Genomic DNA, 57,671 nt, shown 5'->3' with positions numbered 1-57,671 from the left:
TCCTTGCGATTGCGCAGCACCTGCGGCGCCAGCGAGCCCGCGACCATGCCCACCAGGGCCGCGAGCAGTCCGGCCAGCTGGCCGGGGAAGGCCTTGCTGAGGCCTTCGTTGACCTGCGGGAAGAAGATCACCCAGGTGGCGATGCCGGCGGCGATCGAGGCGATCGCGCCCTGGGTGGTGGCACGCTTCCAGTACAGGCCCATGACCAGCGGGATGAACGCGGCCACCAGGGTCACCTGGTAGGCGGTGGAGACCAGGTCGTAGATCGGCGTGCCCTTCATCGCCACGGCGTAGGCCAGCACGATGGCGGTGAACACGACGATGGTCGTGCGCATGGCCAGCAGCTGCTGGCGGTCGCTCATGTGCGGACGCAGGTTCTTCAGGATGTTCTCGACGAAGCTGGTGCACGGCGCCAGCAGCGTGGCCGACGACGTGCTCTTGATGGCCGACAGCAGCGCGCCGAAGAACAGGATCTGCATCAGCAGCGGCATCTTCGTGAGCACGAAGGTGGGCAGCAGCCGCTGGTAGTCGTTGCGGGCCAGCTCCATCGCGTTGTCGCCCATCACGACCACCGCGCTGGCGACGATGAACATCGGGACGAAGGCGAACAGGATGTAGCTGGCCCCGCCGACGATGGCGCCGCGCCGGGCGGTGTCGGCATCCTTGGCCGACATGACGCGCTGGAACACGTCCTGCTGCGGAATGCTGCCCAGCATCATGGTCATGGCCGCGCCGATGAAGAACGCGATGTCGGTGAAGGTCGGTGCAGGCAGGAAGTTCGCCAGGTCGCGGGACGACGCCATCGCCATCACCTGCCCGGGCCCGCCAGCCAGGTCGCTGGCGAACACGGCGATCACCGACAGGCCCACCACCAGCACGATCATCTGGATGAAATCGGTCCAGGCGATGGCCAGGAAGCCGCCGATCACGACGTAGACCAGCACCGCCAGGGTGCCCACGATCATCCCGGTGGTCTCGCTCATGGCGCCATTGGTGAGGACCGAGAACACCAGGCCCAGCGCGGTGATCTGCGCGGCCACCCAGCCGAGGTAGCTGAGGATGATGGCCACCGAGCAGAACACCTCGACCCCCCGGCCGTAGCGGTTGCGGTAGAAGTCGCCGATGGTCAGCAGGTTCAGGCGGTACAGCTTGGCCGCGAAGAACGCCCCCACCAGGATCAGGCAGGTGCCGGCGCCGAACGGATCCTCGACGATGGCGTTGAGGCCGCCCTGCACGAACTTGGCCGGGATGCCCATCACCGTCTCGGCGCCGAACCAGGTGGCGAAGGTGGTGGTGATCACCATGGCCAGCGGCAGGCTGCGGCCGGCCACGGCGAAGTCGGTCGTGTTCTTGATGCGCGTGCCGGCCCAGGCCCCGATGGCCAGCGTGCCCACGAGATACAGGACGACGAACGAGATCAGCGTGTAGTTCACAGGTGCCCCCAGCCCCGTCGGGCGGCGGGATTATGCCCGAGCGCTCTTCAGTGGAAGAACCGCACCCAGCTGGCGAACTGGGTGGCGGCCAGACCCAGAGCAAAACCCAGGCCCACCGCCAGGATCGTCTGCAGCAGGCGGTTGGTGCGCCGCTGCTCCAGCAGCAGCAGCTCGAGGTCCTGCCTGTCGGTGTCGGGGCGCCGGCGCAGGTACTCGTGCAGCAGCCGCGGCAGGTCGGGCAGCAGCTTGGCGTAGCGCGGTGCCTGGTCGCGAAGTTCGTCCAGCAGGCGCTGCGGCCCGACCTGCTCCAGCATCCAGCGCTCCAGGAAGGGCTTGGCGGTCGCCCAGAGATCGAGCTCGGGATCGAGCTCGCGGCCCAGGCCTTCGATGTTCAGCAGTGTCTTCTGCAGCAGCACCAGCTGCGGCTGGATCTCGACGTGGAAACGGCGGGACGTCTGGAACAGGCGCATCAGCACCATGCCCAGCGAGATCTCCCGCAGCGGCCGGTCGAAGTACGGCTCGCAGACGGCGCGGATCGCCGACTCGAGCTCGTCGACGCGGGTGCCGGGCGGCACCCAGCCGGACTCCAGGTGCAGCTCCGCCACCCGCTTGTAGTCGCGCCGGAAGAAGGCGGTGAAGTTCTGCGCCAGGTAGTCCTTGTCGAACTCGGTGAGCGTGCCGATGATCCCGAAATCGAGCGAGATGTAGCGCCCGAACGTCGCCGGCTCGAGGCTGACCTGGATGTTGCCGGGGTGCATGTCGGCATGGAAGAAGCCGTCCCGGAACACCTGCGTGAAGAAGATCGTCACGCCATCGCGGGCGAGTTGCCGCAGGTCGACGCCCGCCTGCCGCAGCCGCTCGATCTGGCTGATGGGGACGCCGTGCATGCGCTCCATCACGATCACCTCGGAATGGCACCAGTCCCAGTACATCTCCGGGATCAGCACCAGGTCCAGGCCGCCCATGTTGCGGCGCAGCTGCGCGGCGTTGGCGGCCTCGCGCAGCAGGTCCAGCTCGTCGTGCAGGTACTTGTCGAACTCGGCCACCACTTCGCGGGGCTTCAGCCGCTTGGCATCGGCCGACAGCCGCTCGACCCAGCCGGCCATGGTGCGCATGAGCCCCAGGTCGTTGTCGATCACCGGCAGCATGCCCGGGCGCAGCACCTTCACGGCCACCTCGCGCGTGCGCCCCTGGCGGTCGAGCAGGGTTGCGAAGTGCACCTGCGCGATCGAGGCGCTCGCCACCGGTTCTCGCTCGAAGCTGGCGAAGATGCTGCCGACCGGGCGGCGGAACGCGCGTTCGATCGTCGCGATGGCGATCGCCGGGTCGAATGGCGGCACGCGGTCCTGCAGGCGCGCCAGCTCGTCGGCGATGTCGGCCGGCAACAGGTCGCGGCGGGTGGACAGCACCTGGCCGAATTTCACGAAGATCGGACCCAGGCGCTCCAGCGCCTCGCGCAGCCGCTGGCCGCGTGGGGCGTCCAGGCGGCGACCGAAGGCGATGACGCTGGCGATCCGGGTCAGCCAGGGCTGGCGGAAGCTGTTCAGCACGAGCTCGTCGAGCCCGTACCGCAGGATCACCCAGATGATGAACGCGCCGCGGAAGGACCGCCTCATGCCGGCTTCGATCCCGCAGCGGTCGGTGCGCCGGGCGCTGCGGTGAAGCCCGGCCGGTTGCCGGCCGCCGGCCGCGGCACGAAGCGCCGCAATGCCTCGACGGCACCGCGCGCGGCCTGCGCCGCCGCATGCGCCGGGGCGTCGCCGACCAGCCGCGCCAGGTCCTCCTCGAGGTCCCAGCGCACGTGGTCGACCAGCCAGTTCACCTCCGCCGCGAACTGCACGTCGCCGGCGATGCGCACGGCCGGCTTTTCACCGCGCAGCGCGGCCTGGGCCAGCGACCAGGGCGATTCGTCGACCACGGAGAGGGTCAGGTCCGGCGCGGCCGCGGGGGCGGCCAGGTCGAGCAGGCCTGCCGGCGTGGCGACCAGGCGGATCTGGAAGGCGCGCCAGCGCGCCTCGACGATCCGGCCGGACTGGCGCCGCAGCCGCTCCATCGCCTGCGGCTCCTGCATCAGCACGTGGTTCAGCAGCAGCACCAGGCGGTGCTGGGCTTCGTGCACCGCCCACGGCGGCGGCGCGAGCCGCTGGCCGATGGCGTCCAGCAGGCCGCCGATGACGGGAAAGGGGGACCGTGTTGCCATAGCCCCCGATTATGGGGTTTGGTGTCGGGCCTCAGGCGGCGCCGGCCGGCCGCCGGCCGCGCTTCACTGCAGCGCCTGGACACCCCCGACCAGCCAGCCGCTGGCACCGCTCTTGGGCTTGGTCATGTTCCAGACTTCGCGGAACGGGCTGGGCCCGGCCGAGGGCTGCTCACGGATCAACCCGGAGAACTCGACGCTGGCCATGTAGTCGTTGCCGAGGTCCTCGATGCCGAGCAGCTGCGCCTCGAGCAGGACCACTTCCGTCTTGTTCGGCTGGCCGCCCAGCTCCTTCTCGCGCTCGGCCAGCTGGTGGCGGATCTCGGCCAGCATCTCGTCGGTCATCATCGAGCGCAAGGTCGCGATGTCGGAGCGGTCCCAGGCGTCCTGCAGCGTCATGAAGTTGCGCTTGGCCGCGCCGACGAAGCCGCTGACGTCGAATCCTGCGGGCACGGCCCAGTTCTGCGCGCCGGCCAGGCCCGACCCGATCTGGATGCCGCCACCGCCCGCGCGTGCACTCTCGAACGCCATGGCGCCACGCTCCCAGGGGCGTGCGGAGGCGTCGTTGCCGACCTTGTCCGGGCTGTACTGCCGCGGGGCCGTGGCCAGTTCGGCGGCCGTGGGCTGGAACCCTCCCGCCATCGCCGGACGCCGCCGGTTGCGCATCAGGAACCCGATGACCGCCATGATGACCAGGGCCAGCAGGGCGAACAGCATGAACTGCGCGAGAGCCGGCCCGAATCCCAGGGAATGGGCCAGCCAGGCCAGGCCGAGGCCGGCAGCCAGGCCGCCGAGCATGGCGCCCCAGGGCCGGCGCGGCGCCGGCTGGGCCGCGGGTGCGGCGGGCGTGGCCGGGCGGGCCGCCTGCCCTGGCTGCTGTGCGGCCGACTGCTGGGCCGGGGCGGCAGCAGGCGCCGCGGGCGCGGGCGGCGCGGCCTCGCGCTGGGTCACGTTGCCCGACTGCCGGCCGATCGATCGACCGCCGCCAAGCCGCCGGGCGGCGTCGGCATCGAGCGTGGCCAGGGCCAGGGTGGTCGCCAGAACCGCTGTCCAGAACTTCATGGTGCTTGTCCTTCCTGCGTCAGCACTTGATTCCAACATGCAGGGCCACCACGCCTCCCGTGAGGTTGTGATAGTCCACGTGTCCAAAACCCGCTTTGTGCATCAGGGTCTTGAGCTCCTCCTGGCCCGGGTGCATCCGGATCGATTCGGCCAGGTAGCGGTAGCTTCCCGGATCGCCGGCGACCACGTCGCCCAGGCGCGGGAGCACCTGGAACGAATACCAGTCGTAAGCCTTCTGCAGGGGCCGGGCCACCTTGGAGAACTCCAGCACCAGCAGCTTGCCGCCCGGCCGCAGCACGCGGCGCATCTCGGCCAGCGCGGCGTCCTTGTGGGTCATGTTGCGCAGCCCGAACGCCACGCTCACCAGGTCGAAGTGGCCCTCGGGGAACGGCAGCTTCTCGGCGTCGCACACCAGCGTGGGCAGCGCCACGCCGCTGTCCAGCAGGCGATCGCGGCCGGTGCGCAGCATGGCTTCGTTGATGTCGGTGTGCACCACGCGGCCGCGCGGACCGGCCTTGCGCGCGAAGGCGAGCGCCAGGTCGCCGGTGCCGCCGGCGATGTCGAGCACCTGCTGGCCCGGCTGCACGTTCGCGACCATCACCGTGTAGGCCTTCCACGCCCGGTGCAGACCGAGCGACATGAGGTCGTTCATCAGGTCGTAGCGCGACGCGACCGAGTCGAACACGCCGCGCACGCGGCGTGCCTTGTCGCGCTCGTCGACCGTCTCGAAACCGAAGTGGGTGCTGCTCATGCAGGAATGGTAGGGCAATCGGCCCGCGGGAGCGGGTTCACCCGGCGCGGCGGGAGGGACTTCGCCGCAGCACCGACCAGGCCCGCGTGCGGCCGCCTCGGCGTGCGGCGCTCAGTGCGAGCAGCCGTGCTGGGGCTTGCCGGCCATCGGGGCGTCGCGCGCGACGCCGGCTTCGCGCAGACGCCGCTCGTAGTCGGTCCACAGCTGCTCCTGCTGCGACCCCAGGAAGTAGAGGTAGTCCCAGGAGAAGATGCCGCTGTCGTGACCGTCGGAGAAACGCGGCTGGACGGCATAGTTGCCGACCGGATCGAGGCCGACCAGCTCGACCTCCCGCTTGCCGGTCTGCAGCACTTCCTGCCCGGGGCCGTGGCCCTGGACTTCGGCCGACGGCGAGTAGACGCGCATCAACTCGAACGGGATGCGGAACGCCGCGCCGTCGGAGAACTCCACCTCGAGCACACGCGAAACCGCGTGCACGGTGATCGATTGCGGTGTCGCGCCGCCCTGCTGCAAGCCTGCCATGCACGGAGTGTAGACGCCGGGCCGCCGCGTGCCGCCGCCCGTCGGAGGCATTGCGCACACGGCGCGGCTGCTCAGGTGCCGGCGTGGCCGGATGCCAGCCGGCGCAACGTCTCCGCCAGCTCCTGCTCCATCGCAGGGAGGGCCGCCTCGACGGCTGCCAGCCGGTCAGCCGGCGCCGGCCGCTGCGCGGCGGCCCACACCGGCGCCGGGAAATGGCTGTCCCAGCGGTAGCGGGCGATCACGTGCCAGTGCAGATGCGGCACCTGGTTGCCCAGCGCGGCGAGGTTGACCTTGTCGGGCGACAGATGCCGGCGCATGGCCACCTCGACCTGCGCCACGGCTTCCATGCACAAGGCGCGCTGCGGCGCCGCCAGGTCGGTGAACTCGGCCACGTGCCCGTGCCAGACGACGCGGTAGAAGCCCGGGAACCCGGCCTCCTGCGCGCGGATCAGGCGCAACGGCGGCGTGCGGACCACCAGCACGCCGCCGTCGGCGTCGCACAGCGGACAGTCCGCCACCGCGGCCATCAGACCAGCACCCGCTCGATGCCGCCGGCGTTGGCGGCTCGCACGTACTCGGGCATCCAGTCCTCGCCCAGGATCTTGCGCGCCATCTCGACCACGATGTAGTCGGCTTCCAGCAGGCCGTTCTGGAGGTCGTGGCCGTAGCGCGACAGGCCCTGCAGGCAGCTTGGACAGCTGGTGAGGATCCTGACGTCCTCGCCCGCAGCCACCGCGCCGGTCGAACGCAGCGCCGCTTCGTCCTTGCGCAACTGCTCCTCCTTGCGGAAGCGCACCTGGGTGGCGATGTCCGGCCGGGTCACGCCGAAGGTGCCGGATTCGCCGCAGCAGCGCTCGGACTTGCGCACGTTGTCGCCCACCAGCGCCTTGACCGTCTTCATCGGCTCCTGCAGCTTCATCGGCGTGTGGCAGGGGTCGTGGTACAGGTACGCGCCGCCACCGGGCAGGGTGACGCCCTTCTCCAGCAGGTACTCGTGGATGTCCACGATGCGGCAGCCGGGGAAGATCTTGTCGAACTCGTAGCCCTGCAGCTGGTCGTAGCAGGTCCCGCAGCTGACCACCACCGTCTTGATGTCCAGGTAGTTCAGCGTGTTGGCGACGCGGTGGAACAGCACCCGGTTGTCGGTGATGATCTTCTCGGCCTTGTCGAACTGCCCGGCGCCCCGCTGCGGATAGCCGCAGCACAGGTAGCCCGGCGGCAGCACGGTCTGCACGCCGGCGTGCCACAGCATCGCCTGGGTCGCCAGCCCCACCTGCGAGAACAGGCGCTCCGAGCCGCAGCCGGGAAAGTAGAACACCGCCTCCGTCTCCGACGTGGTGGCCCGGGGGTTGCGGATGATCGGGACGTAGTCCTTGTCCTCGATGTCCAGCAGCGCCCGCGCCGTCTTCTTCGGCAGCCCGCCCGGCAGCTTCTTGTTGATGAAGTGGATCACCTGCTCCTTGACCGGCGCACGCTCATGCGTCGAGGGCGGCAGGGTGACCTGCTTGCGGGCGAAGCCGCGCAGGACGTCGTTGGCCAGGCGCTGGGCCTTGAAGCCGACGCCCACCATCGCCCCGCGCACCAGCTTGATGGTCTCGGGATTGGTGGCGTTCAGCATGAACATCGCCGCGGCATTGCCCGGCCGGAAGCTCTTCTGGCCCATCTTGCGCAGCAGGTTGCGCATGTTCATCGACACGTCGCCGAAGTCGATGTTCACCGGGCACGGATTGGCGCACTTGTGGCAGACCGTGCAGTGGTCCGACACGTCCTCGAACTCCTGCCAGTGCTTGATCGAGACCCCGCGGCGGGTCTGCTCCTCGTACAGGAACGCCTCCACCAGCAGAGAGGTGGCCAGGATCTTGTTGCGGGGGCTGTACAGCAGGTTGGCGCGCGGCACGTGGGTGGCACACACCGGCTTGCACTTGCCGCAGCGCAGGCAGTCCTTGATGCTCTCGGAGATCGCGCCGATGTCCGACTGCTGCATGATCAGCGACTCGTGCCCCATCAGCCCGAAGCTGGGCGTGTAGGCGTTGGTCAGGTCGGCATACACGGACATCGGTGCGTCGGCCATCTGCGACGGACGCAGCAGCTTGCCCTTGTTGAACCGACCCTCCGGATCGACCTGGGCCTTGTAGCGGGCGAACGGGGCGATCTCCTCGTCCGTCAGGAACTCAAGCTTGGTGATGCCGATGCCGTGCTCGCCCGAGATCACGCCGTCCAGCGAGCGCGCAAGGGCCATGATCCGCTTGACCGCCTCGTGCGCGGCCTGGAGCATCTCGTAGTCGTCGCTGTTGACCGGGATGTTGGTGTGCACGTTGCCGTCGCCGGCGTGCATGTGCAGCGCGACCCAGACGCGTCCCTTGAGCACGCGCTTGTGGATGGCCGTGACCTCCTCCAGGATCGGGCGGAACTCCTGGCCCGAGAAGATCTGCTGCAGCGGCGCACGGATCTGGGTCTTCCAGCTGGCGCGCAGGCTGTGGTCCTGCAGCTGCGGGAACAGCTCCTCCACGTCGTCCAGCCACTGGCGCCACTGGCCGCGCACGCCGTCCACCAGCGCCAGGGCCTGGGCCACGCGGTCCTCGAGCAGCTCGGCCGAGGGGATCTCGTTGGCGTCGTCCAGCTTGCCCAGCGGCAGGTTGCCACGGCGGAAGAACGCCTCCAGTTCGTCGGCCAGGCGCAGCTTGTTGCGCAGCGACAGCTCGATGTTGATCCGTTCGATGCCGTCGGTGTACTCGGCCATCCGCGGCAGCGGGATGACGACGTCCTCGTTGATCTTGAAGGCGTTGGTGTGCTTGCTGATCGCGGCCGTGCGCTTGCGGTCGAGCCAGAACTTCTTGCGCGCCTCGGCGCTGATCGCGATGAAGCCCTCGCCGCTGCGCGAGTTGGCGATGCGCACGACCTCGGAGGTGGCGCGCGCCACCGCATCGGGGTCGTCGCCGGCGATGTCGCCCACCAGCACCATCTTGGGCAGGCCGCCGCGCTTGGACTTGGTCGAATAGCCCACCGCCTTCAGGTAGCGGTCGTCCAGGTGCTCCAGCCCGGCCAGCAGCACGCCCGAGCGGTGCTTCTCGGCGAACATGAAGTCCTTGATCTCGACGATGCTGGGCACCGCGTCCTTCGCGTTGCCGAAGAACTCCAGGCACACCGTGCGGGTGTGGGCCGGCATGCGGTGCACCACCCAGCGGGCGCTGGTGATCAGGCCGTCCGTGCCTTCCTTCTGGATGCCGGGCAGGCCCGAGAGGAACTTGTCGGTGACGTCCTTGCCGAGCCCCTCCTTGCGGAAGGTCGCGCCGGGAATGGCCAGCTGCTCCCGCCGCAGCTCGGTCCTGCCGTCGGCCGCGAAGTAGCGCAACTCGAACGTGGCCACGGCGGCGTCGTGGATCTTGCCCAGGTTGTGGTCGAGCCGGGTGACCTCGAGCCACTCGGCCTGGGGCGTGACCATGCGCCAGGACACCAGGTTGTCCAGGGCCGTGCCCCAGAGCACCGCCTTCTTGCCACCCGCGTTCATGGCGACGTTGCCGCCGATGCACGAAGCCTCGGCGGAGGTCGGGTCGACCGCGAACACGAAGCCGGCGCGCTCGGCGGCATCGGCCACCCGCTGGGTGACCACGCCGGCCTCGGTCCAGACGGTGGGCACGGGCTGCGCATGGCCCGGGATGCTCACCAGCTCGACCTCGGTCATCGCCTCGAGCTTCTCGGTGTTGATGACCACGCTCTTCCACGTGAGCGGGATGGCGCCGCCGGTGTAGCCGGTGCCGCCCCCGCGCGGGATGATGGTCAGGCCCAGCTCGATGCAGGCCTTGACCAGGCCGGCCATCTCGGCCTCGGTGTCGGGCGTGAGCACCACGAACGGGTACTCGACGCGCCAGTCGGTGGCATCGGTCACATGGGAGACACGCGACAGGCCGTCGAACTTGATGTTGTCGCGGGCGGTGTGGCGCCGCAGCACCCGCGTGGCCTGCCGGCGCAGGTCGGCGGCTTCGCGGAAGCTGGCATCGAACGTCTGCACCGCCGCCCTGGCGGCATCCAGCAGCTCGCCCACCAGGGCGTCGCGCTCGCGGTCGGCCGGCGTGCGGCGCTTCTCGACCTCGGCCAGCCGGTGGTTCAGCGCTTCGACCAGGAGCCGGCGGCGCTTGGGGTTGTCCAGCAGGTCGTCCTGCAGGTAGGGATTGCGCTGCACCACCCAGATGTCGCCCAGCACCTCGTACAGCATGCGGGCGGAGCGGCCCGTGTGGCGCTCGCCGCGCAGGCGCGCCAGCAGCGCCCAGGCGCGCGGGCCGAGCAGGCGGATCACGATCTCGCGGTCGGAGAACGAGGTGTAGTTGTAGGGGATCTCGCGCAGGCGCGGCGCCTCGTCCGAAGCGGCGGCCAGGAGCTGGTCGAGCGTGGTGGGTGCGTTCATCGTTCCGGTGGGGGCTCGCGGAGGCGGCCCGGGCGTTCAGCCGAACGATTGCGACGGATTGCGACGGCGGCTGACCGGGGATGTTACCGCAGCGCAACAACCCTTCGCCCCGCCCGGGACGAAGGCCGCCGTCGCCCGGTGCCGCCTGCCTCATGGAAAGCCCGGTTGGCGGGGCTGCCGGGCTCCCGTCTAATCAGTTGTCACAAATCGAAGGTAGAGTCACGCCCCCGTGACCCGATCTCATCCAGGAGTACTCATGAAATACAAGCTTGGCGCGCTGGCACTGGCCGCCGTGTTCGCCCTTCCCGCGCAGGCCCAGGTCGAGGTGCAATGGTGGCACTCGATGGGCGGCGCCCTCGGGGAATGGGTGAACGACCTGGCCAAGGACTTCAACGCCAGCCAGAAGGACTACCGGATCACGCCCACCTTCAAGGGCAGCTACGACGAGTCCATGACCGCCGCCATCGCCGCCTTCCGCGCCGGCAATGCGCCGCACCTGCTGCAGGTGTTCGAGGTGGGCACCGCCACCATGATGGCCGCCAAGGGCGCCGTCAAGCCGGTCGGCGAGGTGATGACGCAGGCCGGCTACAAGTTCGACCCCAACGTCTACGTGCCCGCGGTGGCCGGCTACTACACGGCCCCCAACGGCCAGATGCTGAGCTTCCCGTTCAACAGCTCGACGCCGGTGTTCCACTACAACAAGGACGCCTTCAAGGCCGCCGGCCTGGACGCCGAGAAACCGCCGACCACCTGGCCGGAGGTCGCCCTGGCCGCCGCCAAGCTCAAGGCCAGCGGCCACAAGTGCCCGTTCACCACCAGCTGGGTCAGCTGGACCCAGCTCGAGAGCTTCTCGGCCTGGCACAACGTGCTGTACGCGACCAAGAACAACGGCTTCGGCGGCCTCGACACGCGCCTGGCGTTCAACACGCCGCTGCACGTGCGCCACATCGAGAACCTGGCCAACATGGCCAAGAGCGGGCTGTTCGTCTACAAGGGCCGCGGCAATGCCGCCGACGCAACTTTCGTGTCCGGCGAGTGCGCCATGATCACCGGCTCGTCGGCCCTGTACGGCAACGTCGTGCGCAACGGCAAGTTCGGCTACGGCATCGGCACCCTGCCCTACTACCCGGACGTGCAGGGCGCGCCGCAGAACACCGTGATCGGCGGCGCCAGCCTGTGGGTCATGTCGGGCAAGAAGCCGGAGGAGTACAAGGCCGTCGCCGCGTTCTTTGACTACCTGTCCAAGCCCGACGTGGCTGCCAAGAGCCACCAGCGCACCGGCTACCTGCCCGTGACCAAGGCCTCGTTCGAGCTGACCGAGAAGGCCGGCTTCTACAAGAAGAACCCCGGGACCGACGTCTCGGTCACCCAGATGATCCGCAAGACCACCGACAAGTCGCGCGGCGTCCGCCTGGGCAACTTCGTGCAGATCCGCACCATCGTCGACGAGGAACTCGAAGGCGTGTGGCGTGGCGCCAAGCAGCCCAAGGAGGCGCTGGACGCCGCCGTCAAGCACGGCAACGAGCAGCTGGAGCGCTTCCAGAAGGCCAACAAGGGCTGATCGCCCGCCTTGCCAGCAGGGTGGCGCCGGCGGCGCCGCCCACCGACCCTCCTTCCGCCCGGCGGGGGAGGGTTTGATTTTTTCCCCACGCAGGCGTGCCGATCCGGGCGCAGTCCTGCGCGCGCACGTGGCGCGGATGACGCGCCGGCGCCGGCCCATGCGGCAGACCGGCTGAGCTGAGAGACAATCGAGGGCTATGGAGAAGAGGGTTCGATTCCAATCGAGCTGGTTGCCGTGGGTGCTGGTCGCCCCGCAGCTGGCCATCGTGCTGGTGTTCTTTTTCTGGCCGGCCGCCCAGGCGCTGTACCAGAGCCTGCTGCAGCAGGACGCCTTCGGCGGCAGCACCGAATTCGTCGGCCTGGAGAATTTCCGGCGCCTGTTCGACGATCCGGGCTACCTGGATTCGTTCAAGACCACCGCCCTGTTCTCCGGGCTGGTGGCCTTCTCGGGCCTGACGATCGCCCTGCTGCTGGCGGTGATGGCCAACCGCGTCGTGCGCGGCGCGACGGTCTACAAGACGCTGCTGATCTGGCCGTACGCGGTCGCGCCGGTCATCGCCGGCGTGCTCTGGCTGATGATGTTCGCCGCGCCCTACGGCGTGGTCAGCTACGCCCTGCAGGCGCTGGGCATCCCCTGGGACCACCTGCTCAACGCCAACCACGCCATGGCGCTGATCGTGATGGCGGCGGTCTGGAAGCAGATCTCCTACAACTTCCTGTTCTTCCTGGCCGGCCTGCAGTCGATCCCGCACTCGCTGGTGGAGGCCGCCACCATCGACGGCGCCTCGCCCTGGAAGCGGTTCTGGAGCATCGTCTTCCCGCTGCTGTCGCCCACCACGTTCTTCCTGCTGGTGATCAACATCATCTACGCGTTCTTCGACACCTTCGCCATCGTCGACGCGGCCACCCATGGCGGCCCCGGCAAGGAGACGGCGATCCTGGTCTACAAGGTCTACTACGACGGCTTCAAGGCGCTGGACATCAACGGATCGGCCGCCCAGTCGGTCGTGCTGATGTGCATCGTCGTCGCGCTGACCGTCATCCAGTTCCGCTTCGTCGAGAAGAAAGTGCAGTACTGAATGGTCGAACGACGTCCCTTCCTCACGGCGGTCTCGCACCTGGTGCTCATCGCGGGCGCCGCGCTGGTCATGTTCCCGGTGCTGATCGCGCTGATCGGCTCGACCCAGACCGCCGAGCAGATCGCATCCAGCCATCCGCTGTCGCTGGTGCCGGGGAGCAACTTCCTCTACACGTACAAGCTGGCGCTGTTCGGCGGCAAGACGGCCTCGGGTTCCACCATCGCCCCGGCCCTGCCGATGCTGTGGGTCAGCCTGGTGTCGGCGCTGACCATCTCGCTGGGCAAGATCGCGATCTCGCTGCTGTCGGCGTTCGCGATCGTCTACTTCCGCTTCCCGCTGCGCGGCCTCGTGTTCTGGATGATCTTCGTCACGCTGATGCTGCCCGTGGAGGTGCGCATCGGCCCGACCTACCAGGTGGTGTCCGACCTGCGCATGCTCAACACGTACGCGGGCCTGACGGTGCCGCTGATCGCGTCGGCCACCGCGACCTTCCTGTTCCGCCAGTTCTTCCTGACCGTCCCCGACGAGCTGGTGGAAGCCGCGCGCATGGACGGCGCCGGCCCGATGCGGTTCTTCTTCGACGTGCTGCTGCCGCTGTCGCGCACCTCGGTCGCGGCGCTGTTCGTCATCCAGTTCATCTACGGCTGGAACCAGTACCTGTGGCCGCTGCTGGTGACCACCAGCGAGAACATGTACCCCATCGTGCTGGGCATCAAGCGCGCGATCTTCGGCGAGGTGTACGTCGAGTGGAACGTGGTCATGGCGACGGCCATCCTCGCGATGCTGCCGCCGGCCGTGGTGGTCATCCTGATGCAGAAGTGGTTCGTCAAGGGCCTGGTGGATACGGAGAAATAAGGTCCCCGGGACCGATCGACATATGGCAGCAATCAGCCTCAGAAACGTCATCAAGCGCTACGGCAAGGGCAAGCAGGAGCTCCAGGTCATCCACGGCGTCAATGCCGAGATCGCCGACCGCGAATTCATCGTCATCGTCGGGCCGTCCGGCTGCGGCAAGTCGACGCTGCTGCGCATGGTCGCCGGCCTGGAGGAGATCTCCGGCGGCGAGATCGACATCGGCGGCCGCGTGGTCAACAACCTCGAGCCCGCCGAGCGCGACATCGCCATGGTGTTCCAGAACTACGCGCTCTATCCGCACATGAGCGTGTTCGACAACATGGCCTACGGCCTGAAGATCCGCAAGATGCCGCCCGCGGAGATCAAGACCCGCGTGGACAAGGCCGCCGCGATCCTGGAGCTGGGCCACCTGCTCGACCGCAAGCCGCGCCAGCTGTCCGGCGGCCAGCGCCAGCGCGTGGCCATGGGCCGTGCCATCGTGCGCCAGCCGCAGGTGTTCCTGTTCGACGAGCCGCTGTCCAACCTGGACGCCAAGCTGCGCGCCCAGACCCGCCTGGAGATCCAGAAGCTGCACCGCGAGCTGGGCATCACCTCGCTGTTCGTCACCCACGACCAGGTCGAGGCCATGACGCTGGCCCAGCGGATGATCGTGATGAACGCCGGCCGCATGGAGCAGTTCGGAACGCCCGAGGAGGTGTACCACCGCCCGGCCTCGACCTTCGTGGCCAGCTTCATCGGCTCGCCCCCCATGAACCTGCTGAAGAACGCCCCCGGCGGCCGCGCCGGTGCGATCCTGGGCATCCGCCCGGAGCACCTGGACATCGGCAGCGACGGCTGGGAGGTCCGGGTGGAAACCGTCGAGCTGCTGGGTGCCGAGCGCCTGGTCTACGGCCGCGTCGGCGGCGAGCAGGTGATCGTCCGCACGGAGGAAGGCCGGCCCGCCCCGCAGACCGATGCGGTCATCCGCGTGCAGCCGCGCGCCGACCGCGTGCACTGGTTCGACGCTGCCAGCGGCAAGCGCATCGACGCCTGAGGCGTCGCCCGCAGGGAGCACGGACGATGAGCACGGCCCACTGGCCCTACCCCCGCTGGGTCGCGCACCGCGGCGCCGGCAAGCTGGCGCCCGAGAACACGCTGGCCGCGTTCCGGCTCGGCGCCCAGCACGGCTACCGCATGTTCGAATGCGACGCCAAGCTGTCGTCCGACGAGGTGGTCTTCCTGATGCACGACGCCACGCTGGAGCGCACCACCAACGGCAGCGGCACCGGCGGCGACCAGCCCTGGCACGCGCTGTCGCAGCTGGATGCCGGGAGCTGGCACTCGCGCGGCTACGCGGGCGAACCGCTGCCCACCCTGGAGAACCTGGCCCGGTTCTGCCTGGCCAACGGACACTTCCTCAACATCGAGATCAAGCCGACGCCGGGCGTCGAACAGCGCACCGGCGAGGTCGTCGCACGCGAGGCGGCCCGGCTGTGGGCCGGCGCCGCCGCTGCGCCGCTGCTGACCTCGTTCCGTCCCGAATCCCTGCTGGGCGCCCGCCAGGTCGCCCCGCAGTTGCCACGCGGGCTGCTCCTGGACACGCTCTGGGACGGCTGGTTCGACATGGCCCGGTCGCTGGGCTGCGTCGCCATCGTCTGCAAGCACGTGCTGTGGGATGCGGCGACCGTCGCCCAGGTCCAGGCAGCCGGCATGAAATGCCTGAGCTATACCGTGAACGAGGCCGCGGCGGCCCAGCGCCTGCTGGCGCTCGGGACCGATGGCATCATCACGGACCGCGTCGACCTGTTCCCCGCGGACTGAGCGCGTCTGGCGGCGCCGCCCCCCGCGCCGCCTGTTCCGGGCGCCCCCGTCGAGCGCCCGTCCAGCGTCCTCGTCCGGCCACCGCCACGCGAGCACGCAGGCGGCGCGACACCAGCCCTCGCCGCCGCGGCACTGGCCAAGCCGCAACCAGCGGCGTGTCCGCACAAGCCGCATCGCGCTCGGGCAGCCCAGCCGCATCCGCATCAGCAGTCGCGGCACTGAAGCGGCTAGTTGCCCCCGAGGCTTGCGCCGGCGCGCGAGCATCGCCACGTCCCCGCCGCCGGCCTGACACAACCCGGGCAGTGACGCGCTGGCGTTACGGTATAGTAAATGCGTTTCGCATGAGTAAACGCAAGGAGGCCCATCCATGGCTGCCGTTCTCAAGGACGTGAGCGCCCTGCCCGCGCCGCCCCCGATCCACCAGTTGCACCACTACGCGTACCGCGCCCGCGACGCCGAGGAGACCCGGCACTTCTACGAGGACATCCTCGGCCTGCCGCTCTACCACATCATCCAGAGCGACCACGTCCCCAGCACCGGCGAGTACTGCCCGTACACCCACTTCTTCTTCCGCCTGCAGGACGGCTCGTTCATCGCGTTCTTCGACCTCGGCGACGACCAGGCAAGCGAGCCCTCGCCCAACACGCCCAAGTGGGTGAACCACATCTCCTTCCGCGTCGATTCGATCCAGGCGCTGCGCGACATGAAGGCGCGACTGGAGGCCAACGGCGTCGAGGTGCTCGGCATCACCGACCACCACATCTTCCACAGCATCTACTTCTTCGACCCGAACGGCGTGCGGCTGGAGCTCACGGCCCAGCTGGCCGACGAGTTCCAGATGCTGCAGGAGAGCCGCACCGCCCACCAGCGGCTGGCCGAATGGACCGCGCGCAAGGAACAATGGCGGCGCGAACGGGCCGCGGGCCAGGCCGCCGAGCCGCTCAAGCCCCAGCGCAACGACCGGCCCGAATTCGCCACCAAGTGACGGCGGCGGGCGGCCGCCCCCGTGCACGTCGCGCCTCGCCGCCGCGGCGGCGAGGACCGGGACCAGGAGAACACCGATGGACGAGCTGCGCACCGGCTATGCCGACACCACCTTCACCAACGGCTATGAATTCGCCGGCGGCCGCGGGTACGAGCTGCCCGAATATCCCTTCCTTGAACCGGTGGAGCTGCGCACCGGCGAGGTCGCGCACCACCCGGTGGTCATCGTCGGCGCGGGCCTTGCGGGCCTGACACTGGCCTGCGCCCTGGCGCGCTACGGCGTGCCGGCCGTGCTGCTCGACGAGGACAACACGGTGGGCGTCAAGGGCGCCTCCTCGCGCGGCATCTGCTACACCCAGAAGTCGCTGGAGATCTTCCACCGGCTGGGCGTCTACGAACGCATCGCCCGCAAGGGCGTGCAGTGGAGCGTCGGACGCACCTTCGCCGGCCACGACGAGGTCTATTCGTTCGACCTGCGCCAGCACAGCGCCTACAACCTGTCGAGCCAGCCGCCCTTCATCAACATCCAGCAGTTCTACATCGAGGGCTACCTGGTCGAGCAGGTCCAGGCGCTTGGCGGCGTCGAGCTGCGCTGGCACAACCGCGTCACCGCTTTCACCCAGGACGCGCAGCGTGCCACCTTGTCGGTGAGCACGCCGGCCGGCGACTACACGATCACCGCGGAGCACGTGGTCGATGCCACCGGCTGCCGCAGCCCGTTCCGGCAGTGGGTGGGCGCCAGCGTCACGGCACGCAAGGGCGACGACCGCTGGTGCATCGCCGACGTGCGCTTCACCAAGCGGCCGCCGGCAGAGCGGCACACGTGGATCGAGGCGCCGTTCAACGAGAACCGGGCCGTCTGGCAGCACCTGATGGGCGACGACGTCTGGCGCATCGACTACCAGATGCCGCCCGACGCCGACCCCGAGGAGGTCAGCCGCGAGGAGGTGGTGCGCGAGCGGCTGGCGCGCCAGTTCGGCGCCGACTGCGAGATCGAGATCGTCTGGGTCGGGCCTTATGCCTACCGCAGCGAATGCATCGACGCGATGCGGCATGGCCGGCTGTTCTTCATGGGCGACGCCGCCAAGGTGGTCAGCCCGTTCGGCGCGCGGGGCGGCAACACCGGGATCGCCGACGCGGACAACCTGGCGTGGAAGCTGGCCGCCGTGCTTCAGGGCCGTGCGCCCGCCACGCTCCTGGACAGCTACCACGAGGAGCGCCACGAGGCGGCCCGGCAGAACGTGCAGGTGACCAACCGCACGGCGCGCTTCCTGCGCCCGGCCGAAGGCGCCGAGCGCCTGTTCCGGGATGCCGCGCTCGGCCTGGCCCGGCAGTACCCGTTCGCCCGGCAGCTGGTGAACACCGGTCGCATGGCGGTCGCGAACCCGTACACCCGCTCCAGCGTGTGCGACAGCACCGGCGGCCAGTCGGTGCAGAACGTGTCGTTCGCCTGGTCGGACGGCTCGACCGGCGTGGTCAACGACCTGCTGCTCTGGGCCGCCGGCCGGCTGCTGCTGCTGGTGTTCGGCGATCCCGGCCGTGCCGGGCTTGCGCGGGTGCGCGCCCTGGTGCAGGCGGCGCCGCTGCGCTGTGTGCAGGTGCTCGGACCGCACGACCGGCCGGGCGCGCTCGAGCACGTGCGCGACCCCCAGGGCCACCTGCAGGGCGCCTGCCACGTGTTCGGCCACGCCTGGGCACTGGTGCGGCCCGACGCCTACGTCGCCGCCACGGGGGAGAGCATCGACGCGGTGGTGGTGGAGGCCGTGGCCCGCGCGCTGGGCGCCGCAGGAGCCGCCGAATGAAGACCACCCTGCATTTCCAGGACGCCGACGCGTTCTACGAGCAGCTGCTGGACGCGCATGCCGGCCTCAGCCGCGAGCAGTCCGACCTGCTGAACGCCCGCCTCGTGCTGCTGCTGGCCAACCAGATCGGTGACGCCGGCGTGCTGCGCGAGTGCGTCGAAGCCGCGGCCCGGCTGCCGGAGAACGGCGGCGGGCGGCGCCCGGCGCGGCCCGAATAAAATCGGGCCTTCCCACACCACCGCGACGGCATCCTCGGGTGCCGTTGTCGTTTTCGAGCCCGCCATGAGCGACACCCCTGCCCAGCCCGGCCTGAACAGCCTGTCCAAGTCCTTCGAACCCGCCCCGATCGAGGCGCATTGGGGCCCCCTGTGGGAACGCAAGGGCTACGCCCACGCCGGCCATCGCGGCACCGGAGCGCCGGCCGAGGGCGAACCGTCGTTCTCGATCCAGCTGCCGCCGCCCAACGTCACCGGCACGCTGCACATGGGCCACGCGTTCAACCAGACCATCATGGACAGCCTGACGCGCTACCACCGAATGCGCGGCTTCAACACGCTGTGGGTGCCCGGCACCGACCACGCGGGCATCGCGACGCAGATCGTGGTGGAGCGGCAGCTGCAGGAGCAGGGCCAGAGCCGGCACGACCTGGGCCGCAAGAACTTCGTGGCCCGGGTCTGGGAGTGGAAGGAGAAATCGGGCAACACCATCACCACGCAGATGCGCCGCATGGGCGACAGCGTCGACTGGTCGCACGAGTACTTCACGATGGACGAGGGGCTGTCGCGCATCGTCACCGAGACCTTCGTGCGGCTGTACGAACAGGGCCTGATCTACCGCGGCAAGCGGCTGGTGAACTGGGACCCGGAGCTCAAGACCGCGGTCAGCGACCTGGAGGTGGAGAGCGAGGAGGAAGACGGCTTCCTCTGGCACATCCGCTATCCGCTGTCGGACGGCAGCGGCTCGCTCACGGTCGCGACCACGCGTCCCGAGACCATGCTGGGCGACGTGGCGGTGATGGTGCATCCCGAGGACGAGCGCTACCGGGCGCTGGTCGGCAGGACCGTGCGGCTGCCCCTGGTCGGGCGCGACATTCCCGTCATCGCCGACGAGTACGTCGACCGCGCGTTCGGCACCGGGGTGGTGAAGGTCACCCCAGCGCACGATGCCAACGACTATGCGGTCGGCCAGCGCCATGGCCTGCCGATGATCGGCGTGCTGACGCTGGACGCGAAGATCAACGACAACGCGCCCGCGGCGTACCGGGGGCTCGACCGCTTCGTGGCGCGCAAGCAGGTGGTGGCCGACCTGGAGGCGCAGGGGCTGCTGGTCGAGACCAGGAAGCACAAGCTGATGGTGCCCCGTTGCGCCCGCACCGGCCAGGTGGTCGAGCCCATGCTGACCGACCAGTGGTTCGTCGCCATGACCAAGGTCAGCGGACAGGATCCCACGGGCAAGTCGATCGCGCAGAAGGCCATCGACGCGGTGCAGTCCGGCCAGGTGCGCTTCGTGCCGGAGAACTGGGTCAACACCTACAACCAGTGGATGAACAACATCCAGGACTGGTGCATCTCGCGCCAGCTCTGGTGGGGCCACCAGATCCCGGCGTGGTACGACGAGGACGGCCAGGTCTACGTCGCCCGCAGCGAGCAGGAGGCCCAGGCGCGCGCGCCGGGCAAGCAACTGCGCCGCGACGAGGACGTGCTGGACACCTGGTATTCCTCGGCCCTGGTGCCCTTCTCCACGCTCGGCTGGCCCGACAGGACCCGGGACCTCGAGCTGTACCTGCCGTCCACCGTCCTGGTGACCGGCTACGACATCATCTTCTTCTGGGTCGCCCGGATGATCATGATGACCACCCACTTCACCGGGCAGGTGCCCTTCCGCGACGTGTACATCCACGGCCTGGTGCGCGATGCCCAGGGACGCAAGATGAGCAAGTCCGAAGGCAACGTGCTGGATCCGGTCGACCTGATCGACGGGATCGCGCTGCCGCCGCTGCTGGAAAAGCGCACGACCGGCCTGCGCAAGCCCGAGACGGCGCCCCAGGTGCGCAAGAACACGGAGAAGGAATTCCCGGAGGGCATCCCGGCCTACGGCGCGGACGCGCTGCGCTTCACCTTCGCCTCGCTGGCATCGCTGGGGCGCAGCATCAACTTCGATGCCAAGCGCTGCGAGGGCTACCGCAACTTCTGCAACAAGCTCTGGAACGCCTCGCTGTTCGTGCTGATGAATTGCGAAGGCCAGGACTGTGGCCTGAAGGAGCACACCAAGGCCGAATGCCAGCCCGGCGGCCCGGCTCACGGCTACCTGCAGTTCAGCCAGGCCGACCGGTGGATCAGCTCGGCCCTGCAGAAGGCCGAGGCCGCCGTCGCGCAGGGCTTCGCCGACTACCGGCTGGACAACGTCGCCAATGCCATCTACGACTTCGTCTGGAACGAGTACTGCGACTGGTACCTGGAGATCGCCAAGGTGCAGCTGCGCGAGGCGGCCAAGGCCGGCGACGAGCCGCGCCAGCGCGCCACCCGCCGCACGCTGATCCGCACGCTCGAGGCGATCCTGCGGCTGGCGCACCCGGTCATCCCGTTCATCACCGAGGAGCTGTGGCAGAAGGTGGCGCCGGTGGCCGGGCTGCCGGGCGAATCGGTGAGCATCGCCCGCTATCCGCAGGCGCAGCTGGAGAAGATCGACCCGCAGGCCGTCGCCTGGGTCGACCGCCTGAAGGCGTTGGTGGACAGCTGCCGCCAGCTGCGCGGCGAGATGAACGTCTCGCCGGGCACCCGGCTGCCGCTGTACGCGGTGGGCGATGCGGACTTCCTGCGCGAAGCGGCGCCCGTGCTGCAGGCCCTGGCCAAGCTGAGCGAGGTGAAGGTGTTCGACGACGAGGCCGCGTGGGCGGCGGCAGCCAAGGCCGCGCCGGTGGCGGTCGTGGGCGACTCGCGCCTGTGCCTGTACATGGAGATCGACGTGGCCGCCGAGAAGGCGCGGCTGTCCAAGGAAGCGGCCCGGCTCGAGGGTGAGGTGGCCAAGGCCAATGCCAAGCTGGCCAACCAGGCGTTCGTCGCCAAGGCCCCGCCCGCCGTGATCGAGCAGGAGCGCAAGCGCATCGCCGAGTTCGGCGCCACGCTCGCGCGGCTGCAGGAGCAGCTGGCCCGCCTGGGCTGACGGCGGCGGCGCGGCGGGCGCCATGACGTCGGTCGGCCGCGATGCGCCGCGGCGCGGTGGGTGGGGCAAGTGCGGGGACGGGCCCGTGCCGGGTTGCGCACAATAGCGGGCCATGAAGCGCAGACACCTCCTCCTCTCGGGCGCCGCCGCGGCGGCGCTGCCCGCCCTGGCGCAAGCGCGCCCGATCCGCCTGATCGTTCCCTATGCGCCTGGCGGCCCGATCGACGTCACGGCACGGGTGCTGGCCGAGCGGGTGAAGGATTCGCTGGGCACGGTCATCATCGAGAACCGGCCGGGCGGCGGGGGCAACATCGGCGCGGACGCCGTGGCCAAGGCCGCCCCCGACGGACTGACGATCGGCATCTCCGCCGTCGCCACCCACGCGATCAATCCGTGGCTGTTCAGCAAGATGCCCTACGACGCGGCCAAGGATTTCGCCGCCATCACCCAGATGGTGCGCGTGCCCAACGTGCTGGTGGTCAATGCCGAGACGGCGACCCGCCTGCGGATCGACACGCTGGGCGACCTGATCGCCTATGCCAGGGCCAATCCGGGCAAGCTCAACTACGGCAGCGGCGGCAACGGCAGTGCAGGGCACCTCGCTGGCGAGATGTTCAAGCGCGATGCCGGCATCTTCGCGGTGCACATCCCCTACAACGGTGGCAACCCCGCGCAGCTGGCGCTGCTGTCCGGGCAGGTCGACTTCAACTTCGACAACCTCGCGACCGCGGCCCCGAACATCCGCTCGGGCAAGCTCAAGGCGCTGGCCGTGACCACGCTGCGCAGCTCGCCGGGCCTGCCCGGCGTGCCAGCGGTGGCCGACACGCTCAAGGGGTTCTCGATCGACACCTGGTGGGGACTGGTCGCGCCCGCCGGCACCCCACGCGACACCCTGCAGCGATTGAACCAGGCGTTCGTGGCCGCCCTGAAGTCCGAGGAGACCCGCACCCGCTTCGCGGGCCTGCTGGCCGAACCCGTGCCCACGACCCCCGAGGAGTTCCAGGCCTTCATGCGCGCGGAGCTGGCCAAGTACCAGAAGGTGGTCAAGGCCTCCGGCGCCAAGGTGGACTGATTCCTGCTTCCGCCCCCACCACAACGAACTGTCCCTCCCATGAAGAAACCCACCCTCCTCTTCTGCGCCCTCGCCGTGGCCGGCGCCGCCTGGTCCGAACCCGTCAAGCCCGTGTGGGACCTGGCCGCGACCGAGCAGCCCAAGCTGCTGGCCACGCTGAAGTCGCTGGTCGAGATCGAGTCCGGCAGCACCAACCGCGCCGGCCTCGACAAGCTCTCGGCCCTGATCGCCGACCGCCTGAAGTCCCTCGGCGGCGAAGTCGAGTTCATCGAACCGGTCGAAGCCGACGTCTACCGCATGGAGGACACGCCCGAGAAGGCGGCCGGCATCGGCCGCATGGTGCGCGCGACCTTCAAGGGCACCGGCACCCGGAAGATCCTGCTGATCGCGCACATGGACACCGTGTACCCGGAGGGCATGGGTGCGCAGCAGCCGTTCCGCGTCGACGGCAACAAGGCCTACGGCCTGGGCATCGCCGACGACAAGCAGGGCGTGGCCGTGATCCTGCACACCATCGCGATGCTGCAGGCGCTGAACGTGAAGGACTACGGCACCCTCACCGTGTTCATCAACGGCGACGAGGAGCTCAGCTCGCCGGCCTCGCGCAAGCTGTTCGCGCAGATGGGCCGCGAGCACGACGCCGTGATGTCGTTCGAGGGGTCGCGCATCGACCAGGACAAGGTCGCGCTGGCCACCAGCGGCATCGCCCTGGCCACCATCACCGTGCGCGGCCGCGCATCGCACGCGGGCAGCGCGCCGGAGCGCGGCGTGAACGCCCTGTACGAGCTGTCGCACCAGTTGCTGCAGCTGCGCGACCTGTCGGTGCCCGAGCGCGGCCTGAAGGTCAACTGGACCGTCGCCAAGGCGGGCGTCGTGCGCAACATGATCCCGCCCGGCGCGCAGGCCTGGGCCGACATCCGGCTGCTGAAGGTGAGCGACCTGACGGCGGTGGAGGCCAAGATGCGCGAGCGCATCCGCAACAAGCTGCTGCCCGAGTCCGACGTGGAAGTGAAACTGGAGAACCGCCGCCCGCCGCTGGAGGCCACCGACGCTTCGCGCGCGCTCGGCGCGCAGGCCCAGCGGATCTACAAGGAACTGGGCAAGGACCTGGTTGTCGATCCCGAGCCCGAGGGCGGCGGCACGGACGCGGCGTTCGCTGCACTGGAGACCAAGTCGCCGGTGGTCGAGCGTTTCGGGCTGCAGGGCTTCGGCGCGCATTCGAACAACGCCGAGTACGTGCTGGTCGACTCGATCCGGCCGCGCCTCTACCTCGCGACGCGCATGGTGATGGACCTGGCCGGCAAGAGCCGCTAGTCCGGGATGAGGGGTTTCCCCCACACATCCGACCAGCGGTCGGTCAACTCAGCCATCGCCTACCCGTTCACCGGCTGAGCCAGCACGGAAGCGGTCACCCACGTCCACGGCCGCCGCTGCGGCGTCTCCTCTCTTGTGCGGTTTGTCTGACAACCGCCGAGCTAGCGCCGACGTACATTGTTCCCAGAACACAGCACGCAGGAGCGGCGCCATGGGACGAGGGTTCGGATTGCATCGGGGAGCACTGTGGCTGGCCACGACGTGGCTGGCCGCCGGCGGCGCAGCCGCCCAACTTGCGCCGGCTGGCCCGGAGCCGGGTGGCAGCGGGCGGGTCGGATCCGGCGGCCTCGGCCTCAACCCGGCCCGGGTGCAGGTGCCCATCGGCTGCGGCGCCTCGCTGCTGCCCTGCCGCGATCCCGAAGCGGCGCTGGCCGCCACCACGGACGCACGCACCCTGCGCTGGAGCGTGGAGCTGGGCACGCTCCAGCTGGGCCTTGCGCCCGACACGCTGCCCGGCGGCGTTCGCCAGGGCCTCAATCTCAGTCTGGTGGGCCGCAAGCCGCTGTTCGGCAGCAGCTTCTCGGTGTTCGGCCGCCTGGGCACCACCTACGGCGTGCCCGACGCCTCCGGCCGGGCGGCCCTGGCCGGACCGCTGGGCGAAACCGGCTACGGGCTGTCGTTCGGCGCCGGCCTGAGCATGAGCGTCACCCCGCGCCTGTCGGCCACTTTCAGCTGGGACAACCACGACCTGCGGCTGGGCAGCGGCAACCGCGATTCGGTGCGCAACACCAGCCTGGGCCTGCAGTACCGGTACTGACCGGTGTTCTGCGGCTCCGGCACCGGCACCGGCACCGGCACCGGCACGGCAGCCCAGGTCGCAGCTGGCTCCCGGCCCTGGCCATCCGCTGGTCGATGCCGGCACCGCGCGGTGCCGACGCGCGTCACTCGCCCAGATAGGCGGCGCGGACCTTCGGGTCGCTGAGCATCTGGCGGGCATCGCCGCTCATCGTGATGCTGCCCGACTCCATCACGTACGCACGGTTGGCCAGCTGCAGCGCGCGGCTGGCGTTCTGCTCGACCAGCAACACGGTGACGCCTTGCGCGTACACCTCGCGCACCACCTCGAAGATCTTGTCGACCATGATGGGCGACAGCCCCATCGAGGGCTCGTCCAGCAGCAGCACCTTCGGCCGGCTCATGAGGGCACGTCCCATCGCCAGCATCTGCTGCTCGCCGCCCGACATGGTGCCGGCAAGCTGGTCGCGGCGCTCCTTCAGACGGGGGAAGATCGTGAACACCTTGTCCAGGTCGCTGGCGATCTCGGCGCGGTCCTTGCGGATGTGCGCGCCCATCTGGAGGTTCTCGGTGATGGTCATGCGGGTGAACACCCCGCGACCCTCCGGCACCATGGCCAGGCCGTCCTTGACCAGGTCCCAGGCGCCGCGGCCCTTGATGCTGCGGCCCAGGTACTCGATGTCGCCGGCGTTCATGGCCAGCAGGCCGGTGATGGCCTTCATCGTGGTGGTCTTGCCGGCGCCGTTGGAGCCGATCAGCGTGACCAGCTCGCCCTCGCGGACCTCGAAATCCACGCCCTTGACGGCCTGGATGCCACCGTACGCGACCTTCAGGCCGCTCACCTTCAACAGCACGTCCGCCATCAGTGGCCTCCCGTTCCCAGATAGGCCTCGATGACCTTCTCGTTCTTCTGCACCTCGGCCGGCGTGCCCTCGGCGATCTGCTTGCCGTAGTCGAGCACGGTGACGCGGTCGCACAGGCCCATCACCAGCTTCACGTCGTGCTCGATCAGCAGGATGGTGCGGTCGTCGTTGCGGATGCGGTCGATCAGCTCGCGCAGCTGCACCTTCTCGGTCGCGTTCATGCCGGCCGCTGGCTCGTCCAGCGCGATCAGCTGCGGATCGGTGGCCAGCGCGCGGGCGATCTCGAGGCGGCGCTGGTCGCCATAGGACAGCGTGCGGGCCTTGTAGTCGGCGTAGCGGCCGATGCCCACGTAATCGAGCAGTTCCTGCGCGCGCTTGGCGATGGCCGCCTCCTCCTGCACGAACTTCGGCGTGCGGAAGATGGCGCCCAGCAGGCCGGAGCCGGTGCGGATGTGGCGGCCCACCATCACGTTCTCCAGCGCCGTCATGTCGGCGAAGAGGCGGATGTTCTGGAAGGTGCGCGCGATGCCCGCCTTGGCGACCTCGTGCACCGCCGACGGGGTGTAGGGCTTGCCGGCCAGCTCGAAAGTGCCGCTGTCCGGCGTGTACAGGCCGGTGATCACGTTGAAGAACGTGGTCTTGCCGGCGCCGTTGGGGCCGATCAGCCCATAGACCTGGCCGCGTTCGATGGTGACGCCGACGTCCGACAGCGCCTGCAGGCCGCCGAAGCGCTTGGAGATCCCGGCCACACGGAGAACAGTGTCAGTCATGCCCGCTCCTCACTTGCCGGAACCGTTGGCCGGCAGGGCCTTGCCGTGCTCGGGGGTGGGCCACAGGCCACGCGGGCGCAGCAGCATGATGATGATCATGGCCAGCGCGATCAGCAGCTGGCGCAGGATGGAGGCATCCAGGCGGCCGTCGGTCAGGCGCTGCAGGTCGAACACGCCCGAGACCCAGCGCAGCACCTCCGGCATGGCCGACAGCAGCACCGCGCCCAGGATCACCCCGGGCAGGTGGCCGATGCCGCCGAGCACCACCATCGCGACGATCATCACCGACTCCATCAGGCTGAACGACTCGGGCGAGACGAAGCCCTGGAAGGCCGCGAACATGGTGCCCGACACGCCGCCGAAGGTGGCGCCCATGCCGAATGCCAGCAGCTTCATGTTGCGGGTGTTGATGCCCATCGCCTTGGCCGCGATCTCGTCCTCGCGGATCGCCATCCAGGCGCGGCCGATGCGGGAGAGTTCCAGCCGATGGCAGATGAGGACGGAGATGAGCACCAGCGCCAGGAACAGGTAGTAGTAGAGCGTCACCGCCGACAGCGTGTAGCTGCCGATCTCCAGGGGCCGCCCGAGGTTGGCCCCGAACAGCCGGATCGAGTCGATCTGGCTCAGCCCCTTGGGGCCGTTGGTGATGTTGACCGGGTGGTCCAGGTTGTTCAGGAACACCCGGATGATCTCGCCGAAGCCGAGCGTCACGATCGCCAGGTAGTCGCCGCGCAGCTTGAGCGTGGGCGCCCCGAGCAGGATGCCCAGGATGCCGGCGAGCAGCGCGCCCAGCGGGATCACCAGCCAGATCGACGTGTGCAGCCCGGTCGGGAACATGGCCGCGAACCAGGGGAAGGTGTCCGACAGGTGCGGCGACGCCATCAGGCCGTACATGTAGGCGCCGATCGCGAAGAAGGCGACGAAGCCCAGGTCCAGCAGGCCGGCGAACCCCACCACGATGTTCAGGCCCAGGGCCAGCAGCACGTAGAGCAGCGCGAAATCGGCGATCCGCACCCAGAAATTGCCCATGGACTGCAGCAGGAGCGGCAGCAGGATCAGGGCGGCGCCCGACAGGACCCAGACGATGCGTTTGTTCTGCATGTGTGTCTCCCGTCAGGCCCGGTCGGCCACGCGCTCGCCCAGCAGGCCGGAGGGCCGCAGCGTGAGCATGATGATCAGCACGATGAACGCGAAGATGTCGCTGTAGTGGCTGCCCAGCACGCCGCCGGTGACCACGCCGATGTAGCCGGAGCCGATCGACTCGATGAGGCCGAGCAGGAGCCCGCCCACCACCGCGCCGGCCAGGTTGCCGATGCCGCCGAACACCGCGGCGGTGAATGCCTTCAGGCCGGGCAGGAAGCCCATGGTGTGCTGCACCGTGCCGTAGTTCGATGCGTACATGATGCCGGCGATGGTGGCCAGCACGGCGCCGATCACGAAGGTGGCCGAGATCACCATGTCGGGCTTGACGCCCATCAGCGCCGCAACGCGTGGGTTCTCGGCGGTGGCGCGCATCGCGCGCCCGAGCCGGGTGTAGTTGACCAGGTACATCAGCACCGCCAGCGACACGGCCGTCAGGCCCAGGATCATGATCTGCGTGGGCGTGATCACGGCACCACCCACCTGCAGCGGCGCAGCCGGCAGCAGCGTGGGATACGGCTTGTAGTTCGGCTTGAAGATGATCATCGCCAGCGTCTGCAGCAGGATCGACATGCCGATAGCGGTGATCAGCGGTGCCAGCTTGGGGCTGTTGCGAAGCGGGCGGTAGGCGACCTTCTCGATGGCGAAGTTCAGCGCCGCGGCGACGATGCACGAGATCACCATCGCCAGCAGCAGCACCAGCCACCCCGGCATCCAGGGCATGGACTCCTGCATGCTGACGATGATCGCCCAGCTGGTGAGGGCCCCGACCATCAGCACCTCGCCGTGCGCGAAGTTGATCAGATTGATGATGCCGTACACCATGGTGTAGCCCAGGGCCACCAGCGCGTACATGCTGCCGAGGACCAGACCGTTGATGATCTGCTGCAGCAGGATTTCCATGACAAGTTTCTCCGTTTCGTGGCCGGCCGCATCGCGCCGGACGGCCCGTTCCTGTGTCCGGGCCTGGATCTGGCTGCCGGTGCGGCCTCGTGGGCCTTGCCAGCCATCTAGCAAAAAACCCGCCATGCACGCAGGACGGGTTCGATGCGCGTCGGATTGTAGCCAAGCGCTTCGAGGTGAAAACGCGGCCTGGCGCGGGGTTTACCCTTTGCGCCGGCGCCGGGTCGCCGGCCGCCGGTCACCCGGTCCCCACCCGCACCGCCCTGCCATGGGGCGCCGCGGGCGGAGGGTCACCCCTGGCGGGCGTTGCGGTCCTTCAGCTCGCGCAGCTTCTCCGCGATGCGGATCTCCAGGCCACGGTCCACCGGCCGGTAGAACGAGGGCGGCTGCATGCCGTCGGGAAAGTAGCTCTCGCCGGCGGCGAAGCCGCCTTCCTCGTCATGGGCGTAGCGATAGCCCTTGCCGTAGTCGAGGTCCTTCATCAGCTTGGTGGGCGCATTGCGCAGGTGCAGCGGCACGGGGCGGGTCCCGTCCTTGCGCACGAACGCCTTGGCCTCGTTGAACGCCTTGTAGACGGCGTTGGACTTCGGGGCCATCGCCAGGTACACCACGCATTCGGCCAGGGCCAGTTCGCCCTCCGGGGAGCCGAGGCGCTCGTAGGTCTCGGCGGCATCCAGGGCCAGCCGCAGCGCGCGCGGGTCGGCCAGGCCGATGTCCTCGCTGGCCATGCGCACGAGGCGCCGTGCCATGTAGCGCGGGTCGGCACCGCCGTCGAGCATCCGCACGAACCAGTAGAGCGACGCATCCGGGTCGGAGCCACGCACCGACTTGTGCAGGGCGCTGATGGTGTCGTAGAACTGCTCGCCGCCCTTGTCGTAGCGGCGCATGCGTTCGCCCAGCACCTTGAGCAGCCACGCGTCGGTGATGGCCTCGAGCTTCTCCTTGCCGGCCGCCACCGCGAGCGTCTCCAGCGTGTTGAGCAGGCGGCGGGCGTCGCCGTCGGCATAGGCGATCAGCCGGGCCCGGGCCGCATCCTCCATCGCCGGCACCGCGCCGATCGCCTGCGCCTTGCCGACGATCTGCTCGAGGTCGGCTTCCGACAGCGGCTGCAGCACGTACACGGCGGCCCGCGACAGCAGCGCCGAATTCACCTCGAACGACGGGTTCTCGGTGGTGGCGCCGATGAACGTGAACAGCCCCGACTCCACGTGCGGCAGGAAGGCGTCCTGCTGGCTCTTGTTGAACCGGTGCACCTCGTCGACGAACACGATGGTGCGCCGCTGTTCGAGGCCGTCGCGCGCCTTCTGCGCCAGATCGACCGCGTCGCGGATGTCCTTGACCCCGCCCAGCACCGCGCTGATGCTGATGAACTGGGCGTCGAAGGCGTCGGCCATCAGCCGCGCGATGGTGGTCTTGCCGGTGCCGGGCGGGCCCCACAGGATGCAGCTGTGCGGCTGGCCCGATTCGAAGGCGATGCGCAGCGGCATGCCGTCGCCCAGCAGGTGCTGCTGGCCCACCACCTCGCCCAGCGAATGCGGCCGCAGGCGCTCGGCCAGGGGAACGTGCGCTGCCATCAGGACCTCACGCGCACGGCAGGCAGCCGCCACCAGGGCACGTGCGGCATGCGGTGGTGCTCCCGGTGCAGCCCGAAGTGGAAGCAGGCCAGCAGCGACGCCGGCCAGGACAGGTCGAGAGAACGCGCGCGATGGCGGTCGGTGAACTCATGGGCGGGATCATGCCCGTCCCGGTGGCGGTGCGGCAGCCAGGTGCCCACCAGGAACAGCTGCAGGGCGCTCAGGAGCGCCGGGACGCCCCAGAACACGATCAGGTTGGCCGGGCGGGCCCCGGCCAGCAGGTACGCTGCCAGCACCGCGGTCACGAGCGCGAACTCGCGCAGGCCGAAGTAGGTGCGGAAGAAGCGCAGGAACCAGGGCAGCAGCGCGAACGGCTGCTGCGCGTGGAAATCGGGGTCCTCGGCGGTGCCGGGGAATGCATGGTGGCGGTGGTGCTGCACCGACAGCCGGCGGTACGAGAACGCGGCGTAGAGACCGACGCACAGCTGGCCCACGGCGGTGTTCGTGCGCGGATGGCCGGGTGCCAGCGAGCCGTGCATGGCATCGTGGGCCACGATGAAGAGGCCCACGCCGAGCCAGGTCTGCAGCGCGACCTGCCACGGCGCGAGCCACAGCCAGAGCCCTTCCAGCGGGAAGAAGAACACGCCCCAGACGTGCAGGGCGAGCCAGGCGCCGATCACCGCCGCAGCCAGCGACAACCCGATCGCGGCCTGCGCACGCGGGGCGGCTGCCGGCGTCACGCCGCGCGCGGCCCAGCCTGCCGCGGGGCGCGGCGCGCGCGCAGCCGGGCCGCCAGCCGCCGGGGGTCGGACACGATGAGAAAGCCGAAGCTGAGCGCGCCCTCGCGCGTGCGCACTGCATGGTGCAGGCGGTGCGCCTGCACCAGCCGCCGCAGGTAGCCGCCGCGCGGCACCCAGCGGAACGGCCAGCGCTGGTGCACCAGCCCGTCGTGGACCAGCGAATAGACCAGACCATAGGCGGTCACCCCGACGGCCACCGCCTGCAGCGCAGGCGACTGCAGATGGCCGGCAATCAGGAACAGCCCGATGGCCAGTGCCGTGCCCACCACCGCGTACCAGTCGTTGCGCTCGAAGGCGCCCTGGCGCGGCTCGTGGTGGCTGCGGTGCCACGCCCAGCCCCAGCCGTGCATCACGTAGCGATGCGCCAGCCAGGCCACGCCCTCCATCGCCAGGAAGGCGGCCGACGCCACGAGGAACCACGCGAAGGCATGCATGGCGACAGTTTACGGGTCGGTTCGCTGGCGCGGGGCCCATCCGGAGCGCCGCAGGCTCGGGCGGCGCGGGCGGGCTCGGCCGGTGGCTACTGCCGCAACACGTCGGCGCCTTGCGGCGGCTTGAACCGGAAGGTGTCGGCGGGCACCGACGCGTTGAGCTGCAGCTTGTCGAAGCGGATCACCGACAGCTGGCCGAAACTGTCCAGGATCTCGAGCGTGGCCAGTTCGTCGCCGCGGAAGCCGACCCGCACGCTGGTGAGCTGGCCCTCGCGTGCCTTGGGGGTGGCCTGCACCCACTGCAGGCCGTCGCGGTCGGGGGCCGATTCGAGGTTGAAGTCACGGCGCAGGCTGGCCAGGTCGGGCGCGGCGGCGATCAGTGCGGCGGGCGTGGAGCCCAGCACCGCGGCCTGCTTGCGCGCCGTCACCTGGTTGAGGTCGACGTCGTGCAGCCAGAGCGTCTGGCCGTCCGCGACGATGGTCTGCACGAAGGGCTTGCGGTAGTCGAAGCGGAAGCGGTTCGGCCGCGAGAACTCGAAGGTGCCGGTCGACGTCTTGGTGCGCGCCGCCTGGCCTTCGCGCGCCGGGGCCGTGACGACCTGGGTGAAATCGGCGCGGCCGCTGCGGGCCGACTGCACGAACGTCTCCAGCGCCTGCAGGCCATCGGCATGGGCGCCGAGGGCGCAGGCAAGCAGGACGGCAGCGGCGAGCAGTTTCTTCATCGGGACCTTGTGCTTGTGGCGAAACGGTTGGTGCCGCCCAGCTGGCCGAAGTTCGCAACCAGCGGTTACTCGGCGCGGCTGGGCACGAGGATTTCGCGCTGCCCCTGGCCGTTCATCGCGCTGACCAGGCCGGCCTTCTCCATGTCTTCCACCAGGCGGGCCGCCCGGTTGTAGCCGATCTTCAGGTGCCGCTGCACCAGCGAGATGCTGGCCTTGCGGTTCTTCAGCACGACCTCGACCGCCTGGTCGTACATCGGGTCCTTCTCGCCCCCACCGGCGCCGTCGCCCAGCAGGTCGCCGCCGCCCTCGTCGTCCACCGTACCGCCCTCGAGCACCCCTTCGATGTAGTTGGGCTCGCCGCCCTGCTCCTTGAGGTACCCCACCACGCGGTGCACCTCCTCGTCGCTGACGAAGGCGCCGTGCACGCGCACCGGCAGACCGGTGCCGCTGGCCATGTAGAGCATGTCGCCCATCCCCAGCAGGGCCTCGGCCCCCATCTGGTCCAGGATGGTGCGGCTGTCGATCTTGCTGGACACCTGGAAGGCGATGCGGGTCGGGATGTTCGCCTTGATCAGGCCGGTGATCACGTCGACGCTGGGACGCTGGGTGGCCAGGATCAGGTGGATGCCGGCCGCGCGCGCCTTCTGCGCCAGCCGGGCGATCAGTTCCTCGATCTTCTTGCCCACCACCATCATCAGGTCGGCCAGCTCGTCGATCACCACCACGATGTGCGGCAGGCGGTCGAGTGGCTCCGGACTGTCGGGGGTCAGGCTGAACGGGTTGTAGATGAACTGTTCCTTCGCCTTGGCCTCGTCGATCTTGGCGTTGTAGCCAGCCAGGTTGCGCACGCCCAGCTTGCTCATCAGCTTGTAGCGGCGCTCCATCTCGGCGACGCACCAGTTCAGGCCGTGGGCGGCCTGCTTCATGTCGGTGACCACGGGCGCGAGCAGGTGCGGGATGCCTTCGTAGACGGACATCTCCAGCATCTTCGGGTCGATCATCAGCAGCCGGACGTCGCGCGCCTCGGCCTTGTAGAGCAGCGACAGGATCATGGCGTTGATCCCCACCGACTTGCCCGAGCCGGTGGTGCCCGCCACCAGCACGTGCGGCATCTTGGCCAAGTCGGCCACCACCGGGTTACCCACGATGTCCTTGCCCAGGCCCATGGTGAGCATCGACTTGGCTTCGTTGTAGACCTGCGAGCCCAGGATCTCCGACAGCCGGATCGACTGCCGCTTGGCGTTGGGCAGCTCCAGCGCCATGTAGTTCTTGCCGGGAATGGTCTCGATCACGCGGATGGACACCAGCGAGAGCGAGCGCGCCAGGTCCTTGGCCAGGTTGACGATCTGCGAGCCCTTCACACCGGTGGCCGGCTCGATCTCGTAGCGGGTGATCACCGGGCCCGGCTGGGCCAGCACCACGCGGACCTCGACGCCGAAGTCCTTGAGCTTCTTCTCGATCAGGCGCGAGGTCATCTCCAGCGTCTCGGCCGACACCGTCTCCTGCCGCGCAAGCGGCCCGTCGAGGAGGTCGACCTGCGGCAGCTTGCTGTCGGGCATTTCCGTGAACAGCGGCTTCTGGCGTTCCTTGGCCACGCGCTCGCTCTTGGGGACCTCCATCACGACCGGCTCGATCAGCACCGGCGTGGGGTGGTGCTCCTCGATCTCGATGCGCTCCTCCTTGACCACGACCTCGCGCTCGCGCGCCGCCTGCTGGCCCAGCGCCACGTCCTCGGCGATCTCGCGCTGCTCGCGCCGGCGCCGCACCAGCGCCTCGATGCGGCCGCCGATGCGCTCGGCCAGCATCGACCATGAAAAGCGGAACACCGCCGCGGAGCACACCACCACCGCGGCCACGAACACCAGGCCCGAGCCGGTGAACCCGAGCCAGTTCACCGCAGCCGGGCCGACGAGGTAGCCGAGGACGCCGCCGGCGTGGTCCGGCAGGTGGTCCTCGAAGCGGTACAGGCGCGACCATTCCAGCGCCGTGCTGGCGCACAGCAGCAGGGCCAGCGCGACCCAGAAGGCCAGCCGGCTACGCGTCCAGGGCTGGCGCGCTGCGGGCGCATCGGCCCGCATCCAGCCGGCCAGGGTGGCCAGCCAGGCCCGCACGCCGGCGGCGAAACACCACCAGACCGAATAGCCGAGCAGGAAGTAGCTCCCGTCGGCCAGCCAGGCGCCCAGCCGACCGCCCCAGTTGGCGACGGTGCCCCCGGTGCCGGAGGTCGAGAACGCGGGGTCCTGCGGCGAGTAGCTCGCCAGCGCCATCAGCCAGAACAGCAGCGCGGCCCCACCGACAACCAGCACGACCTCGTGGGTGAACCGGGCGCCCGCCGGGCGCTCGGTCGTGGCGCCCTTGGCGCCGGCAGGGGACAGGGTGTTGAGGGAGTACGTCATCCGCGTGGAAGGATACCTTCCGCCTCAGCCGTACACCACCTGCGCGCGTGGCGTTTACAACGCCAGCGCGAAGAGTTGGTTACCCAAGCGTGCTCAGGCGGTCCTTGATCAGCATCGAGCCGTCTTCCCGGGTCTCGATGAAGCCGCGGTCCTCCAGGTCCTTCATGACCCGGCTGACCATCTCGCGCGAGGCGCCGACCATCTTGGCGATGTCCTGGCGCGAGATGCGCTCGCGGATCAGGGAGTTGCCTTCCTTGTCCGGGACGGCGAACTCGAGCAGCGCGCGCGCCACGCGGCCGTACACGTCCATGAGCGCGAGCGACTCGATCTTGCGGTCGGCCTGGCGCAGGCGCTGGACCAGCCCCTTCATGATGGCGTAGGCCATCGAGCTGTTCTCCGGCAGGCAGCGCGCGAACTCGGCGCGCCCGAGGGACAGCATGTCGGTCTGCACCTCGGCGCGGACCGTGGCCGAATGCGGCTCGTTGTCGATGAGGCTCATCTCCCCGATGTAGTCGCCCGGGTTGAGCGTGGCCAGGATGACTTCGCGGCCGCGCTTATCGGAGGTGACCACCCGGACCCGGCCGGTGAGGATGATGAACAGGGTGTTGGACTTCTCGCCTTGCTCGACCACGGTCTCGCCGCGCTTGAAGCGGCGCTTGACGACCGCGTCGGCGACGGATTCGGCCTGATTGGCTGTCAACAACGCGAAGAGCGGAACCCGGCGGATCAACTCCAGGTTGGACAGCATCGACATCCACTTCCCTCCAGCAAGCCGCCGCACGATGGGTTCATACAATCGGCAGGATTAAGAACGCTCAAGCATCGGGCCGCCGGCGGCGGTTGATACTTGTTCCGTCGTCCCGAAATGTACACCGACCTGTGACGTTTCACACACAGGTCTGACCACCATGAGCAACAAGCACGCCAAAGTCCTGATCCTCGGTTCCGGCCCTGCCGGTTACACCGCCGCCGTCTATGCGGCGCGCGCCAACCTGAACCCCGTGCTGATCACCGGCATCGCGCAGGGCGGCCAGCTCATGACGACCACCGAGGTCGACAACTGGCCGGCGGACGTGCACGGCGTGCAGGGTCCCGACCTGATGCAGCGCTTCCTCGAGCACGCGGAGCGGTTCAAGACCGAGATCGTGTTCGACCACATCAACGCGGTCGACTTCAGCAAGCGCCCGTTCACCCTCACGGGCGACAGCGGCACCTACACCTGCGACGCGCTCATCCTGGCCACGGGCGCCTCGGCCAAGTACCTCGGGCTGCCCTCCGAGCAGCACTTCATGGGCCGCGGCGTCTCCGGCTGTGCCACCTGCGACGGCTTCTTCTACCGCGAGCAGGACACCTGCGTGGTGGGTGGCGGCAACACCGCCGTCGAGGAAGCCCTGTACCTGTCGAACATCGCGCGCAAGGTCTACCTGGTCCATCGCCGCGACAAGTTCAAGGCCGAGCCCATCCTCGTCGACAAGGTCATGCAGAAGGTGGCCGAAGGCAAGATCGAGCTCAAGCTGTTCAAGACACTCGACGAGGTGCTGGGCGACGACACCGGCGTGACCGGCATCCGCCTGAAGGACACCCGGACCGGCGCCACGGAGGACATCACGCTCAAGGGCTGCTTCATCGCGATCGGGCACCACCCCAACACCGACATCTTCAAGGGCCAGCTGGAGATGAAGGACGGCTACATCCTCACCCGCTCGGGCCTGCAGGGCTTCGCGACGATGACCAGCGTGCCGGGCGTGTTCGCCGCCGGCGACGTGCAGGACCACGTGTACCGGCAGGCGATCACCAGCGCGGGCACCGGCTGCATGGCCGCGCTGGACGCGCAGCGCTTCCTCGAACAGGAGCAGTGAGCCGGCCGGTCGCGCGCCGCGGCGACCACGCCGGGCGCGACGTCAGCCGGCCAGGCTGGCCGGGTCGACGTTGGCGCCGCAGACGATGAGGCAGACCGATTCGTCGGCCTGCGGCGCGTAGGCGCCACTTTGCAGCGCGGCCAGGCCCAGCGCCGCCGCCGGTTCGACGGCCAGCTTCATCTCCTTCCAGAACCAGAGCTGGGCCCGGCGGATGGCGTCGTCCGGCAACAACAGCGCGTCCTTCACGGTCCGCTGGGTGATGTCCCAGGCCAGCGCGCCGATGCGCCTGGCCCCCAGCGAATCGGCGGCCACGCCGCTGACCGTCACGTCGACCGGCTCGCCCGCCTCGCGCGCCCGAGCCAGCGTCGGCGCGAGCTCGGGCTCCAGCGCCACCACCCGGCTGCTGTCGCCGAACCAGGCGGCCACCCCGGCAATGAGGCCGCCGCCGCCCACACTGACCAGCACGGCACCGGGCACGCCACCCTGCTGCTCGATCTCGCTGGCCAGCGTGCCGGCGCCGGTCACGACCTCGGGCTGGTCGTAGGCGTGCGTCAGCAGCGCGCCGGTGTCCCGCTGCCGCGCCAGGCAGGCCTGCAGCGCGTCGGCATAAGCGGCGCCGGTGACCACCACCTCGGCGCCCAGTTCGCGCAGCTTGGCCTGCTTGGCGGGGCTGGAGACGGTGGGGACGAACACTTCGCACCGCACGCCCAGTTCACGCGCGGCGGCTGCCGTGGCGATGCCGGCGTTGCCGCCGGAGGCCACGATGACACCGCTGGCCGGAATGGGCTGCGACAGCAGGCGGCAGAGCATCCCGCGCGCCTTGAAGCTGCCGCCGGCCTGCAGGTGCTCGAGCTTGAGCCACACCTCCCGGCAGCCGACGCCCAGCGCGCTGCCCGGCAGCTTCCACAGCGGCGTGCGGCGGAGGAAATGCGGATAGCGCGCCTCGAACACCCGCGCCGCCGCGGCGATGTCGGCCCGGTTCACAGCTTCAGGCCCTTGGGCAGCGGGAACCGGATGGTTTCCTCCACGCCGTCCATGCGGCGCACCGACACGGCGCCGAGCTCGCGGATGCGGTCGATGACCTGGCCCACCAGGAGCTCGGGTGCCGAGGCGCCGGCGGTCAGGCCGACCCGGCTCTTGCCCTCGAGCCATTCGGGCCGCAGCTCGCCGGCGTTGTCGACCATGTGGCTCTCGACACCAAGCTTGCGCGCGAGTTCGGCCAGCCGGTTGCTGTTGCTGCTGGTGGGACTGCCGACGACCACGACGACGTCGACCTGGCGCGACATCACCTTGACCGCGTCCTGCCGGTTCTGGGTGGCATAGCAGATGTCCTGCTGCTTGGGCTGGCGGATGTCCGGGAAGCGCCGGCGCACCGCCGCCATGATCTCGGCCGCATCGTCGACCGACAGCGTCGTCTGCGTCACCACGGCCAGCCGCTCGGTCTGCGCCGGCTGGATGCGTGCCACGTCGCCCACGTCCTCGACCAGGTGGATGCCGCCGTCGAGCTGGCCCATCGTGCCTTCCACCTCGGGATGCCCCTTGTGGCCGATCATCACGAACTCGTACCCCTCGCGTGCCAGCTTGGCCACCTCGATGTGGACCTTGGTCACCAGCGGGCAGGTGGCGTCGAAGACCTCGAAGCCGCGCGCATGCGCCTCGTTCTGGACCGCCTTGCTCACGCCATGCGCCGAGAACACCAGCGTGGCGCCCGGCGGCACGTCGGCCAGGTCCTCGATGAAGATCGCGCCCTTGGCCTTCAGGTCGTTGACGACGTAGGTGTTGTGCACGATCTCGTGCCGCACGTAGATCGGGGCGCCGAACTTGGCCAGCGCCCGCTCGACGATCTCGATGGCGCGGTCGACGCCGGCGCAGAAGCCACGCGGCTCGGCCAGGACGATTTCCTTGGTTTGGGGAGTCATCGGCAGGCCTTCCGGCCGCTGGCGGCCATCGCGTTGCGGGTCATAGCACCCCGATCAGGTGGACCTCGAAGGTCACCGGCTGCCCCGCCAGGGGGTGGTTGAAGTCGAACAGCACGGCCTCGCCCTCGCCGTCGCGGCCGACCTGCTGCACCGCGCCCGCGTAGCTGCCGCGACCGTCCGGCGTGGGGAACTGCACCACATCGCCCACCTGGTACTGCTCGTGCGGATCGCCCATCTCCCGCAGCAGCCTGCGGGCCACCCACTGGACCATGTCGGGGTTGCGCTCGCCGAACGCCTCGCCGCCCGGGATCTCGAAGGTGACGCGTGCGCCCTCCTCCAATCCGAGGAGCCGCTGCTCGACCGCCGGCGAGAGTTCGCCCGTTCCGAGCGTCAAAGTCGCAGGCTTGTCCCGGAAGGTGTTGATGATGTCGCCGCCCGGCCCGGCCAGGCGGTAGTGCAGCGTGAGGAAGGAGCCCGGCTGGACCCGGGGCAGGGAGGAACCCATGGCGATCTCGAAGAACTGGTCCCGGATTTTAGGTGGCCGGCCCCGCCGCTCAGCCGGCGCGGGCGCAAGCCCCTGCCAGCGTCGCTGAGGCGGCATGGCGCTGCAAGACCTGCCGCCCGATGCCCGCCCGCGCGAGAAGCTGCTGGCGCGCGGCCCCGGCGCGCTGTCGGACACGGAACTGCTGGCCCTGCTGCTGCGCACCGGGCTGGCGGGCAAGGGCGTGTTCGCCCTGGCGCAGGAACTCGTCGCCACGTTCGGCGGGCTGGCCGGCCTGCTGCACGCGGACGCCCAGGCCCTGCGCCAGGTCAAGGGCCTGGGCGGCCCGGCCAAGCGCGCCGAGCTGCTGGCCGTGCTGGAGCTGGCGCGCCGCGCCATGGCCCAGCAGCTGCGGGCGCGCGAGGTGTTCAGCTCCCCGGACGCCGTCAAGCAGTTCCTGCAGTTGCACCTCGCCCGCTGCCCCCACGAGGAGTTCGCCGTCCTGTTCCTGGACGCCCAGAACCGCCTGATCGAGCTGGAGGTGATGTTCCGCGGCACGTTGACGCAGACGTCCGTCTACCCGCGCGAGATCGTGGTCCGGGCACTGGCGCACAAGGCTGCCTCCGTGGTGCTCGCCCACAACCACCCGAGTGGCACGGTGCAGCCTTCCCGGGCCGACGAGGCGCTGACGCAGACGCTGAAGTCGGCGCTCGGCCTGGTGGACGTGCGCGTGCTCGACCACGTGATCGTGGCGCCGGGCCAGGCGCTGTCGATGGCCGAGCGCGGGCTCGTCTGAACGGGCGCCCGCCGGTGCGGCCAGCGGCATCCGATCGGTGCAGCCGTCCAGCCGTCCGCTCACCACCCCTTGCACCGTCAGCGCTCCGCCTCCGGCAGTTCGACCAGCGCGCTGGCGGGCCATCCCCGCCTCTGCAGCGCAGGTGCCGCTGTCACGTGCGACGACGAACCCCGTCGCGCGCGTCGGATGTTGTCTAATGGCTCTTCCCCGCGGCAGCCTCGCCGTCGCGCGGCCGCGCCGTGAAAGCCAAATCCCTCCAGGACCTCCAGCAGATCCAGCAACAGCTGGCCGAGCAGCGGCGCGCGGCCGCCGAGCAGGAAGCGGCCCTGGCCGCCGCCCGGCGCAAGGCGGATGCCGAGAAGAACCTGTTCGTGCGCGCCGCCGGCCAGGTGCAGCCGCTGCGGCACCCGCCGCGCGTGCTGCTGGTGGGCGACCAGCCGCCCCCGATTCCCGTGCAGCAGCAGCTGGACGACCAGCGCGTCCTGCGCGAGGCGATCAGCGACGAGTTCGACGCCAGCACCCTGCTGGATGTGGACGACGCGCTGAGCTTCCGCCGGCAGGGTGTGGGCCTGGACGTCACCCGCAAGCTGCGCAAGGGCGACTGGAGCATCCAGCGCGAGATCGACCTGCACGGCCTGCGCCGCGATGACGCCCGCGAGGCGCTGGCCGCCTTCATCCGCGAGGCGCACCGGCAGGGCGTGCGCTGCGTGCGGGTGGTGCACGGCAAGGGCCTGGGCTCGCCGGGCAAGACGCCGGTGCTCAAGGGCAAGGTCCAGAGCTGGCTGGTGCAAAAGCAGGAGGTCCTGGCCTTCGTGCAGGCCCGCGGCGACGAAGGCGGTGCCGGCGCGCTGGTGGTGCTGCTCAAGCCGCAGGGCGCCTAGGCTGGCCTCCGTCCCCCGGGCGGGGCGCTTGCCGCGTCGCAGCGCCGCATGGCGCCCGACCGGTCAGGCCCCGACGTTGCGCATCCAGTCGGCGGTCTGGAAGAAGGAGTTGCCCAGGCGCTCGCGCAGCGCCTCGTCCACGCCGACCTCGCCCATCGCCTGGTCCATGCAGGCCAGCCATTGGTCGCGCTCCTGGATCCCGATGGCGAACGGCATGTGCCGCATGCGCAGCCTCGGGTGGCCGAAGCGGTCGGTGTAGTGCTGCGGGCCGCCGAGCCAGCCGCACAGGAACCAGAACAGGCGCTCGCGGGCGTTGTCGAGGGTGCTGCCGTGGGCCGCGCGCAGGGCGGCGTAGCGCGGCTCCAGGTCCATCAGGTCGTAGAACCGGTCGACCAGCGCCCGGATCTTCTCCTCGCCGCCGATCCACGCGAAGGGCGTGTCGAAGGGGGGCTTCTCTTCGGATTGCATGCCGCGATTGTCGCAGCGCGCCCGCTTGGAAAACCCGGGGTCGAGCCCCAGCTACCGGGCATGAACACTCCGCTGACCACCCATCGCAACCTGGTCACGCTGGTGCAGGTGCTCCGCAAGCTGGAGCGCAGCCGCGTGCCCGTCGACCCCGAGCAGTACCGCTCGCTGGTGACGCACATCGCCGACGAACTGCGCAACCATCCGCGTGACGCGGGCCTGGAGGCACTGCTGACGGCCGTGCCCGAACTGGCTGAGCTGTACGAGAACCTGCAGTACGAACACGCCGGCCTGTGCCGCTCGCCGCTCGACGCCGCGGTGGGCGCGGAGCAGGCCGCCCGCGACGCCATCGCGGCCGCGATGCGGCGCTGAGTCGCAGGCCCTACTCCGCCGCGCGGCGCAGGGTCTCGACCACCGGGCGCTGCAGCACGTCGCGCAGGCCCCACCACCCCGCTGCCAGCGCCAGCGCGGCGCCGGCCAGGGCGCCGGCCACGGGCACCAGCGGCGAGGCGGTCCAGGCGAAATCGAACACGTAGCGGGCCAGCCCCCAGCCCACCAGCGCCGCCACCGAGCTGGCCAGGAAACCGGCCAGCAGCCCGACGCCCGCGAGCTCGGCACGCTGCACCTGGCGCAGGAGCGAGCTGCGCGCGCCGACGGCCCGCATGATCGCGAACTCCCGCGCGCGCTCCTCGCGGGTCGCGGTAACGGCCGCGAACAGCACCACGACACCGGCGGCCAGCGTGAAGCCGAACAGGAACTCGACCGCCCGCACCACCTTGTCGAGCACCGCCTGCACCTGGTTGATGGTGCTGGTCATGTCGACATTGGTGATGTTGGGAAAGCTGCGCACCAGCGCGCTGTCGAAGCCGGGCCGCTCGGGCGCCCGGAACGAGGTCATGTACGTCTCCGGCACGTCCGGCATGCGGCTGACCGGATACATGACGAAGAAGTTGGCGCGCATCGATCCCCAGTCGACCTTGCGCAGCGAGGTGATCTTCGCCTCGCTCTCGATGCCGCCGATGTCGAACCGCACGCGGTCGCCCAGCTGCAGCCCCAGCGTCTTGGCGATGCCGTCCTCGACGCTCACCGCGCCCGCCTCCTCCGGCGTCCAGCGGCCGGCGACGACCTCGTTGTGCGGCGGCTGGGTCGCGCTGTGCGACAGGTTGAACTCGCGATCGACCAGCCGCTTGGCGCGGTCGTCGGCATAGTCGTCGGGGCCGACCGTCCGGCCGTTCACCGCGACCAGCCGGCCGCGGATCATCGGGTACCAGTCAAAGCGCTGCACGCCGCCGTCGCGCAGCGCCTGTCGGAAGGCATCGCCCTGCTCCGGCATCACGTTGATGACGAACCGGTTCGGCGCATCCGGCGGCGTGGCCTGCCGCCAGCTCGCGATCAGGTCGGTGCGAAGCAGCACGAGCAGCACCAGCGCCAGCAGGCCCACTGCCAGGGAGCTCACCTGCACGACGGCATAGGCCGGGCGCGCCGACAGCTGCCGCGTCGCGAGCACGAGCCAGCGCGGGGCGGTGGCCTCGTTCACCGAGACGCGCAGCAGCCGCACCGCCAGCCAGCTCAGCACGGCGAAGAGCAGCACCGCACCGGCGAAGCCGCCGACCGCAATGCCGCCCAGCTTGAGGTCGCTGCTGGCCGCCAGCAGCAGCGTGGCGAATCCGGCCACGCCCACGCCGAGCACCAGCGCCGAGGCCGGCCGCAGGTTGCCGAGATCGCGCCGGATCACCCGCAGCGGCGGCACCTGCGCCAGCTGCAGCACCGGGGGCAGCCCGAAGGCGAACAGCAGCGTCAGGCCCATGCCCATGCCGAAGGCGACCGGCCAGGGACCGGGCGCCGGCAGCGTCGCCTCGACCAGGCCCGACAACAGCAGCACGAAGACGAAATGCACGGCGTAGCCGAGCAGCACGCCGAGTGCGCTCGCGACCAGGCCGACGATGGCGAACTCGACCGTGTAGCCCAGCGCAATGGTGCGCTGGGGCTGTCCCAGCACCCGCAGCATCGCGCAGTCGTCGAGGTGGCGCGCCGCGAAACCACGCGCCGCGAGCGCCACCGCCACCGCGCTGAGCAGGGCCGACAGCAGCGCCACCAGGTTGAGGAACTTCTCGGCGCGCTCGAGCGTCTGTCGCATCTCCGGCCGGCCGCTCTCCAGGGATTCCACGCGCACGCCCTTGACCTGGGCCTGGCGGCTCTCGGCCACGGCCCAGTCCGTGAACGCCTTCACGGGGCCGTCGGCCCCGGCCACGGCGAACCGGTAGGTCAGACGGCTGGCCGGCTGCACCAGCCGGGTGGCCGGCAGCCCGGCGGCGCCGATCATCACCCGCGGGGCGAAGGTGGAGAACCCGGTACCCCGGTCCGGCTCCAGCAGCAGCACGCGGCCGATGCGCAGCCGCGCATCCCCGAGCAGCACGGTGTCGCCAGGCGCCAGCGCCAGCGCCTCGAGCAGGGCCTGGTCGACCCAGGCCTCGCCGGCCGCCGGCACCTCGCGCGTGACCGACCCGGGCTCGCCGGGACGGGCCGCCACCGTGAGGTTGCCGCGCAGCGGGTAGCCGGGCTCGACCGCCTTGAGCGCGACGAGCCGGGCGGCGCCGCCCTGAGCATCCGTGGCGCGCGCCATGGTAGGAAAGACGATGGTGGTGGCCGCCTGCAGGCCGAGCGCGCGGGCCCGCGCGACGAACGCCGGCGGTGTCGGGTTGTCGCTGACCACGACTGCGTCGCCGCCCAGCAGCTGGCGGGCGTCGCGCGCCAGGCCACCCTTGAGGCGATCGGCGAAGAAGCCCACCGCGGTCAACGCCGCGACCGCCAGGGTCACGGCCACCAGCAGCAGGCGCAGCTCGCCGGCGCGCAGGTCCCGCCACAGGGTGCGCCAGCCCAGGCCAAGAGAGGAGGTGCTCATGGCCGGACCTTAGCAGGCCGGCCCCGGCCGCGCCGCGGGTCGGGCTTGCGCCGGCCCGGCCGCGTCGCGCGCCGGGCCGGGGCTCAGGTCACCGGGCTCAGACCGCGCGGACCGGGCCGGACCGACGCATTGCGCGCGCCGCTGCCGTGCACGGGCGCATCCCCTTGGCTCTCGTCGAGCCGGGCCAGCTCGCGCCGGATCGCCTCGATCAGCTCCGAGACGCCGGGCTCGGCCATCATGCTGAAGTGCGAGCCGCCGATCTCGACCACCCGGGTTTCGCCACGCACATGCTCGTCCCAGCCCAGCTGTGGGCCGGCGTACAGGTACAGGGTCTCGGCCAGCGCCGCCTTGAACAGCACGAGCTGGGCGTCGAGCGGCTGCAGCCGGTACTGCGCCTGCGCGTCGGTGAAGTTGCGGAACAGGTGGAAGTCCACCAGCTCCGGCGGCAGCGGCTCGCCACGCGCCAGCTTCTCGAGCGCCAGCTGGTAGCTGCGCTCCATCTGGTGGCCGCGGCGCCGACGCGCCGGCCACTCGAGCGCGAACTGCAGCGTCCAGTGGCGCTTCAGCCAGATCTTCTCCCACAGCGGCACCTTGCGCATCGCCGCACTCGGCGCCAGCGTGTCGATCATCAGGATGGCCTCGACGTGCGCGCCTGCGCGCTGCAGCTGCTGCGCCATCTCGTAGGCGATCACGCCGCCCCCGGAGTAGCCCGCCAGCCGGTACGGGCCGACCGGGTCGACCGTGCGGATCGCCTCCACGTACTGGGCCGCCATCGCCTCGATCGTCGGCAGCGGCGGCAGCCGGCCGTCGACCCCCTGCGCCTGCAGCCCGTAGAACGGCTGCTGCGGCCCCAGGCGGTCGGAGATCACCTTGAAGTTCAGCACGTTGCCGCCGGCGCCGTGCACGCAGAACAGCGGCCGCCGCTCCGGCGAGCCGCGGCAGATGGTCACCAGCGGCGACCAGGCACGCGGCAGCTGGATCACGTTCGACGGCGCGGCGGCCGGCTGTGCGCCGGGCATGCTGGTGTCGAGGTTGCCGGCCTGGGCGACCAGGGCCGACAGCCCGGCCAGGGTCGATCCCTGGAACAGGGTGGCCAGCGGCAGGTCCAGGTTCCACTGCTTGCGGATGCGCGCGAACAGCCGCACCGCCGCCAGCGAATGGCCGCCGAGTGCGAAGAAGTCGTCGTCGCGGCCGACCTCGTCGACGCCGAGCAGCTCGCGCCAGACGTCGGCGATCACCGTCTCCACCGGATTCAGCTGGCTCGACGACCCGCCGGCCGAGCGCGTGGCCGCCACCGGCGGCAACGGCTTGGGCGCGGCATCGGCCATCGCGCGGCGGATCGCGGACAGGGCGATCGACGAGACCACCACGTCGCGCGCGCCGCCGGCGAGCACCCGCTCGAACAGGGCGGGCGCGTCCTCGGCGCGCAGGCCGCAGGCGAGCATGGCTTCCGCCAGGCTGGGCTCGCGGCGCGCATGCGCCGCCGCCTGGCGCGACATCGCCTTGGGATCGATGCCGCGCAGGCTGAAGCCCTCGAAAGTGGCGATCGGCGCACCCTCGGGCGTGTGCAGCGTGACGTCGAAGGCCGCGAAGCGGTCCTGGGCCCGGCTCTTGAGCTCGACCCGGCTGATGCTGCGCAGCGGCAGCGCCGAGACGATGCGGATGCGGTCGACCGACAGCGGCACGAACAGGTTGTCCTTGCGCTGCGCCGGATCGAGCAGGTGCAGGCCGAAGGTGGCCGCGATGTCGGTCACCGCCGGGTGCAGTGCGTACGGTTGCAGGTCGGCCGCGAAGCGCTCGGGCAGTGCCATCTCGGCAACGCCGCGGCGGCCGTCCAGCTGCATGCGCGCGATGTTGTGCCAGCGCGGGCCGAACTCCACCCCCTGCTGCGGCAGCTCGGGCTCGCGCCAGGTGCCGGGTTGCCGGTGCGCGTGCGGTGCCAGCGTGCCCTTGTAGCGCGAGACGGTCGCGCGCGCATGCTGCTGCCAGGGCTCGCCCACGTCGGCGCGGCTGCGCACCAGGAACTCGTAGCCCTCGCCGCTGCGGCGCAGGTCGATGCTCACCTGGCGGCGGCCGCCCGGCTCGAACACCATGGCCTCCTCGAACGAGAGCGACCGGATCTCGACGTCGCTGCCGGGATGCAGCTCGGCCATCGCCGCGCGCGCGATCTCGATGTAGGCGGTGCCGGGCAGCACGGGGCGGCCGGCGACGGCGTGCTCGCGCAGCACCCACAGGTCCTGCGCGCTGTAGGTGGCCTCGAAGGTCGGGCCCCGCTCGCCCTCCACCTGCACACCGAGCAGCGGATGGCCGCCGGCGGCCGGCGCGGGCAGCGGCGTACGGCCGTAGGCACGCGCCGCCATGCCCTGGTCGCCCCAGATGCCCCAGTGGATCGCCAACCCGTCGGGCCGGGACGCGGCCAGCGCATCGAGGAATGCATTGGCCGCCACGTAGTCGACCTGCCCCGGGGGGCCCAGGTAGACGCTGGTCGACGAGAACACGGCGAAGACGTCCAGTTCGCCGGCGGGCAGCAGCTCGTGCAGCACCTGCGCGCCGCCCGCCTTGGGGTCGAGCACCTGGCGCACCGATTCCGCCGTCTTCGCCGCGATCGGCGCGTCCTGCAGCGTGCCCGCCGCATGGAAGACGCCGTGCAGCGCGCCCCAGCGCGAGCGGACGTCCGCCACCACGCGGGCCATCGCGGCGGCATCGGCCACGTCGGCGCTGTACGTCAGCACCTGCGCTCCCTGCGCCTCGATCTCCAGCAGGCGCCGCACCAGGCGCGCCGGCTCGCTCGAATCGCTGGTCGCGGCCAGCTGCGCCCAGGTCTGCCGGTCCGGCAGGACACGGCGGCTGACCAGCGCCAGCCGGGCACGGTACCGCTGGCCCAGGAAGCCCGCCAGCGCCAGCGCGATGTCGCCCAGGCCGCCGGTGAGGAGGTACACGCCGCCTTCGCGCGCCAGCGGCTTGGCGGCATCGCGGGCAGCAGCCTTGACCAGCTGCGCCACCCAGCGGGTGCCGTCACGCCAGCCGACCAGGTCGGCGCCGGTGGCGGCCAGGGCCTCGGCCACGATGGCGCGGCTCACGGCCGCCGACTCCGTGTCGGCCGGATCCAGGTCGATCAGCTGGGCGGCCAGGTTCGGCACCTCGCGCGGGATCACCCGGCACGGGCCGAGGGCGAGGCTGCGCACCGGGTGCAGCACCGGGTTGCCGTTCACGGGCTGGCTGCCCGCACTGACGACCGTCAGCCGGACCGGCTGGCGCACGTCCAGGGTCTGCAGCGCCTTGGCCGTGCTCACCAGGCTGTCGAACGCCAGGGCCTGGCCCGCCAGCAGCGCACTGCCCCCGCCGCGCGCGGCCGGGGTGTCCAGCCCCCAGAGATGGACGATGTGGTCGGGCAGCCGGCCGGCCTGCTCCAGCGTGGAGAACAGCCGCTCGACCTGCGCCTCGTCGGCCGGGGCCAGCGTGTAGCTTCCATCCGCAGCCGTCGCGAACGCGGACCCGTGGCGCACCAGCGTGGCCTTGCCGCCCTCCTCCGCGATCCGGCGCAGCACGCCGGCCGCGAGCGGACCGTCGTTGCCGAACACCAGCCATTCGGCACCCGCCGGGGCGGGTTGCGCATGCGGCAGCGGGGCCGGGCTCCACTGCGGCACGCCGAACCAGTCGTCCAGCTGCGGCAGCCGCGCCAGCGCCTGCGCCGGCACCGTGTCCTGCTGCGGCGCCTGCTCGTGCGTCACCTTGCCGGGCTCGATCCAGTGCCGCTGGTGGTCGAACGCGTAGGTGGGCAGCGACACGCGCCGCGGCTTGCCGCCGCCGCGCACGACGTCCCATTCGGGCGTCAGGCCGCGCGCCCACAGCGCCCCCAGCGAAGTCAGCATCAGCGGCAGGTCGCCGGTGGCCTCCTGCGGCTTGCAGGTCGAGGGCAGCACGGCGCGGCCCTGGCCCGGCAGGTTCTGGCGGGCCAGCGCGCACAGGCCCTGGCCGGGACCCACTTCCAGCAGCACGGCGTCGCCCAGCTCCTGCAGGCGCGCCAGGCCGTCGGCGAAGCGGACCGGCTCGCGCAGGTGGCGCACCCAGTAGTCGGCGTCGGCCAGCAGCAGGGCATCGGCCCAGGTCCCGCTCAGGTTGGAGATGAACGGGATTGCGGGCGTCGACAGGCGCACCCGGGCCACGCCCTGGCGGAAGCGGTCCAGCACGCCATCCAGCAGCCGCGAATGCGCGGCGACGTTGATGTGCAGGCGACGGCCCTCGCGGCCCTGCGCCTGCAGGCGCTTCTGGAGCTCGCCGATCGCGTCCACCGCGCCCGAGGCGATGCACAGGTCGGGCGCATTGATCACGGCGATATCAAGTTCAAGCCCGCCCAGCAGCGGCTGCAGCTCGGCCTCCGGCAGGTCGACCGCCAGCATCGCGCCAGCCGGCACCTGCTCGAACAGCTGGCCTCGCAGCACGACGATGGACAGCGCGTCGGCCAGGCCCATCACGCCGGCGATGGTGGCCGCGGCGTATTCGCCCGCGCTGTGGCCGATCACGGCCGCCGCCCGGACGCCCCAGCTCTCCCACAGGCGGGCGATGGCGTACTCGAGCACGAACAGCGCGGGGATGTTGTAGCGCGGCTGCTGCAACAGCCGGGCCGCCTCGGCATCGGCCGGCTCGCGCTCGAACATCACGGCGCGCAGGTCGGCCGGCGCCGAGGCGGGCATCTGCGCGAAGCACTCCTCGACCGCCTTGCGGAACGCCGGCTGCGACAGCAGCTCGCGCCCCGCGCCGGGGTAGCTGGCACCACCGCCGGGGAACATCATCACCACCGGCGGCGGATTGCTGCCCGCCTTGCCGGCGGCGCTGCGGCTGGCCTGGCGCGCCTCCAGCGCGGCCGCCAGTCCCTCGACGTCCTTGGCCACCACCGCGCACCGGTGTGCGAATCCGCGCCGGCCCACCTGGGTGGTGTAGGCGGCGTCGGCCAGGTCGAACCCTGCCGGCGCCTGTTGCGCCAGGAAATCGCTCCACTTGGCCTTGAGCCGCTCCAGCGACGACGGGGTGCGCGCCGACAGCGTGAAGACCTGCCACTCCTGCGAGGGCGCCTGACGCGCCAGCGCCGGCGCCTCTTCCAGGATCACATGGGCATTGGTGCCGCCGACCCCGAGCGAGTTGACGGCCGCGCGGCGCGGCTGGCCAGCCCGCGTCCAGGGACGGGCCTGGTCGACGATGCGGAACGGCGTCTTGTCCAGGTCGAACCGGCTGTTGGCCCGGCGGAAATTGAGGCTGGCAGGGATCAGCCCGTTGCGCATGGCCAGCGACACCTTGATCAGCGAGGCCGCGCCAGCGGCCGTGTCGAGATGGCCGATGTTGGTCTTGAGCGAGCCCAGGCCGCAGAAGCCGCGACCGCCTTCGCCGTAGGCCTGCGTCAGCGCGGCCACCTCGATCGGGTCGCCGACGGCGGTGCCGGTGCCATGCGCCTCGATGTAGTTGACGCTGCTGGGATCGATGTTGGCGACCGCCAGCGCCTCGACCGCCGCGCGGGCCTGGCCGTCGACGCTGGGCGCCAGGTAGCCGGCCTTCTGCGAACCGTCGTTGTTGACGGCCGAGCCGCGGATGACGGCATAGATGTTGTCACGGTCGCGGATCGCGTCCTCGAGCCGGCGCAGCACCACGACCGCCGCGCCGCTGCCGAACAGCGTGCCGCTGGCGGACTCGTCGAACGCGCGGCAATGGCCGTCCGGCGAGAGGATCTCGCCTTCGGCGAAGCGGTAGCCGTGGCGGTGCGGCAGCTCGATGCTGGCGGCGCCGGCCAGTGCCATGTCGCACTCGCCGGCCAGCAGGCTCTGCGCGGCGACGTGGACCGCCACCAGCGACGTGGAGCAGGCGGTCTGGATGCCGACGCTGGGCCCCTTGAGGTCCAGCAGGTACGACACGCGCGTGGTCAGGAAGTCCTTGTCGTTGCCCGTGTGCCGCAGCAGGAACAGGCCCATCGACTTCTTCAGCTCGGGGTTGGTCAGCAGGTTGTACGGCAGGTAGGCCTGCATGCCGCAGCCGCCGAACACGCCGATCGCGCCCTCGAACCGTTCGGGCGGATGGCCGGCGTCCTCCAGCGCTTCCCAGGCGGCCTCGAGGAAGTGGCGGTGCTGCGGGTCGAGCACGGCCGCGTCGCGCTTGGAGAAGCCGAAGAACTCGGCGTCGAACATCTCCATGTCGGGCAGCACCAGGCTGGCCCGCACGTAGTTCGGATCGGACAGCTCGGCATCGCTGACGCCGGCGGCGCGCAGCTCTTCGTCGGTCAGCCACTGCGTCGCCTCGCGGCCCGCTTCCAGCAGCTTCCAGAGTTCGGCCGGGCTGCGCGCGGCCGGGAAGCGGCCGGCCATGCCCACGATGGCGATGCAGCCGGGTTCGATGTCTTGCGGAAGGTCGCTCATGGAGCCTCGCTCGCGGTGGTGGCCGTCTGAAGGTGGCGGGTGCGCAGCATCCGGCGTGCCTGGGCCCGGCTCTGGCCCTGCGACACGGCGGTGGAGGCTGCGCCGCCCGAGAGATGCGCCGCCAGGGCGCGGATGGTCGGCAGGCGGAACATGTCGGTGATCGCCACCTCCTGTCCGGTCGCCTCGCGCAGGCGCCGCTGCACCTGGACCACCAGCAGCGAGTGGCCGCCCAGGTCGAAGAAGTTCTCGGTGGTGCCGACGGACGGCAGCCCGAGCACCTCCTGCCAGATGCCCGCGATGGTGGTCTCCATCGGGTTGTCCGGCGCGGTGGCGACGCGCGGCGCCGCCGCCACGCGCGGGTCGGGCAGGGCCTTGCGGTCGACCTTGCCGTTGGGTGTCATCGGCAGCGCGGGCAGCACCAGCACGGCCTGCGGCACCATGATCTCGGGCAGCGCCCGTGCCACGGCCTCGCGCAGGGCGGCGGGCTGCAGCGTCGTGCCCGGCTTGGCCGTGACGTAGCCGGCCAGCAGCTTCTGCCCGGCTCCGTCGTCGCGCGCCACCACCACGGCCTGCTTCACGCCTTCCTGGCGCAGCAGCACGCTCTCGATCTCGCCGAGCTCGATGCGGTGGCCGCGCAGCTTGACCTGGTGGTCGATGCGACCGAGGAAGTCCAGGGTGCCGTCAGGCAGGCGGCGCACTAGGTCGCCGGTGCGGTACCAGCGCTTGCCGTCCGGATCGACGACGAAACGCTCGGCGTTCAGTTCGGGCCGGTGCAGGTAGCCGTCGGTGACGCCGTCGCCCCCGATGAAGAGCTCGCCGGGCACCAGGGCCGGGCACTCGGTGCCCCAGGCCGTGCGGATCGACAGCTGCGTGTTCGCGATCGGCTGGCCCAGCGGCACCGAGCTCCCGAGCTGCGCCAGGTTGCAGGTGGTCGACCAGACGGTGGTCTCGGTGGGGCCGTACATGTTCAGCAGCTCGCCGGGCACCAGCGCACGCAGCTGGGTCGCCATCTCGAGCGGCAGCGCCTCGCCGCCGACCATCATCGCCGACAGGCGCGACAGCGCCGCGCGGCCCGGCGCATCAGCCAGCAGCATCGCGGCCATGGACGGCGTGCACTGCAGGTGGGTGACGCCGTGCTGGAGCACCTGTTCGGCGACCGAGGCGCGGCGGCTGCTCGTGCGCGGCGCGCGCGTGGCCTCCATCAGCGCCTTCAGGTGCTGCAGGTGGGCCAGCACCGTGTCGGGCGGGATCCCGAAGTCGATCAGGCAGGCGATCTCGTCGACGCCCGCGGCCTGCACCTTGTCGACCAGCTCGAGGCAGCGCTCGCGCGAGCCGATCAGCGCGCTGGTGCCGTAGTAGCGGTGGAACGCGTGCTCCAGCAGGGCGTCGGTCTCCTCCTCGGACAGCGGAGCCGACTCCATGATCTCGACCGGGCTCTTGCCGTCGGCGGCGGCGCGCTGCACGAAGGTGGGGAACGTCCAGGCCGCGGCCTTGACCAGGTCCATCGCGCTGCGCAGGTACTTCTTCATCGGGCCGCGGGCGACCTCGCGGGCCTCGTCCTCGCTGTCGGCCACGAAGGTGTGCAGCATCAGCGTGACGTGGCCCTGGCCGGGGTGGCCGGCAGCCTGCCAGGCGGCCCGGTAGATGCGCAGCTTCTCGGCCACGTCCTCGACCTTCTGCCCCAGCAGGTGGGTCAGCAGGCGGCAGCCCAGCCGGCCGGCCTGCTCGAAGGTCTTGGGGTTGCCGGCAGCGGTGATCCACACCGGGATCTCGCGCTGCACCGGGTGCGGCAGGGTGCGCGTGGGCACGTCGTTGCCGTTGGGGCCCGGGAAAGGCACCGCCTCGCCGCGCCACAGGCGGCGCACCACGTCCATGCGCTCGTACATCTCGTCCTGGCGGCGGGCGAAGGCCTGCGGCTGCAGCACGAAGTCGTTGGGTTGCCAGCCGGCGGCGAACGAGATGCCGACCCGGCCATTGGACAGCTGGTCGACGAAGGCCCAGTCCTCGGCCACGCGCACCGGGTGGTGCAGCGGCAGCACGCAGCTGCCGGCGCGGATCTGCACGCGGCTGGTGCAGGCCGCGATCGCGGCGCTGGTGACGACCGGGTTCGGGTACAGGCCGCCGAAGGCATGGAAGTGGCGCTCGGGCGTCCACACCGCCGTGAAGCCCTCGCGGTCGGCGAACCTGGCGCCTTCCAGCAGCAGGCGGTAGCTGTCCTGGGTCGAGTGCGAATCGTCGCTCGCGAAGTAGAACAGGCTGAACTCGGGTCCTGCCGCGGCCGCCTGCGCGGCGTCCGAATGCAGCACCACGGTGACGCCGCGCGCCAGCGTCCAGTACAGCTCGAGCACCGAGATGTCGAACGACAGGCTGGTGACTGCCAGCCAGCGTGCGCCCTCGCCTCGCGGCACCCGCTGGTCCATGCCGGCAAAGAAGTTCATGACGTTGCGGTGCGTGACCACAACGCCCTTGGGCTTGCCGGTCGAGCCGGAGGTGTAGATCACGTACGCCGGGCGCCGCGACTGCGGCGCGGGCAGTGGCTGCCCGGCGCCGGGCACGTCGCCAGCGGCCTCCTCGATGCGCAGCAGCTTGCCGGCGTCGACGTCGATCGCGCCGGCGGTGGCCGCACTGACCAGGACGACCGGCGCCTGCGAGTCCTCGACCATGAGTTGCAGCCGCTCGCGCGGGTACTCGGGGTCGAGCGGCAGGTAGGCCGCACCCGCCTTCCAGATGCCGAGCACGGCCACCAGCAGGGCCGGCGTGCGCGGCAGGCACAGGCCGACCACGGCGCCCGGCTGGACGCCGCGCGCCACCAGCCGGTGCGCCAGCGCATCGGACCGCTGCTCGAGCTCGCGGTAGCTCAGGCTTTCGCTGCCGATGGTCACGGCGACCTGGTCCGGCGTGCGCTGCGCTTGCGCGGCGATCGCCTGCTGCACGCAGGCTTCGGCGTCGAACGCGGTGTCGGTGGCGTTGAGCTGCGCGAGCGCCTGGCGCTCGCTGGCCGGCAGCATCGGGACCTCCCGGACCGCGCACTCGGACAGGGCGAACGCCTGCAGCCAGGCGCCCAGCTGCGCAGCCATGGCCAGCGTGGTTTCGGTCGTGAACACGGCAGGATCGGCCACCAGCTCGAGGCGGCCGCCGGCATCGGTGCGCAGCAGCAGCTCGCAGCCTTCCGGCATCTCCACCGGCGCAAGGGCCAGGGCGATCCTCGCGACCGCAGGCAGGGGCGACTGACGCTCGCCCAGCCGCAGCGGCAGGTCACGGGTCATGGGGCCGGCGGCGTGCGCCTGCGCCAGCAGCGTCTCGGCGGCGCCTGCAGCGGCGAGCGTGGTGGCGGCCGGCGCGGTGGTGGCCGTGAGCGGCACCCACGGGGTCAGCCAGGCCTGCAGGCCTTCGGTGCGCTCCTGCAGCGCCGCATCGGTGTAGAGCAGGGAGACCTTCTCCTGTCCGCTCAGGGCGGAGAGCCAGGCGTGGAAGGCCGCCGCCGTGGTGGCGCCACGGGCCGGCGCGTCGACCGGGCAACGCAGGCTCTCACCGGCGGCCGGCGGGCCGCTGCGGCGCGGGTACGGCAGTTCGACCGGCGAGGCAGCCTGCAGCGCAAGCGTCCAGTGCTGCTCGCCGCGCGCGATCGTCTCCAGCCGGTCGGCCAGGCGCGAGCATGCTGCCGCGCCCGGGACGCCCAGCACCATGCCCGGCGAGAGCGCCGCCGCGCCGGGGCGCCCTTGCGCATCCGACAGGCCGCCGAGCAGCAGTTCGCCACCCTGCGCGGCGACGCGCAGCGTGTCGCCCGCGACGGCGAGCACCGTGCCGGGCGCGGCGCCGCTGTCGACATCGGCCAGGCTGGCCGTGCGCACCAGCAGGAGCTGGTCGCCGGCCACGATCTTGGCCCGGCCCAGCGGATTGGCGTACTGGCCGAAGTCGAGGGCCCGCACCAGGGCCACCAGATCCTGGGCCGGCTGGCGGAAGTCGAGCGTGCCGAGCGCGGCCGGCCGCTTGTGGCGGCCGAAGTACTGGCGCTCGCCATGCTGCGGCGACAGCGGCAGCTCGCCCTGCGCCAGATCCTCGGCGATGCGCGTGAACGCAGCCAGGCCGGCCTCGTAGCACTTGGCGTTGAGGCTGAGCGCGGTCTCCTCCGGCGACACCTCGAACGAGACCTGCCGCACGATGCGGCCCGCGTCGGCTTGCGCCGTCATCTCGTGCCAGGTGATCCCGTGCACGGCCTCGCGCGCCATCAGCGCCCAGCAGGTCGCGTTCAGGCCGGCATACCGCGGCAGCAGCGCGTCGTGGAAGTTGACCGCGAGCTTGCGCGCGCGGCGCAGCACGGCCTCAGGCAGCATGCGCAGGTTCGCGACGCTGAACAGGTAGTCGAACGAGAGGCCGTCCAGCGCGGCGCTCCAGTTCCCCTCCATGCGGATGGCCGGCAGGCCTTCGCCCGCCGCCCACTCGAGATTGGCACTGCTGCCCGAGACCACGCCCACCACCGTGTGGCCGGCCCTGCGATAGGCCTGCGCGCATTGCACCAGCAGGCTCCCATCTCCAACGAAAACTGCGCTTGTGTTGACCATCCCTAGTTGCCTCGGCAGATGTTATGAATTGGCGGTGCCGATCGCCGCCGCGTCCTCGGTGGAACGCTGGCGGCACCGCGAAAGAAGTTCGGTGGCGTCGGGCGCCGGCGGCGGCGCCAGGCTCTCCAGTTCGACGATCCGGATGTCGGCCGGCTCGCTGCACGCGAGCGTCAGCACGTGGCCAGGCGGCGCCGGCAGCTGCAGCACCACGATCCCGAGTTCGTTGCCGGTCTCGCCGTCGATCACGGCGTGGCAGTGCTCGCCGTCCAGCGGCAGCAGCGAGATGCGTGGGTTGGAGGACGAGAGCCCCAGCCCGCGCGCCTTCCAGAACGCCTCGAGCGCCGTCCACTGCACGAAAAAGTCCGTCTCATCGGCGCCAGGGCGGCGCCGCACGAACTGCTCGATCACCGACGCCTCCACCCCGCTGCGCACCTTCTCGACGTCGATGCCGATCTGGCCCTGCCGGGCCACCGCGCAGGCGACGAAGCCGCGGCTGCGGGTGAGGCTGAACACTGGCGGCTGGTCGCCTGCGTCCAGCAGCAGCGGCCGCCCCTGCGGCCCGGCGGCGAAGCGCAGCTGTGCCGGGTCGGTGCCCAGCGCCGAGGCGAGCGCCATCCGGCGCAGCGCGTGCGCCACCACGAACGCATCGCGGTCGGCCTCGAACCGCAGCAGCGACACGCGTTCGCGCTCATGCTCGTCCAGCAGCGCCGCGAGTTCTCCGCAGGCCCGGGGGCCTACACTGCCCGGCTGCGCGGTCCATACTTCGATCGCACCACACTGCATCGACATCCTTCAGTTGCGTCCTGTCACAGCGATGGTGCATGCTGCACCTTTCTTTGTGGGAAGCAGTGGCCCGGTCGGACTACCCCCCTGTGGCGCCTACATGACGACGGCGCCGCGGCCTACAGGGAGACTGAGGCATTGGCCGATGATCGGCTGAGACAAAACTCGTGCGAGACAAGCCATGCAGGACACGCCAATGGACGCCGCAGCAGGCGCAAGGTCGGATCGCTCCCCGATCGCCATCCTGTCCTACCACCAGACCACCAAGGTGCCGCCGCGCGGCACGCCGGTGCGTACCCTGGTGCTGCCGCCCTGGCGGTTCCGCCTGCAGCTGTGGCTGCTCAAGACGATGGGCTGGCAGGGCCTCTCGATGCGCGACCTCGAGCCCTACCTGCGTGGCGAGAAGACCGGCAAGGTGTTCGGCATCACGCTGGACGACGGCTACGTCAACAACTTCCAGGAAGCGCTGCCCATCATCCGCTCGATGGGCTTCACGGCCACGGCGTTCATCGTCAGTGCGCAGACCGGCGGCTCCAACGTCTGGGACCATGCACAAGGCGTTCCGCCCGCCCCGCTGATGGACGTCGGCCAGATGAAGGCCTGGATCGATGCCGGGATGGAGATCGGCGCGCACACGCGCAACCACGTCGACCTGCGCACCTGCGACGACGACCGGGCCCGCGACGAGATCGCCGGCTCCAAGGCCGACCTCGAGCAGTGGCTCGGGGTCGAGGTGCGCAGCTTCTCCTATCCGTACGGCGAACACACGGCCGCGCACGTCGAGATGGTCCGGCAGGCCGGCTACACGACGGCCACCACGATCATCAGCTCGCGCGCCCGTCTCGATGACGACATGATGCGGCTGCCGCGGATCTCGGTGCACCTCAACGATTCGATCCCGCAGCTGCTGGCGCAGGTGACGACCGATTTCGAGGACTGGCGCATGCAGCGCCCCGGACGGCGCGGCTCACCCAACGCGCGGCCGCAGGTCGCGGCGCAGCCGCAGTCGGACGCCGCGGCGACCGGCATCGGCTCCGGCGTGCCTGCGCCCTGATCAGGCGGCCGGCGCCGGCCCCGCGAGCTCGGGTTGCCAGCGCACGCGCTGCGCACCCGTGTAGCAGAGGAAGCGCTTGTTGAGCGCACGGCCGATCGTGCACAGGCCGAGTTGCTGCGCGATGGCGTGCCCCATCTCGGTCATGCCGCTGCGCGACACCACGATGGCCACGCCCATCTGGGCCGACTTGATCACCATCTCGCTCGTCAGCCGTCCGGTCGTGTAGAAGACCAGCGGCTCCTCGCCCGCTTCGATCGGCGCAGGCTGCATCCACATCCAGCCGGCAATGGTGTCGATCGCGTTGTGCCGCCCGACGTCCTCGACGAACAGCAGCAGCTCGCTGCCGCGGAACAGCGCGCAGCCGTGCACCGAGCCGGCCGACTTGTACGTGCTCTCCTGACGCCGGATCGCGTCGAGCACGCCGTACAGCGCCTGCTGGCTGAGCACTGCCTGCGGCAGCTGCAGCGAATGCACCTCGTCCATGAGCGCGCCGAACACGCTGCCCTGGCCGCAACCGGTGGTGACCACGCGGCGCGCGGTGCGCTCCTCGATCCGGTCGATGCCGGCGCGCGTCTTCACCGCGGCGCTGGAGACCTCCCAGTCGACGGTGACCGACTCGACTTCGTCCACCGACCGCACCAGGCGCTGGTTGCGCAGGTAGCCCAGCACCAGCCACTCGGGATGGGCACCCAGCGTCATCAGCGTGACCAGCTCGCGCCGGTCGACGTAGACCGTGAGGTCGCGCTCGGCGGGAATCGAGATCCGCTGCGTCCGTCCGTGCTCGTCGACGGCTTCGATCTCGCGGGTCAGCGGCGCGTGGGCCCGGGTCAGCCGTGGCAGGGAAACAGGCACGGCCAGGCGGCCCGGGCGGGCCGGGTCAGGGCTTCTTGGCGGCCGGCGCAGTGGGCGTGCTGCTGCCGGGCGTCATCTGGGCTGCCTCCGGCCGCACGCTGGGCGGGCTGGCGGCGGTTCCGGCCGGGGAGTGCGCGCCGGAGGTCTCCAGCGGCTTCTGCTCGGGCGGGCTGTAGGCGAACGCCCCTGGATCGACGCAGGGTGCCGGGGCCGCCGCGGCCACCGGGGTGGCGGCACCTCCAGCGGCAGAGGCGCCGGTCGCGGGCTTGGCGGCGACCGGCATGGCCTTGCCTTCGGCACCACTGCCGGCCTTGCTGCGGTAGCGGG

General features: G+C 70.5%; 45 protein-coding genes (2 of these 45 running past the window's edge). 17 read left to right on the top strand and 28 right to left on the bottom strand.

Annotated features, from left to right (window positions below):
* From VFE82_RS03930 to VFE82_RS03895, 8 genes are all read right to left on the bottom strand, one after another.
* Window positions 1-1,433, bottom strand: the 5' portion of a protein-coding gene (locus tag VFE82_RS03930) for a sodium:solute symporter family protein (protein ID WP_324998937.1). Its footprint begins 25 nt before the window's first position; the window shows 1,433 of its 1,458 coding nt (coding positions 1-1,433); it begins with the start codon at window positions 1,431-1,433; its stop codon lies beyond the left edge, outside the window.
* A gap of 47 nt (window positions 1,434-1,480) precedes the next feature.
* Window positions 1,481-3,049 (bottom strand): ubiquinone biosynthesis regulatory protein kinase UbiB, encoded by a 1,569-nt coding sequence (gene ubiB / locus VFE82_RS03925; RefSeq protein ID WP_324998936.1) that lies wholly within the window; start codon window positions 3,047-3,049, stop codon window positions 1,481-1,483.
* Complete coding sequence (locus VFE82_RS03920; RefSeq protein ID WP_324998935.1) at window positions 3,046-3,633, bottom strand: hypothetical protein; 588 nt, start codon at window positions 3,631-3,633, stop codon at window positions 3,046-3,048. Before VFE82_RS03920 ends, ubiB begins: the two co-directional genes overlap by 4 nt.
* 63 nt (window positions 3,634-3,696) lie before the next feature.
* Complete coding sequence (locus tag VFE82_RS03915) at window positions 3,697-4,692, bottom strand: Tim44-like domain-containing protein (protein ID WP_324998934.1); 996 nt, start codon at window positions 4,690-4,692, stop codon at window positions 3,697-3,699.
* Between the two features lie 19 nt (window positions 4,693-4,711).
* Window positions 4,712-5,443: a bifunctional demethylmenaquinone methyltransferase/2-methoxy-6-polyprenyl-1,4-benzoquinol methylase UbiE gene (gene ubiE / locus VFE82_RS03910; RefSeq protein WP_324998933.1), complete on the bottom strand. Its 732-nt coding sequence runs from the start codon at window positions 5,441-5,443 to the stop codon at window positions 4,712-4,714.
* A 111-nt stretch (window positions 5,444-5,554) separates the two neighbouring features.
* A complete protein-coding gene (locus VFE82_RS03905; protein ID WP_324998932.1) occupies window positions 5,555-5,965 on the bottom strand; it encodes a DUF971 domain-containing protein in 411 nt (136 codons plus the stop codon).
* A 71-nt stretch (window positions 5,966-6,036) separates the two neighbouring features.
* Window positions 6,037-6,492 carry an HIT family protein gene (locus VFE82_RS03900; protein WP_324998931.1) on the bottom strand — a complete coding sequence of 152 codons (456 nt, stop codon included), beginning with the start codon at window positions 6,490-6,492 and terminating at the stop codon, window positions 6,037-6,039.
* Window positions 6,492-10,367, bottom strand: a complete 3,876-nt coding sequence (locus tag VFE82_RS03895; protein WP_324998930.1) for an FAD/FMN-binding oxidoreductase — start codon at window positions 10,365-10,367, stop codon at window positions 6,492-6,494. The genes VFE82_RS03900 and VFE82_RS03895 overlap by 1 nt, the downstream gene beginning before the upstream one ends.
* Before the next feature lie 256 nt (window positions 10,368-10,623).
* Here VFE82_RS03895 and ugpB point away from each other — a divergent pair, with 256 nt between their 5' ends.
* From ugpB to VFE82_RS03835, 12 genes are all read left to right on the top strand, one after another.
* Entirely contained in the window at window positions 10,624-11,928 is a 1,305-nt protein-coding gene (gene ugpB / locus VFE82_RS03890; RefSeq protein ID WP_324998929.1) for a sn-glycerol-3-phosphate ABC transporter substrate-binding protein UgpB, read from the top strand.
* 196 nt (window positions 11,929-12,124) lie between these two features.
* The gene (gene ugpA, locus VFE82_RS03885; RefSeq protein ID WP_324998928.1) at window positions 12,125-13,006 is read left to right on the top strand and encodes a sn-glycerol-3-phosphate ABC transporter permease UgpA; all 882 of its coding nucleotides are present in this window, start codon (window positions 12,125-12,127) and stop codon (window positions 13,004-13,006) included.
* On the top strand, window positions 13,007-13,861 hold the full coding sequence (gene ugpE / locus VFE82_RS03880; RefSeq protein ID WP_324998927.1) for a sn-glycerol-3-phosphate ABC transporter permease UgpE: 855 nt from the start codon (window positions 13,007-13,009) through the stop codon (window positions 13,859-13,861).
* A gap of 22 nt (window positions 13,862-13,883) precedes the next feature.
* Window positions 13,884-14,894: a sn-glycerol-3-phosphate import ATP-binding protein UgpC gene (locus VFE82_RS03875; protein WP_324998926.1), complete on the top strand. Its 1,011-nt coding sequence runs from the start codon at window positions 13,884-13,886 to the stop codon at window positions 14,892-14,894.
* Window positions 14,895-14,920: 26 nt separating this feature from the next.
* Window positions 14,921-15,661 (top strand): glycerophosphodiester phosphodiesterase, encoded by a 741-nt coding sequence (gene ugpQ / locus VFE82_RS03870; RefSeq protein WP_324998925.1) that lies wholly within the window; start codon window positions 14,921-14,923, stop codon window positions 15,659-15,661.
* Between the two features lie 367 nt (window positions 15,662-16,028).
* Window positions 16,029-16,646, top strand: a complete 618-nt coding sequence (locus VFE82_RS03865) for a VOC family protein (RefSeq protein WP_324998924.1) — start codon at window positions 16,029-16,031, stop codon at window positions 16,644-16,646.
* Window positions 16,647-16,722: 76 nt separating this feature from the next.
* Window positions 16,723-18,447, top strand: a complete 1,725-nt coding sequence (locus tag VFE82_RS03860) for an FAD-dependent monooxygenase (protein ID WP_324998923.1) — start codon at window positions 16,723-16,725, stop codon at window positions 18,445-18,447.
* Window positions 18,444-18,665, top strand: coding sequence for a DUF2783 domain-containing protein (locus VFE82_RS03855; protein WP_324998922.1), 222 nt, complete (start codon window positions 18,444-18,446; stop codon window positions 18,663-18,665). The genes VFE82_RS03860 and VFE82_RS03855 overlap by 4 nt, the downstream gene beginning before the upstream one ends.
* A gap of 64 nt (window positions 18,666-18,729) precedes the next feature.
* Window positions 18,730-21,609: a valine--tRNA ligase gene (locus tag VFE82_RS03850; protein WP_324998921.1), complete on the top strand. Its 2,880-nt coding sequence runs from the start codon at window positions 18,730-18,732 to the stop codon at window positions 21,607-21,609.
* Window positions 21,610-21,721: 112 nt separating this feature from the next.
* A complete protein-coding gene (locus tag VFE82_RS03845) occupies window positions 21,722-22,681 on the top strand; it encodes a tripartite tricarboxylate transporter substrate binding protein (RefSeq protein ID WP_324998920.1) in 960 nt (319 codons plus the stop codon).
* Window positions 22,682-22,720: 39 nt separating this feature from the next.
* Window positions 22,721-23,995, top strand: coding sequence for a M20/M25/M40 family metallo-hydrolase (locus VFE82_RS03840; RefSeq protein ID WP_324998919.1), 1,275 nt, complete (start codon window positions 22,721-22,723; stop codon window positions 23,993-23,995).
* Between the two features lie 211 nt (window positions 23,996-24,206).
* On the top strand, window positions 24,207-24,812 hold the full coding sequence (locus VFE82_RS03835) for a hypothetical protein (protein ID WP_324998918.1): 606 nt from the start codon (window positions 24,207-24,209) through the stop codon (window positions 24,810-24,812).
* Between the two features lie 124 nt (window positions 24,813-24,936).
* Here the strand turns inward: VFE82_RS03835 and VFE82_RS03830 are convergent, their stop codons facing one another.
* The 10 genes from VFE82_RS03830 to VFE82_RS03785 all read right to left on the bottom strand — a co-directional run bounded on the left by VFE82_RS03830 (window position 24,937) and on the right by VFE82_RS03785 (window position 35,143).
* Window positions 24,937-25,653: an ABC transporter ATP-binding protein gene (locus tag VFE82_RS03830; protein ID WP_324998917.1), complete on the bottom strand. Its 717-nt coding sequence runs from the start codon at window positions 25,651-25,653 to the stop codon at window positions 24,937-24,939.
* Window positions 25,653-26,423 carry an ABC transporter ATP-binding protein gene (locus VFE82_RS03825; protein ID WP_324998916.1) on the bottom strand — a complete coding sequence of 257 codons (771 nt, stop codon included), beginning with the start codon at window positions 26,421-26,423 and terminating at the stop codon, window positions 25,653-25,655. The genes VFE82_RS03830 and VFE82_RS03825 overlap by 1 nt, the downstream gene beginning before the upstream one ends.
* A 9-nt stretch (window positions 26,424-26,432) precedes the next feature.
* Complete coding sequence (locus tag VFE82_RS03820; protein ID WP_324998915.1) at window positions 26,433-27,524, bottom strand: branched-chain amino acid ABC transporter permease; 1,092 nt, start codon at window positions 27,522-27,524, stop codon at window positions 26,433-26,435.
* Between the two features lie 12 nt (window positions 27,525-27,536).
* Window positions 27,537-28,466 carry a branched-chain amino acid ABC transporter permease gene (locus VFE82_RS03815; protein WP_324998914.1) on the bottom strand — a complete coding sequence of 310 codons (930 nt, stop codon included), beginning with the start codon at window positions 28,464-28,466 and terminating at the stop codon, window positions 27,537-27,539.
* A 290-nt stretch (window positions 28,467-28,756) separates the two neighbouring features.
* The gene (locus VFE82_RS03810) at window positions 28,757-30,040 is read right to left on the bottom strand and encodes a replication-associated recombination protein A (protein ID WP_324998913.1); all 1,284 of its coding nucleotides are present in this window, start codon (window positions 30,038-30,040) and stop codon (window positions 28,757-28,759) included.
* Complete coding sequence (locus tag VFE82_RS03805) at window positions 30,040-30,780, bottom strand: fatty acid desaturase (protein ID WP_324998912.1); 741 nt, start codon at window positions 30,778-30,780, stop codon at window positions 30,040-30,042. Before VFE82_RS03805 ends, VFE82_RS03810 begins: the two co-directional genes overlap by 1 nt.
* Window positions 30,777-31,274 (bottom strand): sterol desaturase family protein, encoded by a 498-nt coding sequence (locus tag VFE82_RS03800; RefSeq protein ID WP_324998911.1) that lies wholly within the window; start codon window positions 31,272-31,274, stop codon window positions 30,777-30,779. Before VFE82_RS03800 ends, VFE82_RS03805 begins: the two co-directional genes overlap by 4 nt.
* Before the next feature lie 86 nt (window positions 31,275-31,360).
* A complete protein-coding gene (gene lolA / locus VFE82_RS03795; protein WP_324998910.1) occupies window positions 31,361-31,993 on the bottom strand; it encodes an outer membrane lipoprotein chaperone LolA in 633 nt (210 codons plus the stop codon).
* A 65-nt stretch (window positions 31,994-32,058) separates the two neighbouring features.
* Complete coding sequence (locus VFE82_RS03790; RefSeq protein ID WP_324998909.1) at window positions 32,059-34,389, bottom strand: DNA translocase FtsK; 2,331 nt, start codon at window positions 34,387-34,389, stop codon at window positions 32,059-32,061.
* A 79-nt stretch (window positions 34,390-34,468) separates the two neighbouring features.
* Window positions 34,469-35,143: a Crp/Fnr family transcriptional regulator gene (locus VFE82_RS03785; RefSeq protein ID WP_324998907.1), complete on the bottom strand. Its 675-nt coding sequence runs from the start codon at window positions 35,141-35,143 to the stop codon at window positions 34,469-34,471.
* Between the two features lie 154 nt (window positions 35,144-35,297).
* Here VFE82_RS03785 and trxB point away from each other — a divergent pair, with 154 nt between their 5' ends.
* Window positions 35,298-36,248, top strand: coding sequence for a thioredoxin-disulfide reductase (gene trxB, locus VFE82_RS03780; RefSeq protein ID WP_324998906.1), 951 nt, complete (start codon window positions 35,298-35,300; stop codon window positions 36,246-36,248).
* A gap of 42 nt (window positions 36,249-36,290) precedes the next feature.
* On the opposite strand, the gene VFE82_RS03775 is transcribed toward trxB, so the two are convergent.
* The 3 genes from VFE82_RS03775 to VFE82_RS03765 are packed head-to-tail and all read right to left on the bottom strand — an operon-like array spanning window position 36,291 to window position 38,672.
* Window positions 36,291-37,232, bottom strand: coding sequence for a threonine/serine dehydratase (locus VFE82_RS03775; RefSeq protein ID WP_324998905.1), 942 nt, complete (start codon window positions 37,230-37,232; stop codon window positions 36,291-36,293).
* On the bottom strand, window positions 37,229-38,167 hold the full coding sequence (ispH, locus tag VFE82_RS03770) for a 4-hydroxy-3-methylbut-2-enyl diphosphate reductase (protein ID WP_324998904.1): 939 nt from the start codon (window positions 38,165-38,167) through the stop codon (window positions 37,229-37,231). The genes VFE82_RS03775 and ispH overlap by 4 nt, the downstream gene beginning before the upstream one ends.
* A gap of 40 nt (window positions 38,168-38,207) precedes the next feature.
* A complete protein-coding gene (locus VFE82_RS03765; protein ID WP_324998903.1) occupies window positions 38,208-38,672 on the bottom strand; it encodes an FKBP-type peptidyl-prolyl cis-trans isomerase in 465 nt (154 codons plus the stop codon).
* Between the two features lie 94 nt (window positions 38,673-38,766).
* Between VFE82_RS03765 and radC the strand changes: the two genes are divergently transcribed.
* Both radC and VFE82_RS03755 read left to right on the top strand, forming a co-directional pair.
* Window positions 38,767-39,444: a RadC family protein gene (gene radC / locus VFE82_RS03760; protein ID WP_324998902.1), complete on the top strand. Its 678-nt coding sequence runs from the start codon at window positions 38,767-38,769 to the stop codon at window positions 39,442-39,444.
* Window positions 39,445-39,683: 239 nt separating this feature from the next.
* Window positions 39,684-40,325, top strand: a complete 642-nt coding sequence (locus VFE82_RS03755) for a Smr/MutS family protein (protein ID WP_324998901.1) — start codon at window positions 39,684-39,686, stop codon at window positions 40,323-40,325.
* A gap of 63 nt (window positions 40,326-40,388) precedes the next feature.
* On the opposite strand, the gene VFE82_RS03750 is transcribed toward VFE82_RS03755, so the two are convergent.
* Window positions 40,389-40,793, bottom strand: coding sequence for a group II truncated hemoglobin (locus tag VFE82_RS03750; protein WP_324998900.1), 405 nt, complete (start codon window positions 40,791-40,793; stop codon window positions 40,389-40,391).
* A 60-nt stretch (window positions 40,794-40,853) separates the two neighbouring features.
* On the opposite strand from VFE82_RS03750, the gene VFE82_RS03745 reads away from it, so the two are divergent.
* Entirely contained in the window at window positions 40,854-41,162 is a 309-nt protein-coding gene (locus VFE82_RS03745) for a hypothetical protein (RefSeq protein WP_324998899.1), read from the top strand.
* A 10-nt stretch (window positions 41,163-41,172) separates the two neighbouring features.
* On the opposite strand, the gene VFE82_RS03740 is transcribed toward VFE82_RS03745, so the two are convergent.
* The 4 genes from VFE82_RS03740 to VFE82_RS03725 form a co-directional block, all read right to left on the bottom strand.
* A complete protein-coding gene (locus VFE82_RS03740) occupies window positions 41,173-43,692 on the bottom strand; it encodes an ABC transporter permease (protein WP_324998898.1) in 2,520 nt (839 codons plus the stop codon).
* An 83-nt stretch (window positions 43,693-43,775) separates the two neighbouring features.
* The gene (locus VFE82_RS03735) at window positions 43,776-50,093 is read right to left on the bottom strand and encodes a type I polyketide synthase (RefSeq protein WP_324998897.1); all 6,318 of its coding nucleotides are present in this window, start codon (window positions 50,091-50,093) and stop codon (window positions 43,776-43,778) included.
* Complete coding sequence (locus VFE82_RS03730; protein WP_324998896.1) at window positions 50,090-54,610, bottom strand: MupA/Atu3671 family FMN-dependent luciferase-like monooxygenase; 4,521 nt, start codon at window positions 54,608-54,610, stop codon at window positions 50,090-50,092. The genes VFE82_RS03735 and VFE82_RS03730 overlap by 4 nt, the downstream gene beginning before the upstream one ends.
* Window positions 54,611-54,676: 66 nt before the next feature.
* Window positions 54,677-55,444, bottom strand: coding sequence for a hypothetical protein (locus VFE82_RS03725; RefSeq protein WP_324998895.1), 768 nt, complete (start codon window positions 55,442-55,444; stop codon window positions 54,677-54,679).
* Window positions 55,445-55,634: 190 nt separating this feature from the next.
* On the opposite strand from VFE82_RS03725, the gene VFE82_RS03720 reads away from it, so the two are divergent.
* Window positions 55,635-56,492, top strand: coding sequence for a polysaccharide deacetylase family protein (locus tag VFE82_RS03720; protein WP_324998894.1), 858 nt, complete (start codon window positions 55,635-55,637; stop codon window positions 56,490-56,492).
* Here VFE82_RS03720 and VFE82_RS03715 read toward each other — a convergent pair whose 3' ends face one another.
* Window positions 56,493-57,350 carry a formate dehydrogenase accessory sulfurtransferase FdhD gene (locus tag VFE82_RS03715; protein WP_414708741.1) on the bottom strand — a complete coding sequence of 286 codons (858 nt, stop codon included), beginning with the start codon at window positions 57,348-57,350 and terminating at the stop codon, window positions 56,493-56,495. It lies immediately after the preceding gene.
* A gap of 19 nt (window positions 57,351-57,369) precedes the next feature.
* A protein-coding gene (locus tag VFE82_RS03710; protein WP_324998892.1) for a hypothetical protein crosses the window boundary here: on the bottom strand, window positions 57,370-57,671 show its 3' portion. It continues 178 nt past the right edge of the window; the window shows 302 of its 480 coding nt (coding positions 179-480); its start codon lies beyond the right edge, outside the window; its stop codon occupies window positions 57,370-57,372.

The organism is Ramlibacter sp., from assembly GCF_035655895.1.
Taxonomy (GTDB): domain Bacteria; phylum Pseudomonadota; class Gammaproteobacteria; order Burkholderiales; family Burkholderiaceae_C; genus Ramlibacter.
Note: the sequence above shows the minus strand (reverse complement) of the source record. Positions and strands in the feature narration are given on the sequence as shown.

Coding starts and splice junctions, on each gene's coding strand:
- trxB (WP_324998906.1), top strand. CDS start 35,298: ATGAGCAACAAGCACGCCAAAGTCCTGATCCTCGGTTCCGGCCCTGCC.
- VFE82_RS03815 (WP_324998914.1), bottom strand. CDS start 28,466: ATGGAAATCCTGCTGCAGCAGATCATCAACGGTCTGGTCCTCGGCAGC.
- radC (WP_324998902.1), top strand. CDS start 38,767: ATGGCGCTGCAAGACCTGCCGCCCGATGCCCGCCCGCGCGAGAAGCTG.
- VFE82_RS03860 (WP_324998923.1), top strand. CDS start 16,723: ATGGACGAGCTGCGCACCGGCTATGCCGACACCACCTTCACCAACGGC.
- ugpQ (WP_324998925.1), top strand. CDS start 14,921: ATGAGCACGGCCCACTGGCCCTACCCCCGCTGGGTCGCGCACCGCGGC.
- VFE82_RS03840 (WP_324998919.1), top strand. CDS start 22,721: ATGAAGAAACCCACCCTCCTCTTCTGCGCCCTCGCCGTGGCCGGCGCC.
- VFE82_RS03790 (WP_324998909.1), bottom strand. CDS start 34,389: ATGACGTACTCCCTCAACACCCTGTCCCCTGCCGGCGCCAAGGGCGCC.
- VFE82_RS03900 (WP_324998931.1), bottom strand. CDS start 6,492: ATGGCCGCGGTGGCGGACTGTCCGCTGTGCGACGCCGACGGCGGCGTG.
- ugpA (WP_324998928.1), top strand. CDS start 12,125: ATGGAGAAGAGGGTTCGATTCCAATCGAGCTGGTTGCCGTGGGTGCTG.
- VFE82_RS03810 (WP_324998913.1), bottom strand. CDS start 30,040: ATGGCAGCGCACGTTCCCCTGGCCGAGCGCCTGCGGCCGCATTCGCTG.
- VFE82_RS03825 (WP_324998916.1), bottom strand. CDS start 26,423: ATGACTGACACTGTTCTCCGTGTGGCCGGGATCTCCAAGCGCTTCGGC.
- VFE82_RS03830 (WP_324998917.1), bottom strand. CDS start 25,653: ATGGCGGACGTGCTGTTGAAGGTGAGCGGCCTGAAGGTCGCGTACGGT.
- ubiE (WP_324998933.1), bottom strand. CDS start 5,443: ATGAGCAGCACCCACTTCGGTTTCGAGACGGTCGACGAGCGCGACAAG.
- VFE82_RS03745 (WP_324998899.1), top strand. CDS start 40,854: ATGAACACTCCGCTGACCACCCATCGCAACCTGGTCACGCTGGTGCAG.
- VFE82_RS03875 (WP_324998926.1), top strand. CDS start 13,884: ATGGCAGCAATCAGCCTCAGAAACGTCATCAAGCGCTACGGCAAGGGC.
- VFE82_RS03835 (WP_324998918.1), top strand. CDS start 24,207: ATGGGACGAGGGTTCGGATTGCATCGGGGAGCACTGTGGCTGGCCACG.
- VFE82_RS03740 (WP_324998898.1), bottom strand. CDS start 43,692: ATGAGCACCTCCTCTCTTGGCCTGGGCTGGCGCACCCTGTGGCGGGAC.
- VFE82_RS03750 (WP_324998900.1), bottom strand. CDS start 40,793: ATGCAATCCGAAGAGAAGCCCCCCTTCGACACGCCCTTCGCGTGGATC.
- VFE82_RS03915 (WP_324998934.1), bottom strand. CDS start 4,692: ATGAAGTTCTGGACAGCGGTTCTGGCGACCACCCTGGCCCTGGCCACG.
- VFE82_RS03855 (WP_324998922.1), top strand. CDS start 18,444: ATGAAGACCACCCTGCATTTCCAGGACGCCGACGCGTTCTACGAGCAG.
- VFE82_RS03820 (WP_324998915.1), bottom strand. CDS start 27,524: ATGCAGAACAAACGCATCGTCTGGGTCCTGTCGGGCGCCGCCCTGATC.
- VFE82_RS03735 (WP_324998897.1), bottom strand. CDS start 50,093: ATGAGCGACCTTCCGCAAGACATCGAACCCGGCTGCATCGCCATCGTG.
- lolA (WP_324998910.1), bottom strand. CDS start 31,993: ATGAAGAAACTGCTCGCCGCTGCCGTCCTGCTTGCCTGCGCCCTCGGC.
- VFE82_RS03800 (WP_324998911.1), bottom strand. CDS start 31,274: ATGCATGCCTTCGCGTGGTTCCTCGTGGCGTCGGCCGCCTTCCTGGCG.
- VFE82_RS03850 (WP_324998921.1), top strand. CDS start 18,730: ATGAGCGACACCCCTGCCCAGCCCGGCCTGAACAGCCTGTCCAAGTCC.
- VFE82_RS03865 (WP_324998924.1), top strand. CDS start 16,029: ATGGCTGCCGTTCTCAAGGACGTGAGCGCCCTGCCCGCGCCGCCCCCG.
- VFE82_RS03895 (WP_324998930.1), bottom strand. CDS start 10,367: ATGAACGCACCCACCACGCTCGACCAGCTCCTGGCCGCCGCTTCGGAC.
- ispH (WP_324998904.1), bottom strand. CDS start 38,167: ATGACTCCCCAAACCAAGGAAATCGTCCTGGCCGAGCCGCGTGGCTTC.
- VFE82_RS03720 (WP_324998894.1), top strand. CDS start 55,635: ATGGACGCCGCAGCAGGCGCAAGGTCGGATCGCTCCCCGATCGCCATC.
- VFE82_RS03920 (WP_324998935.1), bottom strand. CDS start 3,633: ATGGCAACACGGTCCCCCTTTCCCGTCATCGGCGGCCTGCTGGACGCC.
- ugpB (WP_324998929.1), top strand. CDS start 10,624: ATGAAATACAAGCTTGGCGCGCTGGCACTGGCCGCCGTGTTCGCCCTT.
- VFE82_RS03905 (WP_324998932.1), bottom strand. CDS start 5,965: ATGGCAGGCTTGCAGCAGGGCGGCGCGACACCGCAATCGATCACCGTG.
- ubiB (WP_324998936.1), bottom strand. CDS start 3,049: ATGAGGCGGTCCTTCCGCGGCGCGTTCATCATCTGGGTGATCCTGCGG.
- VFE82_RS03845 (WP_324998920.1), top strand. CDS start 21,722: ATGAAGCGCAGACACCTCCTCCTCTCGGGCGCCGCCGCGGCGGCGCTG.
- VFE82_RS03725 (WP_324998895.1), bottom strand. CDS start 55,444: ATGTCGATGCAGTGTGGTGCGATCGAAGTATGGACCGCGCAGCCGGGC.
- ugpE (WP_324998927.1), top strand. CDS start 13,007: ATGGTCGAACGACGTCCCTTCCTCACGGCGGTCTCGCACCTGGTGCTC.
- VFE82_RS03785 (WP_324998907.1), bottom strand. CDS start 35,143: ATGTCGATGCTGTCCAACCTGGAGTTGATCCGCCGGGTTCCGCTCTTC.
- VFE82_RS03765 (WP_324998903.1), bottom strand. CDS start 38,672: ATGGGTTCCTCCCTGCCCCGGGTCCAGCCGGGCTCCTTCCTCACGCTG.